The organism is Xanthomonas sp. 60, assembly GCF_011761925.1.
The window spans coordinates 281217-338557 of record NZ_JAASQW010000004.1 but is presented as its reverse complement, the minus strand read 5'-3'; the positions used below and the strand labels follow the sequence as shown (position 1 = coordinate 338557).

Here is a 57341-nt window from a genome sequence, read left to right as displayed (position 1 = left end):
ATCCGCGATTGCGGGCTGGATCCGGCCAAGGTCAATCCACTGGGTGGTGCGATCGCGCTGGGACACCCGCTGGGTGCCACCGGTGCGATCCGTACCGCCACGCTGCTGCACGGTCTGCGTCGTCGCCAGCAGAAGTACGGCATGGTGACGATGTGCATCGGTACCGGGATGGGCGCTGCGGGTATTTTCGAAGCGCTCTGAGTATTGGGTTGCGCCGGGGCTGCGCCCCGGCAGCACGCTCGGGCACGTGAAGGTGCACGTTGTGCCGCCGGGTGAGGGCGGGTTGGGTGGGCAGGGAACGGCGAGGGCCGCCCTGCCCTGCGAAGACCGCAGCGGGTGGCTGGAGAACCCGAACCGGAGCAGAAACGCTGCTTCAGCTGGAACGGAAAGAAACAGAAAGGCGGCCAGTGGCCGCCTTTCTGTTTCTGCTTTTTCCTGTTTTTCTTTCCCGGTGGCAAACCCGAGTCAAGGAGGGCCTCAGCCGCTCGCCGAACTCACTCTGCCAGCATCGCGGCGAGCTTCTCGCGCGCCGGCGCCGCCAGCTTCGGATTGTTCAGCGCGAAGCGGATCGTCGCCTCGACCAGCCCCAGATGGGTACCGCAGTCGAAGCGGCGCCCCTCGAAGCGATAAGCATCCACACGCTCATCCTGCAGCAGCTGCGCGATCGCATCGGTCAGCTGGATCTCGCCACCGGCACCCGTGCCCGTGGCCTCCAGCAGTTCGAAGATCTTCGGGCTCAGCACGTAGCGTCCCACCACGGCCAGATCGCTCGGCGCGTCTTCCGGCTTGGGCTTTTCAACGATCTGCGAGATGCGGCCGTTGCGCCCATCGAAGGTCTCGGTCGCCACGATGCCGTAGCTTGCGGTCTGCGCGTGCGGCACGTCTTCCACCGCAATCACGCTGGCACCGGTGGCCTCGTTGAGGTCGGCCATCTGCTTCAGCGCGCCGTCGCCACGGTTCCAGATCAGGTCGTCCGGCAGCAGCACGGCGAAGGGCTCGTCACCGACGATCGCCTTGGCGCACAGCACGGCATGGCCCAGGCCCAGTGCCTCGGTCTGTGTCACGAACACCGCGCGGACACCGTTGGGCAGCACGTGGCGGATCATTTCCAGCTGCTCGGTCTTACCGGCGCGCTCCAGCTTCTGCTCAAGCTCATAGGCCTTGTCGAAGTAATCGGCGACGGCATGCTTGTAGCGGTTGGTGATGAAGATCAGCGTATCGCAGCCGGCCTCGATGGCCTCGTCTACGGCGTACTGGATCAGGGGACGATCGATGATCGGCAGCATTTCCTTCGGGACCGTCTTGGTCGCCGGAAGGAAACGCGTGCCCAGGCCTGCCACGGGGAAAACCGCTTTTCTGATTCGGCTGCTCATCTCTTACCTGTTGGCTTCACGTGCGGGGAATGGGACCACATTAGCCGAGGGAATGTGTGCGTCCTGTTGTAGTGGATCAAATTCCGGCATGGTCGCAAACAGGATGTCCTGGATGGCGGCGGTGTCGTAGGTGGTGATCGCTTCGCGCAGGCGCGGCAGGTTGTTGAGCACCAGCTCACGCGAGAAGCTGCGCACGCCGGCCTCGAGCACCTTGGGGTGCGAGGTGGGGCGGTAATCTTCGTCTGAATAGAACAGCGTCTCGTGCAGCTTCTCGCCCGGACGCAGGCCGGTGTAGATGATCGCGATGTCCTTGTACGGCTGCTTGCCGGTCAGGCGGATCATCTGCTCCGCCAGCACGCGGATCGGCACCGGCTCGCCCATGTCCAGGGTGTAGATCGCGCCGTGAGAGGCCGACGCGGCGGCCTGCAGGATCAGCTGGCAGGCCTCGGGAATGGTCATGAAATAACGCGTGACCTCCGGGTCGGTCACGGTGACCGGCCCGCCCTTCATGATCTGGTCGCGGAACAGCGGCACCACGCTGCCGGCCGAGGCCAGCACATTGCCGAAGCGCACCGTCACAAAACGCGTATGCGTGGATTTCTGGTCCAGGCTCTGGCAGATCATCTCGGCGTAGCGTTTGCTCGCACCGAGGGAGTTCACGGGATCGACGGCCTTGTCGGTGGAAATGAACACGAAATGCCCCACCTTGGCGTCCAGGCACGCACGCGCCACGGTTTCGGTCGCCAGAATGTTGTTGCGCACCGCCTCGCGCAGCTGACGCTCCAGCACCGGCACCTGCTTGTACGCCGCGGCATGGAAGGTGGCTTCCACCCGATGCAGGGACAGCGCGTGCCGGATCACGGCCGGATCGCCGCAGTCGCCCAGCACCGCGTCGACATGGATGTCCGGGAAACTGCGGCGCAGCTCTGCTTCGATCGTGAGCAGCAGCAGTTCGCTCATCTCCAGCAGAACGATGCGCCCTGCCCCATGCCGCGCACACTGGCGGCACAGCTCCGAGCCGATGGAGCCGCCGGCGCCGGTGACCAGCACCGTGCGCCCGCCCAGCCAGCCACGGATCAGGGTCCAGTCCGGCATGATCGGCTTGCGGCCGAGCAGGTCCTCGATGGCGACCTCCTTCAGCTGCCCCGGCAGGGACTGGCCCTGCAGGATGTCACTGAGCTTGGGCACCGTGCGGAACGGCACACCGGTGCTTTCGCAGATCGACACCACGCGCTGCATGCCCACGGCATCCAGCGACGGCATCGCGATAACGATCAACTTGGCGGCAGTTTCGCGAGCGAACGAGGCGGCATCGTCGATGGTGCCCAGGATCGGCAGGCCCTGCAGCTTGGCCCCCTGCAGGTGCGGCGCATCATCAAGCAGGCCGACCGGCTCGAAATCCCCGGAGCGGCGCAGATCGCGTACCAGCGCTTCCGCCGCCTGCCCGGCGCCCAGGATCAGCACGCGCTTGGCGGTGCTGTCCGATTGGAGGGCCTGATAATCCTTCCAGGCCCGATACAGCAGGCGCGGGGCGCCCAGCAGGGCCGAGAGCGCGAAGGGATAGATGACCAGCACCGACAGCGGCACCCCATCGAAGCGCTTCCACGCCAGCGTCAGGACAATGGCCACCAGACCGATGAAACTGGCCCGGAAGATGTTGATGAGGTCGGCCACGCTGGCAAATCGCCACAGGCCGCGGTAAAGCCCCACCCGCCAGAAAACGATGGCCTGGATGGCCAGCACCAGCGAGGTGTCCACATTCCACAGCGGAAGCGCCGGGGCATCGGGGAGAACGGAATAGCGCCCGGCATGCAGCAGCTGCCAGCAGGCCCAGACCATGAACAGATCGTGGCACACGATGGCACTGCGAGGCAGTAGGCCGATGAGACGATTCCACCGAGCAGTCATAGGCAGTACTGATCCTCAAAAATCACGCAGGCGACCACGTTGAACACGCCACAGAGCGGTCAGGGCGACCCACCAGGCGATGGCCGCGACGCCCTGCTGGGTCGGCCCAAGCGGACTGCAGAGCACCAGCACTGTAGAGCCAAGCAGGCCACACAGGAAGTACCCGGCCGTCACGCGTGCATGGCTTACACCTGCCTTGACCCAGCGCTGATAGACATGCTGCGTATGGGGCTCCATCCAGCGTTGTCCAGAAAGCATGCGGGACAGTAGTGTGAAGCCGGCGTCCACAAGGAAAGCTGAAAGCGGCAGCAACAGCGCCGGCCAGGCAATATCCGTCGCCAAGCTGGCCAGGCCGACCAGTGCGGCCATGAGATAGCCCAGCGCGCCACTGCCGACATCCCCCATGAAGATCCGCGCACGTGGAAAGTTGAACGGCAGGAAGCCCAGGCAGGCGGCCGCGACACACAGCGCCGCAAGCGATGAGGGCACGGGCATAACCCAGGCAAAGCCCAAGGCCGCCGCAATGGCCTGGCTGCTTGCGATGCCATTGATCCCATCCATGAAGTTCCACAGGTTGATGAGGGCCGCCGTTACGAAGAACAACAGCACCGCCTGCAGCAGGTTTTCGCCAACGAGATAAACCGCGATGGACAGCAGGGCCGATGCAACGAGATGCACGGCCAGGCGCTGGAGGGCAGGAAGCGGTCGATGGTCATCCCACCAGCCGATCCCGGCGACCAGCATCAATCCCGTCATGACAAGGCCCAGCGGCGGCAGGAACGCCGGATCGATCATCAGCGCGACCACACACGCGGTCAGCACCGTCAGCACGATCGCGATGCCACCACCACGCGGAGTCGCGATCCGATGGCTGCGCCGCTCGCCGGGCTGGTCCAGAAGCTGCCGCCGCAGCGCATAGCGGCGGGCGCCCCAGGTCAGCGCAGCGGACAAGCCGACCAGCGCCAGCAGCGCCGGCGCGATCATCTGCGGCGCCATCGCTCAGAGCACCGCGTAGTTCAACAGCGGCTTGACGGTGCCCCATTCCTTGCAGCTGGGGCATTGCCAGTGGTGCGTACGTGCGCCAAAGCCGCAGCGCGTGCAGCGATAGGCCGGATTGCGCACCAGCAACTGGTCGGTGATGTGCTTGAGATCATGCAGCGTGGCCGTGGAATCGGCCCCTTCCGCCAGCGTCATGTCGATCAGCGCGGCCTCGCCCCTGACGGAGGGACGATCCTTGAGCTGCCGGCCGAGATAGGCGCGGGCCGGCGCGATGCCTTCCTGCTCCTCCATCAGGCGGGCCAACGCGAGCACCGGTGCGATGCCGCGGTAGTGCTCGGTCATTTCCGACAGGAAACTGCGTGCACCCCCCAGATCGCCCACGATCCGGTAGTTCTGCATCAGCGCGGCGAGGACCTCGGGCAGGTACTCGGGATCGTTGCGGGCGGCACGTTCGAAGGCACGCACTGCGGCCTCGGCATTGCCCGCATCGGTTTCCAGGCGTCCTTCGATGATGCCTGCACGGACCGACATCGCATCGGCCTGGTAGGCGCGCGCGATGGCCGCCCGGGCTTCCTCCAGCTTGCCAGCGCCGCGGAAGCGCTCGGCCAATTCGCATTCGAACTGGGCGATCAGCTTGCCCATCGGCTCACCGGTCACTTCCTCGAAGCGGCTGGCGTTGTCGATGGCTTTCTCCCAGTCGCGCTCGGCCTGGTAGATGCCGATCAGATGCTTGAGCGCCTGCGGCGCACGCTGGTCGATCTGCGCAAGGTCGGTGAACACCGTCTCTGCCCTGTCCAGCAGGCCGGACTTCATGTAGTCCTCGCCCAGCGCCAGCAGGGCCTGGACCCGCTGCGGATCACTCAGGTCGGCGCGGTTGACCAGTCCCTGGTGCAGGCGGATCGCGCGATCCACCTCACCGCGGCGGCGGAACAGGTGGCCGAGCGCGACCTGGGTTTCGAACGTTTCCTTGTCCAGTTCCGCAATGTGCAGGAACAGCTCGATGGCCTTGTCCGGCTGCTCGTTGAGCAGGTAGTTCAGGCCACGGAAATAGGTGGTGGAAAGGCGGCTGACCTGGTTGTCACCATGCCGCTGGCCTCCCCGGCGGCCGATCACCCAGCCGGCGACAGCGGCCAGCGGAACCAGCAGGAAATACCAGAAATACTCGGAAACAAATTCCATCTTGGCTCAGCGTCCATCAATGAAGGGAGCGGGGGCAGCACCCGGGCTGACCTGCGCGGTACGGTTGAGGCGACGCAGACGGGCGTACAGCGGGATGACCACGCTGACCAGAACCAGACCGGCCCCCACCACGACGCCCACCAGCAACGCGGTGATCAGCGTCACGCCGACAGATGCGTGGATCTCAGTGAAAACGAGGTTGATCGTCATCGGCGTCATGTTGACGGCGCCCACGATCAGGCCAAGCACAAGCACGGCCAGCAGGACCAGAAGACGAAAAACGTTCATGTGACAGCTCCAACCTCGGGAGGTGCCAGCATATCCGACTCGATGCGACAACGGCATCGGGGATCGCGCCCGATCAGGCGGTTTCGCCATCCTGCGGCGCCACGTCGCTGACGCGCTCGCGCAGCTCCTTGCCTGGCTTGAAATGCGGTACATGCTTGCCCGGCAGCGCGACCGACTCACCCGTCTTCGGATTTCGGCCCAGTCGCGGCGGACGGTAGTGCAGCGAGAAACTGCCGAAGCCCCGGATTTCGATCCGGTCACCGGCCGACAGGGCGCCCCCCATCATCTCCAGCAACGACTTCACCGCGAGATCGACATCGTCTGCCTTCAGGTGCGCCTGGCGGCGCGCGAGGATTTCGATCAGTTCGGATTTGGTCATTGCAGGCTCTTTCCAGGGGTCCCCACCCTGAAACGGCCCGGGCTTCTGCCCGGGCCGTCCAGGAAACTACACAGCGTAAGGCCGATTACTCGGACTTGTTGCCGCCCAGCTGTGCACGCAGCAGCGCGCCGAGCTGGGTCATGCCACCGGATGCTGCGGAAGAGGACTGGTACTCGTCCATCACTTCACGCATCTCGGCATCGTCCTTCGCCTTGATCGACAGCTGCAGGGTACGGCCCTTGCGGTCCATGCCCACGAACTTGGCTTCGATCTTGTCGCCAACCTTCAGGTGCTGGGTCGCATCGTCGACGCGGTCGACCGAGATATCGCGGGCAGCCACGTAGCCCTCGATGCCGTCGGCCAGGTCGATGATGGCGCCCTTGGCGTCAACTTCCTTGACCACGCCTTCCACCTTCGAACCCTTCGGGTTGACCGCCATGAACTGACCGAACGGGTCCTGCTCAAGCTGCTTCACGCCGAGGCTGATGCGCTCGCGTTCCGGATCGACGGCCAGGACGACGGCGTCCAGGTTGTCGCCCTTCTTGAAGTTGCGCACGATGTCTTCGCCAGTGGTCGCCCAGCTGATGTCGGACAGGTGGACCAGGCCGTCGATACCGCCGTCCAGGCCGATGAAGATGCCGAAGTCGGTGATCGACTTGATCTGGCCCGACACCTTGTCACCCTTCTTGTGGGTGGCAGCGAAGGTTTCCCACGGATTGGCGGCAACCTGCTTCATGCCCAGCGAGATGCGGCGACGCTCTTCGTCGCAGTCCAGCACCATCACTTCGACTTCGTCACCAACCTGCACCACCTTGGACGGGTTGACGTTCTTGTTGGTCCAATCCATTTCCGACACGTGCACCAGGCCTTCCACGCCCGGCTCGATCTCGACGAACGCGCCGTAATCGGTCACGTTGGAGACCTTGCCGAACACGCGGCTGTTGGCCGGGTAACGACGCGAGATGTTGTCCCACGGATCCTCGCCCAGCTGCTTCAGGCCGAGCGAAACGCGGTTGCGCTCGCGGTCGAACTTCAGCACGCGCACGTCCAGCTCGTCGCCGACGTTGACGACTTCGGACGGGTGGCGCACGCGCTTCCAGGCCATGTCGGTGATGTGCAGCAGGCCGTCGATACCGCCCAGGTCCACGAACGCGCCGTAATCGGTCAGGTTCTTGACGACACCCTTCAGGATCGCGCCTTCCTGCAGCTTGTCCATCAGCTGCTCGCGCTCTTCCGAGTGCTCGCTCTCGACGACAGCGCGGCGCGACACCACGACGTTGTTACGCTTGCGGTCCAGCTTGATCAGCTTGAACTCCAGCTCCTTGCCTTCCAGGTAGGCCGGATCGCGCACGGGGCGCACATCGACCAGCGAACCCGGCAGGAAGGCGCGGACATCCTTGATGTCCACGGTGAAACCACCCTTGACCTTGCCGCTGATGCGACCGGTGATGGTTTCGTTCTTTTCCAACGCTTCTTCCAGCTCGTCCCACACCATCGCGCGCTTGGCCTTCTCGCGCGACAGGACGGTCTCACCGAAGCCGTTCTCGATGGAATCGAGGGCGACCTTGACGATATCGCCTTCGGCGACATCGATCTCGCCAGCGTCGTTACGGAACTGTTCGATCGGCACGATGCCTTCGGACTTCAGCCCGGCGTTGATCACCACGACATCGCCGCGGACTTCCACGACGGTACCGCTGACGATCGAGCCCGGCTTCAGCTTGGCCAGATTGGCCTGGCTGGCTTCAAACAGTTCGGCAAAAGATTCGGTCATTAGATTTACTCTGTTGATCACATGGGCCAGCGGTGCTCTTCAAGAACGCCCGACTGCCCGCCTGTTGGTCGACCCCGGGAAAAGCGGCCGTGTGTGAAGTGGTTAAACCGCCACGCATCATTGCGCGACGGAGCGTTTACTGCCTGCGGTACGTTGATGCGATTGAACGCGACGACCGCCGATGCTGCGGGCGGTACTCCTGTGCGAACGGATCAGGCAGCCGGAACCGGAAGCAGATCCATCACTCGTGCAACGACATCATCGATGCCGATACCAGTGGTATCGATGAGGACGGCATCGTCTGCCGGCTTCAGGGGCGCCACAGTGCGCTGTGCATCACGGGCGTCGCGGGCCATGATCTCGCGCAGGAGGTCTTCAAAGTTAACAGAAACCCCCTTGTCATTCAACTGCTTATGCCGGCGCTCCGCGCGCTCCCCGGCGCTGGCCGTCAGGAAGACCTTGAATGGGGCATCCGGGAAGATGACCGTCCCCATGTCACGGCCGTCGGCGACCAGTCCCGGCGCCAGCCTGAATGCGCGCTGCCGGTCCTTCAGGGCGCTGCGCACCTCGGGGATGGCGGCAATGGCCGAGGCCAGCGCGCCCGTGGTTTCCAGCCGCAGCTCGTCGGTGGCATCGGTGCCGTTGACCAGCACCCGCATCGCTTCGCCCTGCTCGACAAACTGCACCCGCGTGTCGAAGGTGCACCGCACCAGCGCGGAGGCATCGGAGGTATCGATGTCGGCCCAGCTGGCCGCGACCCCGACCGCCCGGTACAGCGCCCCCGAATCCAGGTAGTGCCAGCCCAGGCGGCGCGCCACGATGCGGCTGATGGTACCCTTGCCAGCCCCTGAGGGGCCGTCGATGGTCAGGACGGGAACGAGGTCGGACATGGGGTTTCCAGCAGCGGTGAAGAAGCCATTCTAGCCCCTCCCCGGGCCGCATCCGCGAGCCGTCTGCGCAACCACTTGAAACGATGGAGAAAAGCCCGGTAGAATGGCGGGCTTGAACGAGCGTCAACGCTGATTGTTTCGGCATATCGCGGCCGCGCTCCACTCGAACACGCTCCATCCGAGCAATCATCAACACTTACGTGTACGCCGAGGTATGCCATGAAAGTCCTGTCCTCCCTGAAGTCGGCGAAGGCCCGTCACCGTGACTGCAAGGTCGTGCGTCGCCGTGGCAAGATCTTCGTCATCTGCAAGTCGAACCCGCGTTTCAAGGCGCGTCAGCGCTGAGTCGGCTGGCCCTTGCGGCCATCGACAGGGCCTTCGCGGGCCGGTTTGAAGACGAAAGCCGCCTCCGGGCGGCTTTCTGCTTTATTCATGCTGTAATTGCCGTTCTTGACCACTGGGGAGTAGATCGGGATGAAGCATCGTCTGTTGTGCCTGGCCGCACTGGCCACCGTTTTCACCGCCACGCCCGCGCTGGCCGACACCCTGCTGGTGGACCGCGCGGCCGAGCGCCCTGCCCTGGTGCTGCCGGCACGGGGCGAGAGCATGCAGCAGGTGCAGGCCCGCTTCGGCGCACCGGCCGAGCAGCTTGATCCGCGCGGTGGCCAGAAGCGGCAATGGCCGACCATCAACCGCTGGGTCTACCCGCAGTTCACCGTCTATTTCGAGAAGCAGAAGGTGATCGACGTGGTGGCCAACAAGGCAGCTCCGAACGAGATCGGTCCGCGACCGCCGATCCGCTGACAACCCGGCCCGCCAGTGCGGGCGAATGCAAGTGAGACCATGAACCAGACCCTTCGTTTTCCTGCCGAGTGGGAAGCCCAGAGCGGCGTCCTGATTGCCTGGCCGACGGCCGACACCGACTGGGCCGACCGCCTGGGCCAGGTGGAAGAGACCTATATCGCCCTGGTGGCCGCGATCACCCGCTTCCAGCCCGTGCTGATCTGCGTCGCCGATGACGATGTGGAGACCTACGCCGAAATGCGCCTGCGCTCCAACCGCATCGACATGGCGCGCGTGCACTTCACGACGGCGGCCTACGACGACACCTGGCTGCGCGATTCCGGCCCGATCACGCTGGCGCGCGGGGACGGCGGCTTCCAGCTGCTCGATTTCCGCTTCACCGGCTGGGGCGGCAAGTTCGACGCCAGCCTGGATGACCAGCTGGTCGGCGTCCTGGCGGAAGCCGACGTGTTCACCGGCGCGGACGTGCGCAGCATCGCCTTCGCACTCGAAGGTGGCGGGATCGAGACCGACGGCCAGGGCACGTTGCTGACCACCTGGAAATGCCTGCATGAGCGCCATCCGACGCGCGAGCGCGAGAGCCTGTCGGCGGATCTGGCGCAGTGGCTGCACCAGGACCGCGTGTTGTGGCTGGATCATGGCTACCTGGAAGGTGATGACACCGACGCGCACATCGACACGCTGGCGCGTTTCGCGTCGGCCGACAGCATCGTCTACCAGGCCTGCGATGACGTGAACGACTCGCACCATGCGGAGCTGCAGGCCATGGGCGATGAACTGGCGGCGCTGCGGACGGTGGATGGGCAGCCGTACCGGCTGTTCCCGCTGCCGTGGCCGCAGCCAGTGCTGGACGAGGGCCGCCGGCTGGCGGCGTCGTATGCGAACTTCCTGATCATCAATGGCGCGGTGCTGATGCCGGCATACGGCGATCCGGCTGACGATGCGGCGCGCGATGTCCTGGCGGCCGCGTTCCCGGGACGGGAGATCGTGCAGGTGCCCTGCCGTTCGCTGATCTGGCAGAACGGCAGCCTGCATTGCATCACGATGCAGTTGCCGGCGGGGCTGCTGGCGAACGGCTGAACCCCTCGTAGCGGGTGCGGGTCCCGTGATGCGGGGCCGGGCAGGTACAGGTGGCAGGGGACGGCAGAAGCCGCTCCTGCGGGTTTGCCTCGCGCCATCCATGGCGCTCAACGCCCCCTGCCCCGGCCCGACCCGCTGACCGTTCACCGTCTGCGCCCGCCACGGAAGGAGGGTGGATGAAATGGGCGGGGGATTGCCCCGCACCTGCGGTTAAGCCCGCACCCCACCGCCCTCCCCCATCCGCGTTAACATGCGTGTTTTCCCCCGCAGGAACGCTTCCGGATGAGTCCCCGCCAGCCCCTTACCGTCGCCCTGATCCAGGAGCGCAACCACGGTGATGCCGCCGCCAATCTCGCCGTGATCGAAACCCGCGTTGCCGAAGCGGCCGCGCAGGGCGCCAAGCTGGTCCTGCTCCAGGAACTGCACAACGGCGCGTACTTCTGCCAGCAGGAAAGCGTCGAGGCATTCGACCTCGCCGAGCCGATTCCCGGCCCCAGCACCGAGCGCCTGGGCGCCCTAGCACGCCAGCACGGCGTGGTCATCGTGGCCTCGCTGTTCGAGCGCCGCGCCGCCGGGCTGTATCACAACACCGCGGTTGTCTTCGAAAAGGACGGTACGCTGCTCGGCAAGTACCGCAAGATGCACATCCCCGACGATCCGGGGTTCTACGAGAAGTTCTACTTCACCCCGGGCGACCTCGGTTTCACCCCCATCGATACCTCCGTCGGCCGCCTCGGCGTGCTCGTCTGCTGGGACCAGTGGTACCCCGAAGCGGCCCGCCTGATGGCGCTGGCCGGTGCCGAGCTGCTGCTCTATCCCACCGCGATCGGCTGGGACCCGGACGACGCCAAGGACGAGCAGACCCGCCAGCGTGATGCGTGGATCCTCAGCCATCGCGGCCATGCCGTGGCCAACGGCCTTCCCGTGCTGAGCTGCAACCGGGTGGGTCATGAGCCGTCGCCGATGGGTGCCTCGGGCATCCAGTTCTGGGGCAACAGCCATGTCCTCGGCCCGCAGGGCGAGTTCATCGCCGAAGCCGGCACCGACGCCACTGTGCTGGTCTGCGACGTGGACCTGCAGCGCAGCGAGCAGGTACGTCGGATCTGGCCATTCCTGCGTGATCGCCGCATCGACGCCTACGGCGACCTGCTCAAGCGTTACATCGACTGATCCGTTCCGGAGCCTGGGCCATGGGTGTACTCATCCGCGCTGTCGGCCTTGCCGACATGCCCGCCATCACCGCCATCTACGCGGTGGAGGTGACCGACTTCGTCAACACCTACGAGTACGACATCCCGGATGCGCAGGAGATGGCCCGGCGCATGCAGGACATCGTCGCGCGGGGTTTTCCGTACCTCGTCGCCGAGGTCGATGGCGCGGTCGCCGGCTACGCCTACGCCAACACCTACCGCACCCGCGTGGCCTACCAGTGGACGGTGGAGAACTCGGTCTATGTCGATGCCGCCTTCCAGGGCCGTGGCGTGGGTACCACGCTGCTCCGGTCGCTGATCGAGGCGTGCACCGAACGCGGCTACCGTCAGATGGTCGCGGTCATCGGCGAACCCTCCAATTCCGCTTCCATCAGGCTGCATGAACGCTTCGGCTTCCAGCTTGTCGGCGTCTTTAAAGGCCTGGGCCGCAAGCACGGGCGCTGGCTGGACACCGTCCAGATGCAGCGCCCGCTGGGCGACGGCGCGGACAGCGCCCCTACACACGAGTAACTGCATGACCGACATTGTTCCCCTGCCCCACGCTGATGCCACCGACGATGCCCTGTTTGCCGGGCAACCGGTACGTGTGGTCCAGCGCGATGGCGTGCGCTACACCCTGCTGGGTACCGCGCATGTCTCCCATGCCAGCGTCGAGGCGGTGGAAAAAGCCATCGACAGCGGTCGCTTCGACGCCGTCGCGGTGGAGCTTGATCCGCAGCGCCTGCAGGCACTGACCGACCCGGACACGCTGTCCAAGCTGGATCTGGTCGACGTCATCCGCAAGGGTCGGGTGTCCTTGTTCGCTGCCAACCTTGCACTGGCGGCCTACCAGCGGCGCCTGGCCGAACAGCTGGGCATCGAGCCGGGTGCCGAGCTCAAGCGTGCCGTGGGCCTGGCCCGCGAACGCGGCCTGCCGGTGCACCTGATCGACCGCGAAGTGGGGCTGACGTTCAAGCGGGCCTCCCAGCGCCTGGGCTTCTTCGGCAAGCTGAAGCTGATGACCGGGCTGGCCGCGGGCCTGTTCTCCTCCGATGATGTCGGCGAGGACGAGATCGAGAAACTCAAGCAGGGCGACATGCTCGAATCGAGTTTCGGCGATTTCGCCAAGGAGAGTCCCGCGCTCTACGAAACCATCATCGGCGAGCGTGATCGTTACATGGCCACGCGCCTGCGCGAGGAGCGGGCCCTGCAGGGCAGCGCGCCGGCGCAGCGCGAGGTGCTGGCCGTAGTGGGCGCAGGCCACCTGGCGGGCCTGGCCCGTTACCTGGAGAGCGACCGGGAGGAGCCGGTCGGCGTGCGCGCGCAGCTGGAAGCGGTACCGAAAAAACGCAACATTCCGTGGTTCACCCTGGCCCTCATGGCGGTGGTACTGACCGGCGTCGGCGTGGGGTTCTACCGCGGTGGCCTGGACGTGGGCGCGCACCTGCTCGGCGTCTGGGCCATGTATACCGGCGGCCTGGCGGGCCTGGGCTGCCTGCTCGCCGGTGGCCACCCGCTGAGCATCCTGACCGCGATCGCCGTGGCGCCGTTCAAGCCATTCCGGCTGAGCATCCCGACCGGCGCCTTCGCCGCGCTGGTGGAAGCGCGCCTTCGCAAGGCCACCTACGAAGATTTCCTCAAGCTGCGCGACGACGCGGCGTCGGTGAAGGGCTGGTACCGCAACCGCGTCACCCGGGTGGTGCTGACCTTCATGCTGACCAACATCGGCAGCGGCATCGGCCTGTGGCTGGCGGGCTTCCATGTGCTGGGCAAGGTCGCTAGCTGACGGCCTGCCACCGGGTCACCGGGCAGCGGGGCCGCGCCCCGCTTGATCCGTGCCATCGCGCCACCAGCGGCGCAAGGCCCCGCGTCAGGGGCTTGCTTCCGGTACGGGCACGCCGCGGCCGCGTGCCTTGACGATCATCTGCGTGGCCGACAGGCGCATGTCATCCAGCACGGCATAGATGGTCGGAAGGAACAGCAGGCTGACCACCGTGGAGAACGCCAGGCCACCGGCGATGGCACGCGCCATCGGGTAGTACGGCGGTCCATCGCCGAACATCTGGGTGTCGGTCAGCGAGATCGGCACCATGGCCAGGATCGCCGTGCCCATCGTCATCATGATCGGGCGCAGCCGCTCGCGCGAGCCTTCCACCAGCGCCTGCGTGCGGCCCATGCCATGACGCCTCAGGTTGTTGATGTGCTCGATCATCACGATGCCGTTGTTCACCACCACGCCCATCAACACCAGGATGCCGATGAAGGACATGATCCCGAACGCGGTGCCGGTCAGCCAGAACAGCCAGAATACGCCGAAGATGGAGAACACCACGCCGCTCATGATCGCGGCCGGGAACAGCAGCGACTCGAACACCGCGGCCATCACCACGTAGATCATCACCAGCGCGATGAGCAGGTTGAACAGCATCTGCTGCATGGCCTCATCGTCGTTGCCGAAATCGCCGCCATCGAAGGTGTAGCTGTAGCCCGCCGGGAAATTCATCGGCTCGAGCACGGCCTCCATCGCCTTGCGGGCCTCCGGCGCGGTGACCTTGTCCGGCAGGCTGGCCTTGAGGGTCAAGGTGGTCTGGCGGTTGGTCCGCCCGATCTGCGTGGCCGATGACAGGATCTCCACCGTGACCAGGCTGCGCAGCGGCACGGTGCGGCCATCGCCGGTGCGCACGCTGAAGCCATCCAGGTCTTCCGGCGTGGTCTGCTCCGCGCCGGCGAAGCGCACCCACACCGGGACTTCGTTGTCACCGCGGCGGAACTCGCGCATCGGTGCGCCGCGCAGCGCCAGGCCGACGAAGCTGGCGACCTGCTCGGCATCGAAGCCGAAGGCGGCCGCACGCTCGCGGTCGACCCGGATGGTCAGCTCGCTGCCACGCTCGCCATTGTCGATGCGCACATCGCGCAGCTCTTTGCGTTGCGCGAGCAGGGGCACCACCTCCTTGCCGATCTCCTGCAGCATCGAACTGGAATCGCCCACCAGCTGCACCTGCACGCCGCTGTTGCCACCGCCGTCGCCGCCCTGGTTGCCGACGAAATAATCCGTGCGCGCCGAACGGGGCAGGCCCTTGCGCACCTCTTCCTGGATGGACTTGATGTCCTTGGCATGCGCCGGATCGAGGGTGACCGTGGTCGAGCCGCCCTCCTCCTCGCTGTACCAGGAATAGACCTGGGTGATGTGCAGGCGCTCGCGGTTGGCATCCACCCAGTCCTCCACGCGTTTGACCTCATCGGACATCTGGCGGTAGGTGTAGGCACCCTTCCACATGTAGCCGATGTAGATGTCCTTGCCGCCTTCGCCGCCGAACATGTCGACCTTGGTCAGCTTCATCGGTACGAGGCTGACCAGCACCACCAGCACGATACCGAGCACGCTCCAGCCACGGTGGCGCAGGGTCCAGTCCAGCAGCACGGCATAACGGCGCTGCAGCCGCGCGATGATGCCGGTCTGCGAGTGCAGCAGCCGGGGGGTTTCCATGCGCGCGGACAGCATCGGGATCAGGCTCACCGCCACCAGCCAGGACGCCAGCAGCGAGACCGAGATGGTGATCGCGATCTGCGACATGAAGATGCTGATGTTGTTCGTCTCGCCGAACAGGTTCGGGATGAACACGATGCAATGGCACAGCGTGCCTGCGCTGAGCGCGATGGCCACGTTGCGGGTGCCGATGATCGAGGCCAGCCGCGGCTGGCCGGGCATGCGCTCGCGCTCCTGGTAGATGCTCTCCACCACCACCACCGCGTTGTCCACCAGCATGCCCACGGCCAGCAGCAGGCCCATCATGGTCAGGATGTTGAGCGTGACGCCGACGAAGTACATGAAGCCCAGCGTGATCACGAAGCAGATCGGGATGGCCAGGGTGACCATCAGCGTGGACGGCCAGTGGCGCAGGAAGAAGAACAGCACCGTCACCGAAAGGATCAGGCCCACGGCACCGGCTTCGGCCAGTTCCAGCAGCGAGGACGTCACCGTCTTGCCCTGGTTGTCGATGACCTTGACCTGCACGTCGCGCATGCTGGCCTGCGCGCGGATGGCATCCACTTCGGCCAGCGCCGCGCGCGAGACCTCCACCAGGTTCGCGCTGCGCTCCTTGTAGATGTCCAGGCCGATCGCCGGGTTGCCATCCAGGCGGCGGCCATAGCTCATGCGCGTGGGCTTGAGCCGTATCTCGGCGATGTCCCCCAGGCGCAGACCGGTGGCGTTGATCACCAGCTCGCGCATCTCCTGCAGGTCGGTGATTTCGCCCACCGGCTGGATCCGTACGCGCTGCCCATGATCATCGATCTGACCGGCCGACAGCGAGAAGTTCAGCGTGCGCAGGCGTTCGCTGAGCTCGTTGATGCTCAGCCCGTGCGCGGTGAGCCGGTTGGGATCGATGGCGATCTCGACCTCGTTGGGTGGCGCGCCGGAGATCTCCACGCGGGCCACGCCGGGAATGCGTTCCAGGCGCCGCTTGAACTCCCGGTCGAGCATGTCGTACGCGCCGGTGAGGTCGGTATCGCTGGCCAGGCGCACCTTGAGCACAGGTTCATCGCTGCTGGACCACTTGAACACGTTGTAGCGCTGCAGATCATCCGGCAGCTCGCTGCGGATCGCATCAATGCGCTCGCGCGCATCCGAGGCGGCGATGGCGATATCACGGTCCCAGTCGCTGAATTCGATGAAGATGCTCGCCCCTTCGGAGGTCGCCGAGGAGCGCATGCGCTTGATGCCGGTCATCGTCGCCAGGCTTTCCTCTACGGGACGGATGACCGTGCGCTCCACTTCCTCGGGCGTGGAGCCGGTGTAGGGCACCTGCACGAACAGGAACGGTGCGGTGATGTCGGGCAGCGCTTCGAGCGGCAGCCGGAACGAGGCGATCAGGCCCACTACCACCAGTGACACGAAACACATGATGGTGGTGACCGGACGCCGGATGGAGAACTCGGCGACGCTCATGCACTGCCCTCCACGACCTGCTCACCTGCGCCGCCGTGCAGGCGGCCACGCTCGCGGTAGTAGGCATCGCCCCTGCGGTCCATCAGGTCGTAGACCACCGGGATCACCAGCAGGGTCAGCAGGGTGGACACCAGCAGGCCGCCGATCACGGTGATCGCCATGGGTGCGCGGACTTCGGCGCCCTCGCCCATCGCCACGGCCAACGGCAGGAAGCCGAACAGCGTGCACAGCGTGGTCATGATGATCGGCCGCAGGCGCGAACGCGCGCCCTCCACCAGCGCCTCGCGCTTGGGCACGCCTGCCTCGCGCAGCTGGTTGACCTTGTCGATCAGGATGATCGCGTTCTTGGTCACCAGTCCCACCAGCAGGATCAGACCGATGAACACCACCACCGAGATCGGCTTGCCACTGAGCAGCAGGGCCAGCACTGCGCCCACCAGCGCCAGTGGAATGGTGAACAGGATGACGAACGGATGCAGCAGCGACTCGAACTGCGAAGCCATCACCAGGTAGACCAGGAAGATCGCCAGCGCGAAGGCGAAGATCAGCGAACGCGCGGACTCCGCCAGCTCCTCGCCCTGCCCACCGATGTGCATGCCCACGGCGGCCCCCAGCGGCTGCTCGGCCACCATGGCCTGCACCTCGCGCATCGCAGCGCCGAGGTCGATGTCGCGCAGGTTCGCCGACACCACGGCCACGCGTGTCTGGTCGGCGCGGTGGATCTCGCTCGGGCCGGTGGTCGCGACCACCTCGGCCACGGCATCCAGGGTGACCGGCCGCGTACTGCCCGGATTGACGATCAACCGGCGGATGCTGTCCACGCTGGCTCGGTCGGCTTCCTGCACGCGCACCAGCACGTCGATCTTGCGGTCACGGAAGCTGTAGCGCGTGGCCACGTCGCCGCGCACCTTCTTGACCACCACGTCAGCGATCTGTCGCGTGGTCAGGCCCAGTGCGCCGGCGCGTTCCTGATCGAAGCGGATCTGGATTTCAGGGAAGCCCTCCTCCACCGTCGATTTCACGTCGGCATAGTGCGCGTTGCCGCGCAGCATCGCCGCCAGGCGCTGCCCGGCGCGTTCCAGCGCCGCCATGTCCTGGCCGCGCAGCTCGATTTCCAGCGGCGTGGAGAAGCTGAACAGTGCCGGCCGTGCGAAGTCCACCTGCACACCGGGATGGGTGGCCATGGTCGAGCGCAACCGGTCGCTGATGGCCGCTTCGGTGCGCGCATCGCCCCCGCCCGCCATGACCACCGTCAGCTTGCCGATGTTCTCACCGCTCTCGGTCGGGCTGGCGTCCAGGCGCGTACCGGCGCCACTGACGCCGTACAGCGACGCAATGCCTTCGCCGGCCGGCTGCGTGCCATCGCCGTGCGCCAGCTGCAGCTCGCGTACCACCGCGTCGGTCTGCTTGAGCGGCGTGCCCGCAGGCAGTTTCACCGTCATCTCGAACCGGTCCTGCGCCAGCTGCGGAATCAGGTCGGCACCCAGCAGTGGCACCACCGCCATGGTGCCCACGAAGGCCAGCGCGGCCAACCCCAGCACCTTGCCGGGATGGGCCAACGCGCCCGGCAGCAGGCACAGGTAACGGCGCTCGGCGCCGGCGTAGGGCTTCATTGCTACATCACTGGCGCGGCGCATCACCGGGGCGACCACCGCCACCAGCCCACGCCACACCCGAACGATCAACCATGCCAGGCCGAAGAAGCTCCAGCGCAGGCCGGCCATGACGCCGCGGCGGCCGCCGGCCACGGGCTTCAGCCAGCGCTGCCGGGGCTGCCAGGGCGCGCTCTGCGTTTCAGCCGGGAAGGCCAGCGGCGGACGCCCCTTCAGCGAGCTCAGCATCGGGATCAGGGTCATTGACACCAGCAGCGAGATCGCGATGGCGATGGCCACGGTCAGCGCCTGGTCGCGGAACAGCTGGCCGGCGATCCCTTCGACGAACACCAGCGGCAGGAACACGGCGATGGTGGTCAACGTGGAGGCGACCACCGCCATGCTCACCTCGCGCGTGCCGGTGATGGCCGCCTGCAGCACGCCCAGGCCGCGCTCGCGGGCCTTGGCGATGCTCTCCAGCACCACGATGGAATCATCCACCACCAGGCCGGTGGCAAGGGCCAGGCCGCCGAGCGACATCACGTTCAAGCTCAGTCCGAGCTGGCCCATGAAGAAGAACGTGGCGATGATCGAGACCGGCAGCGACAGGCTGATGACGAAGGTGCTCCAGCCATCGCGCAGGAACAGGAAGATGATCAGGATCGCCAGCAGGCCGCCGATCACCGCGTCCTTCTTGACGTCGCTGATCGCATGCTCGATGAACCGTGACTGGTCTTCGATGGTGGTCAGTTCGGCGTCGCCCGGGAAGGTCGCCTTGATCTGCTCAAGGCGCGCGCGCAGGGCCCCGGCCGTGGCCACGGTGTTGGCATCGCCCTCCTTGTAGATCGCCAGTTCCACCGCTTCCTTGCCGCCGAGGCGGATGATCGCTTCGCGTTCCTTGTAGCCCTGCCGTACCGTGGCGACGTCTTTCAGCCGTACCGGCATGCCGTTGGCCACCACGCTGGAACCGCCGCCCGAAGAGGCGCTCTGTGCCGCCGACGCTGCCGCGACCGCCGCCGCCGAACCGGTCGATGCGGCGATGTTGAACATCTGCTGCAACGCCGAGTCCGCTGCGCTGCCGTTGGCCGACTGCGTGGTGACGAGCATGTTGCGGATCTCTTCCAGATCCACGAACTGGTTGACGGTACGTACCAGGAAGCGCTGCGAGCCCTCTTCCAGGCGGCCGCCGGAAAGGTTGATGTTCTCTTCCTTCAGCCGCTGGATCACGGTGTCAATGGGCAGGTTGAGCTGGGCCAGCTTCTGCTGGTCGATGTCCACCTGGATCTCGTCTTCAAGACCGCCACCGACCTTCACCGCGGCCACACCGGTCACCGGCTCCAGCTTTTTCTTGAGGTCTTCGTCCGCATAACGGCGCAGGCCGGTGAGCGCCCGGATGCCCTGCGCCTCGCTGGCCGGTGCGTCCTTGCTGGAAAGCACCAGGCGCATGATCGGCTCGGTGGAGGGATTGAAGCGCAGCAGTACCGGTGCCTTCGCTTCCAGCGGCAGGTTCAGCGCCTCCATCTTGTCACGCACTTCCAGGCTGGCCTTGTCCATGTTCGTGCCCCAGGCGAACTCAAGCACCACATCGCTCTGGCCGGTACGCGAGATGGACTTCAGCTTGCGCAGGTTCTTGACCACCCCGACTGCTTCTTCCACCGGTTCGGTGACCAGCGTTTCAATCTCCGACGGTGCCGCGCCGGTGTACTCGGTGCGCACGGTCAACGTCGGATAGCTCAGGTCCGGCAACAGGTTCACCTTCAGGCTTGACAGCGCGATGAGCCCGAACAGGAGCAACGTGACGGTGCACATCGCGATGGTGACGCGGCGGCGCGTGGCGAACTCCACCAGGCCCCCGCCCCTGTGACCCGGCGGCAAGGCATCGTGGGGATCGCGGCCGTGGTTGTTGCCGGCCGATGTCATCGCGCGTCTCCGGCCTTGGCGGCAGGCGCGGGCCGGGCCACCTTCGCGACCTCCTTCGGCACGATGACCTGGACCGCCGTGCCATCCCGCAGCGCCACCTTGCCCGCGGTCACTACCTGATCGCCCGCAGCGAGCCCTTCGCGCACCTCGACCCAGGCGCCTTCGGCGTAGCCCAGCGTCACCGGCACCCGCGCGACCTTGCCGGCGCGGACGCGGAACACGGCCGGTTCACCGTCATCCAGCAGCGCCAGGCGTGGCACCACCAGGGCATCGGCACGCTGGTCGTAGTCGATGCGGATGCGCCCGAACATGCCCGGCTGCAGCGACTGCACGCCCCCATCGAAACGACTGACCACGCGGAAGGTGCCGCTGCCCGAATCCACCACCGGGGAGATGCGATCGACGTGACCGGTGAAGCGCTGTCCCGGCAACGCGTCGGCCATCAGGGTCACTGGCTGGCCGGCACGCAGGGTGGCCAGTTCGCGCTCGGGTACGTTGAGCGTGGCTTCCAGCTGCGCGCTGTCGACGATCCGGAAGATCGGCGTGTTGATCTGCACGAAGTTGCCGGTCTTGATCGATCGTGAGGCGATGACACCCGAGATCGGAGCGGTGACGGTGGTGTAGGAGAGTTCGAGCGTCGCCAGGCGGTACTGCGCACGGGCGTTCTCCACGTCATAGCGCAGCTGGTCCACGTCTGCCGCGCTGACCATCTGCTGGCCGACGAGGCGGTTGGCGCGCTGGTAGTTGTTTTCCAGCTTGCGCATCACCGCTTCGCTCTGCGCCACCGCCAGGCGCGCTCGGTCCGGGTCCAGCCGCACCAGCGGCTGCCCTGCGCGTACCGCCTGGCCTTCCTCGACCAGCACCGCCAGTGCCACGCCCGAGGTCTTGGCGACCACCTGCGCTTCAGCCCGCGGCTCCAGCGCTGCAGTGCCTGTGTAACTGGCGGCGACGCCGCGGTGGTCGGCCACGGCGACTTCCACCGGGACGGCGTCAACCTTTTTCTCCTCGCCCTTGCCCCCCTTGCCCTCGCCGGAGCCGCTGCCTTCGGCGGATGCCCCGCAGCCGGCGAGCAGCAGGGTGGCGGAGAGGACGAGCGCGGCACGGCAGAATCCGCTGCGGCCGGGAAGAACGGGGAGACGTGGCATCGGAGGGTCCTGGAGATGCGGTTACGGTGTGGTAGCAAAGTAATTCACCACCTCACGTGGACACCATATCCCAAAGGTCACGGTTACTTCACATCCGACACGCCGGGAGGCGCTGTGCGGCCATTCAGGCGGCGTCGACGAGGGCGTGCACATCGAGATTCAACGGCTATACTCCGGACAGTTCCGCAACCCCACGCCGGAACGACCAGACCCGCACCCCGGAAGGACATCATGCGCCCGCAGCCGCTCGCCGCTTGTCTTGCTCTGGCCGTACTGCTGCCCCTTGGGGCCGTGGCCGCTCCTGCTCCGCCTGCACCCGCCACCCCTCCCGCCCCAACGCCCCCGGCCCCGCTGCCGGCACCGCAGGCGCCCGCGCCGGCTGCCGCATTGACCGGCAACTTCGACAACGGACGGGTCCTGGCCTACACGTGCCAGGGCTGCCATGGGATCACCGGTTACAAGAACGCGTATCCGAGCTACCGCGTGCCGAAGATCGGCGGACAGAGCGAGCAGTACCTGCTCCAGGCATTGACCGAGTACCGGATGGGCAAGCGCCGGCACCCGACGATGCAGGCACAGTCCATGAGCTTCAGCGAGCAGGAGATCGCCGATCTCGCTGTCTACCTGTCCACCATCAAGTAGGGCACGTCGCCATGTCGAAAGCCGCGTCGTTCATGCGTATCGCCCTCGTCCTGTCCACGCTGGTGCTGGCTGCCTGTGGCCCGTCGCAGGAGGACCCGTCCACGGCATCGCCGGACCAGCCGGGCCAGGCGGCGGGCGATCTGCCGGCACCGTCGTCATCGGCGGGTCTGCCGGCCGGCCGCATTCCCGCGGGTGAAGCCCGCGCGCAGGTGAAGGGCAAAGCAACCGGGCAGAGCTGCATTGATTGCCATGGCGCCGACGGCAATTCACCGATCGATCCGACCTACCCGAAGTTGGGGGGGCAGTACGGCGATTATCTTGCGCATGCGCTGCAAGCCTATCGCAATGGGGATCGCCAGCATGCGCTGATGACGCCGCAGGCGACCGGCCTGAGTGATCAGGAGATCGCGGATCTGGCGGCGTATTTCGGCGCGCGCAGCAGCCAGCTGCGGGACCTGCACGGGGTCAAGTAAGGGCGCTTTCCGCCGGGTAAGGGGCGAGCGGCTGGGCCCCTCGCGGTGGCGGCTGGTGTCGATGCTCGCGATCGGGCCGGGCAGGTGGACCGCGCGGGGGTCGGCAAGGGCTGCATCCTGCGTGCCTCCCGTCGCGCCATCCTTGGCGCCACACGTCCCCGCGCGACCCACCTGCCCGGCCTGCTGACACATCCCGCGTGCGCCAGCCGCGTTGAAAAATAAAAAAGCAAAAGCGAATCATGACTCCGCTCTTTGCGGACAGCCGGGGAGGACCCTCAGCCATGGAACCGTTTGAAGAAGACGGAATGCTCTCGCTCTTCCTGTTCTTTCAACGCGGCTGGCACGCGCGCTGACTGTCGCAGGCCGGGCGGAGGCGGCCGGTGGGGGCGTGTCGCACCAGGGATGGTGCGACGGGAGGCACGCAGGATGCAGCCGTTGCTGTCCCCCACCGGCCGCCTCCGCCCGGCTCACCTCCATGCCTACCGCCGCCAACCGCGAGGGGCTCCGCCGTTCGCCGTTTACTCATCGGAACTCCGCGCCACCGAGCGGCCCGACGAAGACGAAATGCTCTCGCCCTTTTTGTTCTTTCAACGCGGCTGGCACGCGCGCTGACTGTCTCAGGTCGGGCGGCCGGTGGGGGCGTGTCGCACCAGGGATGGTGCGACGGGAGGCACGCAGGATGCAGCCGTTGCCGTCCCCCACCGGCCGCCTCCGCCCGGCCCACCTACATGCCTACCGCCGCCAACCGCGAGGGGCTCCGCCGTTCGCCTCAGCTGTCCAGTTCCTGCCACCGCGCATACGCGGCATCGAGCTCAGCCTGCACCTTGGCCAGCTTCTGGTTATGCGCGGCCATGTCCGCTGCACTGCGCTGGTAGAACGCCGGATCGTTCATCGCTGCGGTCAGCCCTTCCACGTCCTGCTCCAGTGTCTCGATCTTCGCCGGCAGCTGCTCCAGTTCGCGCGCGTCCTTGTAGCTCAGCTTGCGCTTGGCGGCCGCCGGCTCCACAGGCGCTGCCGTCGGGGCCGCCGGTCGTACCGGTGCCGCAGGTGTCGCCGCAGCCAGTGCCGCCTGCTGCGCGGCGTAGCGCTGCCAGTCGGTGTAACCGCCCACGTAATCGCCGACCACCCCGTCGCCCTCCATCACCAGCGTGGACGTCACCACGTTGTCCAGGAAGTCGCGGTCATGGCTCACCAGCAGCAGCGTGCCGGTGTACTCGCCCAGCAGCTCCTCCAGCAGCTCCAGCGTTTCCACGTCCAGATCGTTGGTCGGTTCGTCCATCACCAGCAGGTTGGACGGCTGCGCGAACAGCTTGGCCAGCAGCAGCCGGTTGCGCTCGCCGCCGGACAGGCGGGTGATCGGCGCGCGTGCGCGCTCCGGGGTGAACAGGAAGTCCTGCAGGTAGGCATGCACGTGCTTGCGCTTGCCGTTGAACTCGATGAAATCGCGGCCTTCGGCCACGTTCTCGATGGCTGTCCAGTCTTCGCGCAGCACCGCACGGTACTGGTCGAAGTAGGCGATCTCCAGATTGGTGCCGGCACGCACCTCGCCGCTGTCCGGCGCCAGGTCACCGAGCAGCAGCTTCAGCAGCGTGGTCTTGCCACTACCGTTGGGACCGATCAGGCCGATGCGGTCGCCGCGCAGGATGGTGGCGGAGAAATCACGCACCATGGTGCGCTCGCCGAAGGCGAAGGACACCTCCTTGATGTCGATGACCTTCTTGCCGGAATTGGCCGCCTGCGCCGCTTCCATGCGCACGTTGCCGCTGATGTCACGGCGCACCGAACGCTCGCGGCGCATCTGTTCCAGGCGGCGCACCCGGCCTTCATCGCGCGTGCGGCGCGCCTTGATGCCCTGGCGGATCCAGACTTCCTCCTGCGCCAGCATCTTGTCGAAGCGGGCGTTCTCCTGTGCCTGCGCGTTGAGGCGCTCTTCGCGACGACGCTCGTAGTTGGCCCAGTCGCCCGGCCAGCTGGTGACCTGCCCGCGGTCGATCTCCACGATGCGCGTGGCGAGGGCCCGCAGGAAGCGGCGGTCATGGGTCACGAAAACGACGCTGCCGTTCCAGTTCTTGAGGAACATTTCCAGCCAGTCGATGGCCTCGATGTCCAGGTGGTTGGTCGGCTCGTCCAGCAGCAGCAGGTCAGGGCTGGAGACCAGCGCACGGCCCAGCAGCACGCGACGCTTCATGCCGCCGGACAAGCGTGCGAACTCCGCATCGCCATCCAGATCGAGCTTGGTCAGGGTTTCGCTGACGCGCTGGTCCAGGCCCCAGCCATTGGCGGCATCGATCTTGGCCTGGACCGCACCGAGCGCATCGCCGTCAAACACCTCGGCCACGCTGAGGTGGTGGAACTCGGCCAGCCACTGGCCCAGCTCGCCGAGGCCGTCGGCCACCACGTCGAAGACGCTGCCGGCGGCGCCGTGCGGAACCTCCTGCTCCAGCCGGGTGACGCGCACGCCCTGCTGGACGCGGACCTCCCCGTCATCGGGCTTGTGATCGCCGGAGAGCAGCTTGAGCAGAGTGGACTTGCCGGCGCCGTTGCGGCCGATCAGGGCGATGCGCTCGCCCGGTTCGATCGAAAGTTCGGCTTTTTCCAGCAGCAGGGGGCCGCCGACGCTGAAGTCGACGTTCTGTAGAGTAATCAGGGGCATGCACATAGTGTACGGCCAATCGGGGATGCCGGCCGGCGTTCGGCGCGTCGCGACGGGCGCGCGGTTACAATGGGCGATGACTGACTTCTCGACCCTGCCGCTCAGCCCGGCCCTGCTGCCCGGCCTGGATGCCCTCGGCTACACCCTCATGACGCCCGTGCAGGCGCAAAGCCTGCCGGCCATCCTGGCGCGCCGCGATGTGATCGCGCAGGCGCCCACCGGCAGCGGCAAGACCGCCGCCTTCGGCCTGGGCCTGCTGCAGACCGTGGATCCCGGCGTGTCCCGGGTGCAGGCGCTGGTGCTGTGCCCCACCCGGGAGCTGGCCGACCAGGTCGGCAAGCAGGTCCGCCGGCTGGCGACCGGCATCCCGAACCTGAAGCTGATGGTGCTCACCGGCGGTACGCCGCTGGGTCCACAGCTGGCCTCGCTGGACGCCCAGCACCCGCACGTGGTGGTCGGCACGCCGGGCCGCGTGCAGGAACTGGCGCGCAAGCGCGCGCTCAACCTCGGCGCGGTGCGCACGCTGGTACTGGATGAAGGCGACCGCATGCTCGACATGGGCTTCGAGGAGCCGATCCGCGAGATCGCTGGCCGTACGCACCGCGAGCGCCAGACGCTGCTGTTCTCGGCCACGTTCCCGGACAGCATCCGGGCCATCGCGCGCGACCTGCTCAAGGACGCGGCGGAGGTGACCGTGGACGGCGCCGAGCAGGCGCCGGCGATCAAGCACCTGTTCTGCGAGGTGGAGCCGGCGCACCGGCAGAAGGCACTGGCCGGGCTGCTGCTCAAGTTCACTCCCGAGTCCGCGGTGGTGTTCTGCAACACCCGCAAGGACGTGGACGAGGTCGCGCAGTCACTGCAGCAGTTCGGGTTCTCCGCCCTGCCCCTGCACGGCGACATGGAGCAGCGTGACCGCGAGGAAGTGCTGCTGCAGCTGGCCAACCGCAGCTGCAACGTGCTGGTGGCCAGTGACGTGGCGGCGCGTGGGCTGGATGTGGAAGACCTCGCGGCGGTGATCAACTACGAGCTACCGACCGACGTGGAGACCTACCAGCACCGCGTAGGCCGTACCGGCCGTGCCGGCGCCAGCGGCCTGGCCATCAGCCTGGTCGCCAACCGTGAAAAGAACCGTGCCGAGGCCGTGGAAGCGCAGCGCGGCCAGCCCCTGGACTGGCAGAAGACGCCCTTGGCGACGGCGCGTCCGGCCGAGCTGCCGCAGGCCGCGATGCGTACCCTGCGCATCGACGGTGGCAAGACCGACAAGCTGCGCCCGGGCGACATCCTGGGCGCGCTGACCGGCGAGGCGGGCCTGGCGGGCAAGCACATCGGCAAGATCGCGATCTTCGCCACGCGCTCCTACGTGGCCATCGCACGCGAGCAGGTAAACCGTGCGCTGGGCCAGCTTGAAGCAGGCAAGATCAAGGGCCGCCGCTTCCGCGTCCGCGCGATGTAGCCGCCGGGTGCGGGGCGGCCTCGCCGCCTCGCACCGGACGCCGGGCCCGTCATCCGGGCCAGCGCCCCAAAGGCCTGCCGTATCCGTGCCTCAGAACCGCAGTTCGGTGTGCAGCGGCAGCCCGGCTTCCCAGCGGCCACGGCCACCGAGGCCGTCAAGCTCCACCAGCACACCCGCCCCGACGACCTCCACGCCAAGGCGGCGGATCAAAGACAGCGCCGCCACGAGCGTGCCTCCGGTCGCCAGCACGTCGTCGATGACCGCCACCCGGGCACCGGCCGGCAGCGCGTCGGCATGCACCTCGATACAGTCGCTGCGGTACTCGAGGGTGTAGTCCTCGCGCAGCACTTTGCCCGGCAGCTTGCCCGGCTTGCGAACCGGTACGAACCCGACACCCAGCTCCAGGGCCATGGCCGCGCCGAGAATGAACCCGCGCGACTCGATGCCGACCACCGCATCCAACTGCAGGTCACGCCAGCGCGCGCTCATGGCCTGGATCGCCGCACGGAAATCATCGCCGTTGGCCAGCAGCGGCATGATGTCCTTGAACAGGATGCCCGGCTTGGGGAAATCGGCGATGTCGCGCAGGCGCGAAGCCCAGGCGGGGACGGCCACGATGGCGTCGGTCATTGCAGCTACCAGCATGTAGGGCGCCATAGGGTAACCGCTCGGCCGGGTGCTTGCCCGTGTGATCGCGGCATCTGCGCGGGTTGCCCGCCTAGGCTTCCCCAGGAACGCCATTTTCGCACGCCTGTGCGATAATCGCCGAAACCGATCTTCCCGTCCTCCGGCCTCGCGATCAGCCTCCTGATCCGCCCTGCCCGGCCCACGGCGCGAGACCCGGTGGTCCCCGCCACGCATGGCGCGCGCGGGCCTTGCCCGTCCTGAGCGGGTTACCGCAACGAGGTTCATTGATCGTGGACGAAACGAAGAAGATTTCCGCGCCGGGTCGGCTGCTGCTGGTCGTAACCGGCCTGCTGGTGGCCCTGTTCGGGCTGGCGCTGCTGCTCGGTGGCGTGCGGCTGCTGCAGTTGGGTGGCAGTGTCTATTTCCTGCTGATGGGTGGGGCGTCGCTGGTGGCAGGTGTGCTGCTGCTGCGACGACGCCCTGGCGGCGCACTGCTCTATGCGGTCGCCTTCCTGGCAACCCTCGCCTGGGCCCTTGCCGATGCCGGGTGGAACTTCTGGCCCCTGGTTTCACGGCTGGTGATGCCGGCCGTGCTGGCGCTGCTGGTGGCGCTGGCGTGGCCGACGCTGCGGCGCAGTCGTGGCGTCCACGCCGGACGTGGGGCCTACGGCGTGGCCGCGCTGCTGCTGGCAGGGCTGGTCGGCACGGCCGTATCCGCCTTCCAGCCACGCCCGATCGTCACCGCCACGGGCGACGTCCCGGCCGTGGTACCGGTGGCGCAGGGCAGTCAACAGCGCGACTGGATGCACTGGGGCAACACCACCGCGGGCACCCGTTTCGCCGCGCTGGACCAGATCACGCCGGACAACGTGCGGACGTTGCAGGTCGCATGGACCGCGCACACCGGCGATGTCCCTGAAAGCGATGGGTTCGGCGCCGAGGACCAGAACACGCCGCTGCAGATCGCCGACACCCTGTATGTGTGCACGCCCCACAACCGTGTGATCGCCCTGGATGCCGACTCCGGCACCCAGCGCTGGGCGTTCGATCCGAAGGCAACGGCACCGAACTGGCAGCGCTGCCGCGGGTTGGGTTACTTCGATGCCAGCCAGCCCGTCGCCGGCGCCACCGGTCCTGCGCCGGTGCCTGCCGTGGACATCCCGGCAGGCGCTGCCGCACTCTGCGAAAAGCGCATTCTGATGACGTCCGTCGATGCGCGCCTGTTCGCGCTGGACGCCGGGACCGGTGCCTTGTGCCCGGATTTCGGCCGCAACGGCGTGGTCGACCTCAAAGCCGGCATGGGCGATGTCAAGCCCGGTTTCTACACGCTCACCGCCGCGCCCCTGGTGGCGGGCGAGCTGATCGTGGTGGGCGGCCGCGTGGCCGACAACATCGAAGTCGGCGAACCTTCCGGCGTGGTGCGCGCCTACAACGTGCGCACCGGTGCGCTGGCCTGGGTCTGGGATCTTTCGAAGGAGACCCCGGACGTGCCGCTGGATCCTTCGATCCATTACACCCGTGCCACGCCCAACGTGTGGACCTCGATGGCCTACGATCCGCAGCTGGGCCTGATCTACCTTCCCACCGGCAACACCACCCCGGACCAGTGGGCCGGTGAACGTACGCCGCAGGATGACAAGTACAGCTCGGCCGTGGTCGCGCTGGATGCAGCCACGGGCAAAGAGCGCTGGGTCTACCAGACCGTCCGCCACGACCTGTGGGACTACGACCTCCCCGCGCAGCCGACCCTGACCGATGTGCCCGATGGCAAGGGCGGCACGCTGCCGGCCCTGCTGCAGGTGACCAAGGCCGGGCAGATCTTCATGCTCAACCGCCAGACCGGCCAGCCGATCACTGAAGTGCGGCAGATCCCGGCACCGCAGGGCAACGCCGAGGGCGAGCGCTACGCCGCCACGCAGCCGCTGTCAGTCGGAATGCCACAGATCGGCACGGAAACGCTGACCGAGTCGGACATGTGGGGCGCCACGCCGATCGACCAGATGCTGTGCCGCATCCAGTTCAAGCAGTTCCGCTACGAGGGCATGTACACCCCCCCGGGCGAGGATCTCGCACTGCAGTGGCCGGGTTCGCTGGGGGGCATGAACTGGGGCAGCGCGTCGGTGGATCCGACCACCGGCTATCTGTTCGTCAATGACATGCGCCTGGGACTGTGGACGAAGCTGATTCCCCGCGCGCAGATGACCGCCGGCGCGGGCGGCGTGGAAATGGGTGCGGCCTCGCAGACCGGCACGCCGTACGGCTCGCTGCGCGATCGCTTCCTCTCCGGGCTGGGCATTCCCTGCCAGAAGCCGCCCTTCGGCACGCTGTCGGCGATCAATCTGGCCACCCACCAGCTGGTCTGGCAGGTGCCGGTCGGTACGGTGAAGGACACCGGGCCGATGGGTATCAAGATGGGCCTGCCGATTCCCATCGGCATGCCGACCCTCGGCGGTTCACTGGCCACCCAGTCCGGCCTGCTGTTCTTCGCCGGTACGCAGGATTACTACCTCCGCGCCTATGACAGCCGTACCGGTGAAGAAGTGTGGAAGGCGCGCATGCCGGTGGGCAGCCAGGGCACGCCGATGACCTACATCTCGCCGAAGAGCGGCCGCCAGTACGTGGTGATTTCCGCAGGTGGTGCGCGGCAGTCGCCCGACCGCGGCGACTACGTGATCGCCTACGCGTTGCCACCGCGGCAGTGACATCCATCGCGCCGCGACGCTGCCTGCTCGCGGCGCGATGGTTCCGCTCCCCCGGCACAGCGCTTACCATGCAAGGTCGACATTGATGAAAGCTGCTGCCATGTCTGCGCCCCCTCCCAGCCGCCGCCCCGGGCGCGCCCCTGCCCCGCCGCCGGACCGTGGCCTCGCCCACGAGCTGATGCAGCAGATCCAGGACTACCAGGGTGATCCGGATTTCATGACCTCGCTCGGTCGTGGCCTTGCCGTGCTGAGTGTGTTTTCGCAGCACCCGCGCGAAGTGACGATGTCCCAGATCAGCACCGATACCGGCATCTCGCGTGCGGCGGTGCGACGCGTGCTGTACACGCTGGTCAAGCTCGGCTACGTCGGTGAGCAGGGCCGCGGCTACGTGCTGCTGCCGCGCGTGCTGGGCATCGGTGGCGCCTACGTGGCGTCGTCCTCGATGACCGCTGCGGCGCAGCCGGTGCTGGATTCACTGCGCGACGACGTCCATGAGTCCTGCTCCCTGGGCGTGCTCGATGGCGATGACATCCTGTACGTGGCGCGGGCGGAAACGGTGCGCATCATGTCAATCGGCCTGCGTGCGGGCAGCCGCCTGCCGGCGTACTGCACATCGATGGGCCGGGTGCTGCTCGCGGCGCTGCCGCGCGACACGCTGGACGGCTACCTCGACCGCACCGCCCTGCGTCCCCGCACCGAGCGCACCATCACGCGCCGGGAGGAGTTCCTGGAGACCCTGGAACGGGTGCGCCGCGAGGGCGTGGCACTGGTCGACCAGGAACTGGAGATCGGGCTGCGCTCGGTCGCGGTGCCGGTGCGGTCGCGCAGTGGTGCGGTGATCGGTGCGTTGAACATCGGCACCCAGGCCGGCCGCGTGGGCCTGGGCGTGATGCAGTCGCAGCTGCTCCCGCGCCTGCGTGAAGCGGCCCGGCAGCTGGGCGCGCTGCTGCACTGAGGTCCGTGCAGCCGCGCGGGTCAGCCCTCGGCGGCCTGCGCTTCCAGGATCGGTCGCGCCAGTGCGAACGCGTGGTTGGCCGCCGGTACGCCGCAGTAGATCGCCGCCTGCAGCAGCGCTTCCTTGATCTGCGCGGCGGTCACGCCATTGTTGCGTGCCGCCTGGATGTGCAGCTTGAACTCCTCGTCGTGCCCCAGGGCCACCATCATCACGATGGTCAGCAGGGAACGGGTGTGCCGCGGAAGACCATCGCGCGTCCACACGGTGCCCCATGCGGTGCGGGTGATGAATGCCTGGAATTCCTCGGTGAACTCGGTGCGCGCCTCCAGCGAGCGTTCGACATGGGCCTCGCCGAGCACCTCGCGGCGTACCGCCAGGCCGGCTTCGTAGCGTTGCTGTTCGTCCATCGGGGTTTACCTTGCTGAGCGTGGGTGGGAAGCCGCTTCGGGCATCGACAGGTGGGTGGCCAGCGCGGCCGTGAACGCTGCGGGCGATTCGAGGTTGCACAGGTGTCGGCCCGGCACCGCCAGCCACTGACCGGACACCACGCCGTCGGCAATCGCACGCAGGTCCGGCGGCGGGCAGACCGGATCCTGATCCCCCGCGATCGCCAGCAGCGGCGTGTCGATGCGGTCCAGTTGCGTGCGGAAATCCGCCGTCGCCACGGCGTGGCAGCAGCCGGTGTAGGCCTCCACGTCCGTGGCCAGAAAGCGCTGCAGGACGTCATCGACCTGGGCAGTGTGCGACTGCGCGAACGCGGCGCTGAACCAGCGCTCGCCGGTCCCGGCCACCAGGGGACGCAGGCCATGCTGGCGTACCTGCGCGATGCGGGCCTGCCAGCTCTCGGCACTGCCGATCTTCGCCGCCGTGGCGGCCACGGTGAGCGTACGCAGGCGGTGCGGGGCGTGCACGCCCAGCCACTGGCCGGTCAGCCCGCCGATGGACAGCCCGCAGAAATGGCTGCGCTCGATGCCCAGTTCATCCCACAGCGCCAGCACGTCAGCGGCCAGGTCCGCGACGTCGAACGGCCCGGGGGGCGCGCCGGACTGTCCATGCCCGCGGCGATCGTAGCGCAGGATGCGGAAGTGTCCGGCCAGCGCGCTCACCTGGGGCGCCCACATGGTCAGGTCGGTGCCGAGGGAATTGCAGAAGGTCAGCCAAGGCGCGTCCGCGGGCCCTTCGGCGAGGTAATGCAGCCGATGCTGCGCGAGGTCCAGGAAAGGCATGCGTGCTCCAGCGTGGAAATGTCGGTCAGCCGCGCGCAAGCACGCGCTGGATCCAGGTTTCGGCCATGCCGCGCCAGCTGTCGGTGGCGAACAGTGCCTCGAGCTGCTCGCAGGACAGCACGGCGCTGACCTCCGGCATCTGTGCGAGCACCTCGCGCAGAGGCGTGCCTTGCGCCAGCGCGCGACGGGCCGCCGTGTCCACCAGCGCGTGCGCCGCCGACTTGCCGATGTGCTCCCCCAGCGTGATCGCCACGGCTTCTGCGTAAAGCAGTCCCCCATGGCTGTCCAGGTGCGCCTGCATGCGCGCGCGATCCAGTTCCAGGCCCTGCACCACCGTGGTCACCTGGGCCAGGCTGCCGGCGCACAGGCGGACGATGTCAGGCAGGGTTTCCCATTCGGCGTGCCACTGTCCTGCCGCGCGCTCGTGCGGTTGTGGCAGCGCGCTGTACAGCGTGGACAGCAGCCCGGGCACGCGGGTGGCGGCGGCGATCGCGGCCACGCAGCCCACCGGGTTGCGCTTGTGCGGCATCGCCGAGGAGCCGCCCCGCCCCTCGCCGGAAGGCTCGAACGCTTCGGCCACTTCGGATTGCATCAGCAGCACGATATCGGTGGCGATCTTGCCCAAGGTGCCGGTCAACAGCGCGAAGACGCTGCCGAGTTCGGCTATGCGGTCACGCGCGGCATGCCAGGGCAGCGCCGGCACCGGCAGCCCAAGCTCCTCGCCCAGCGCCTGGGCCACGTCCAGTCCGCGGGATCGCAGCGAGGCCAGCGTACCGGCGGCGCCGCCGAACTGCAGGACCAGCGTATCGTCTGCCAGCGCGTGCAGCCGTCGCTGGCTGCGCTGCAACGCATCGAGCCAGCCGGCCGCCTTCAGTCCAAAGGTCACCGGCACGGCCTGCTGCAGCAGCGTGCGACCCGGCAGGCCGGTCGCCCGCTCCGCGTCGGCCAGCGCGGCCAGTGCACCGCACAGCACCTGCAGGCGTTCCCGTACCGCCTCGACAGCTGCCCGCACCTGCAGGATCGTGCCCGTATCGATGATGTCCTGGCTGGTGGCCCCCCAGTGCACCCACCGCGCCGCCTCGGCGTCGGCCTGATGCACCTTGGCGGTCAAGGCCTTGACCAGGGGGATGGCGGGGTTGCCGGACAACGCAGTGGCCGCGGCCAGCGCGGGCACCGCGTACAGATCCGCCCGGCACGCCGCGTCGATCGGCGCCAGCGCACGGGCGGGAACCACGCCACAGCGCACCTGCGCACGTGCCAGCGCGCGCTCGACATCAAGCATGGCCTGCACGCGGGCGCTATCAGTGAAGCATGCATCGACGGCAGGGTCGCCGAACAACCCCCCGAGCAGGGAATGAAAGTGGCTCATCGAAACAGTCCATCCAGGGTGATGCCAGCTTACGCGTGCCCGCAGCCCAGCGACGCTCAGTACGCGAAGAACACGGTCTCGTCCGGACCCTGCATGCGCACGTCCCAATGGTAGGCGCCGTTGCCCTGCGCCCGGGCCAGGAGCGTGTGGCGGCGCTCGGCCGGCACCCTCTGCAGGATGCCATCCTCGCCGTTGGAGGCGTCATCACCGAAGTACAGGCGCGTGCGCGTGGCCTGCAGCAGGCCGCGCATGAACACCAGGATGACCAGGTGCGGTGCCTGTGGCTGCCCGCGCAGGCCAGGCACGCGACCTGGCTTGACGGTGGTGAAGGCGAAGCGTCCCTCCGCGTCGGTCGGCACCCTGCCCCACCCGTTGAACGCAGGGTCATGCGCCTGCTGGCGTGGGTCTTCGGCATGGGCGTAGATGCCCTGCGCGTCGGCCTGCCAGATCTCGAGCACGGCGTCGGACACCGGCACGCCATCGCCGTCGAACACCTGCCCACTGACCTCCACGCGCTCGCCCAGGGCCTGGGGTGGTGCGATCTCGGTGCGGTACAGCGGCTCCAGGCCCAGACGGTAGTACGGCCCGACGGTCTGCCACGGGGTGGATTGAAAACTCATGTGCTTACTCCCAGACGGTCATCTTGCGACCGCGCAGTACGATGTCGAAGCGGTAGCCGAGCGCGAATTCGTTGGCGGTGTTTTCCCAGTCGAAGCTGGACACCATGCGCGCGCGCGCCTTGGCATCGTCCACGCAGTTGTAGATCGGGTCATGGTCCAGCAGCGGATCGCCCGGGAAGTACATCTGCGTGACCAGGCGCTGGCCGATGCCTTCGCCGTGCAGCGAGAAATGGATGTGCGCCGGGCGCCATGCGTTGTAGTGGTTGCGCCAGGGATAGGCGCCGGGCTTGATGGTGGTGAAGCGGTAGCGGCCTGCATCGTCGGTCAGGACCTGGCCGGTGCCGGTGAAGTTGGGATCCAGCGGTGCATCATGCTGATCGCCCTTGTGCAGGTAACGGCCGGCGGCGTTGCACTGCCAGACCTCGACCACCGTGTTGCGCACCGGGCGACCGTTCTCATCCAGCACGCGTCCGCCGACGATGATGCGCTCGCCCAGGGGCTGGCCTGCGAAGCCGGCGGTCAGGTCAGCCGCATGCGCGCCAAGCGTGGTGCGGTCCAGGCGGGGGCCGGTCACCTCCGAAAGCGTCACCGGAATGCTGATCGGATCGGTACCCGGGCCGCGCTTGGCGGTGGATGCGTAAGGCAGGTGGATGCGCTGCGGCTGGCTGCCGGGATACGGCGTGCGGTAGCCGCGCAGGTCGGTGGGATCGCTCATGGCGTACTCCTGTTGGCGGGCGGCCGGGCGGCCGCGGCTGTCATGCAGATAACGGAATCGGACGGGCTCACACGCGCTCGATGGCCAAGGCCACGCCCTGCCCCACGCCGATGCACATCGTGGCCAGGCCACGACGGCCGCCGCTGGCTTCGAGCTGGCGCAGCAGGGTCAAGGCCAGGCGCGCGCCACTCATGCCCAGCGGGTGGCCCAGGGCAATCGCACCGCCGTTGGGGTTCACGTGCGCGGCGTCGTCGGGCAGGCCGAGCTGGCGCAGGCAGGCCAGGCCCTGCGAGGCAAAGGCCTCGTTCAGTTCGATGGCATCGAAATCGGTGAGGGCCAGGCCCAGCCGTGCCATCAGCTTCCGGCTGGCGGGCACCGGTCCCATGCCCATGATCGCCGGTTCCACGCCGGCGCTGGCAAAGCCGAGAATGCGCGCCCGCGGGGCCAGCCCGAGCGCCTTCACCTGCGCACCGGAGGCGAGCAGCAGCGCGGCCGCACCGTCGTTGATGCCCGAAGCGTTACCGGCGGTGACCGAGCCCGGCTGGCGGAACAGCGGCTTCAGTTTGGCCAGGGCCTCGGCGGTGGTGTCGCCGCGCGGGTGTTCATCGCGGTCGACGCTCACGGTTTCGCCGCGTCTGCGGCCCGGTACGTCCACCGCCACGATCTCGCCCTCGTAGAAGCCACGTGCCTGTGCAGCAGCGGTGCGCTGCTGGCTGCGCAGCGCGAAGGCATCCTGGTCCTCGCGGCTGATGCCGTAACGCTCGGCCACGTTCTCGGCGGTCTGGCCCATGGTCTCCACACCGTGCAGTTCACGCAGGCGCGGATTGATGAAACGCCAGCCCATGGTGGTGTCTTCGATCTGCTGGTCGCGGGCGAAGGCCGCGTTCGCCTTGCCCATCACCCATGGCGCACGCGACATCGACTCCACGCCGCCCGCGATGGCCAGGCCCAGCTCGCCGGCGGCGATGCCGCGCGCCACCGTACCGATCGCGTCCAGCCCGGAGCCGCACAGACGGTTGATCGTGCTGCCGGGCACGCTCACCGGCAGGCCGGCCAGCAGCAGGCTCATCCGTGCCACGTTGCGGTTGTCCTCACCGGCCTGGTTCGCACAGCCGAGGTAGACGTCTTCGATCAGCGCCGGGTCCAGCTGCGGGTGGCGCGCCAGCAGCGCCTTCAGCGGAATCGCGCCGAGGTCGTCGGCGCGCACACCGGAAAGCGCGCCGCCGTAGCGGCCGATCGGGGTACGGATGCCATCGACGATGTAGGTCTCGTGCAGGGGCATTTCAGGCTCCCTCGGCCAGTGCCAGCGGCAGGCCGGTCAGTTCACGCAGTTGATCGATGTCCACGCCCTCGACCATTTCCAGCACGGTCGCGCCGCCGGCACCAAGGTCGAACACTGCCACATCGGTATACACGCGCGACACGCAGCGCAGGCCGGTCAGCGGATAGCTGCATTCGGCCACCAACTTGCTTTCACCCTTTTTGGTGAACAGTTCCATCATCACGAACACGTGCTTGGCACCGATGGCCAGGTCCATCGCGCCGCCCACGGCGGGAATCGCGTCGGGCGCACCGGTGCTCCAGTTCGCGAGATCCCCGTGCTCGGACACCTGGAAGGCCCCGAGCACGCAGATGTCGAGGTGGCCGCCGCGCATCATCGCGAACGAGTCGGCGTGGTGGAAATAACAGCCCCCGGTGAGCAGCGTCACCGGCTGCTTGCCGGCGTTGATCAGGTCAGGATCCTCCTGGCCGGGTGCAGGCGCCGGTCCCATGCCCAGCAGGCCATTCTCCGACTGCAGGAAGATCTCCTTGTCCGCCGGCAGGAAATTGGCCACGGTGGTCGGCAGGCCGATGCCGAGGTTCACATACGCGCCCTCGGGAATGTCGCGCGCCACGCGTGCGGCCATCTGTTCGCGGCTCAAGCGTTTCATGCCTGCACTCCTTCCGCGCCGACCGCGACCACGCGCTGCACGAAGATGCCGGGCGTCACCACGGCTTCCGGATCCAGCGCACCCAGCGCCACCACTTCGCGCACCTGCACGATGGCACAGCGCGCGGCCATCGCCATGAGAGGGCCGAAGTTGCGTGCGGTCCTGCGGTAGACCAGGTTGCCCCAGCGGTCGCCGCGATCGGCCTTGATCAACGCGTAATCTGCGTGCAGCGGGTACTCGAGCACGTAGTGGCGGCCGTCGATCTCACGGCTCTCCTTGCCCTGCGCCAGCTCGGTGCCGTAGCCGGTGGGGGTGAAGATCGCGCCCAGTCCCGAGCCCGCCGCGTGGATGCGCGCGGCGAGGTTGCCCTGCGGCACCAGCTCCAGCTCGATCTCGCCGGCGCGGTAGGCCGCATCGAAATGCTGCGAATCGGCCTGCCTCGGGAACGAGCAGACGATGCGGCGTACCCGCCTGTGCTTGATCAACGCGGCCAGGCCCGTGTCACCGTTGCCGGCATTGTTGTTGATGATGGTCAACTCGCGCGCCCCCTGCCCGATCAACGCCTCGATCAAGCAGTCAGGCATGCCGGCGGTGCCGAACCCGCCGATCATCACGGTCGCACCATCGGGGATATCAGCCACGGCCGCCTCGGCATTGGCTACGGTCTTGTCGATCACTGCATTGCTCCTTCCACCACGCCGGGCTGCGCCGCGGCGGCAGGGCGTGGTGCGACATGCGGGGTTGAAGCGGGAAGGGATATCGTCGTCAGCGCGATCCGTAACGTCAATTCGATATTCGAACCAATATGCGATAATCGAACATCGCGCGCTGACACCACCTTTCTCATGTGCGCGCCTGCCCAACGCCGACCCGCAGCTTCAGGCAGGCCCATGCGGCCAGCGCCAGCGGCAGCGCGCATACCACGTAGAGCGTGGCCGGCCGCCAGCCGGCATCCACCAGCAGCCCTACCGTCAACGGCGACATGATCGCCCCGACACGCCCGATGCCGATCGCCCAGCCGAGCCCGGTCGTGCGCACATCGGCGGCGAACACCACCGGCGCTGCGGCATACAGCCCGGCCATCGCCCCGAACAACGCCGCGCCGATGACGAACGCCACCGGAAACGCGATGCCAAGTGCGGTGTTGAACGCCGCGAACACCAGCATCCCGAGCAGGGCCACCACGAGCGTGGCCGCGGTCAGCCGCGACAGCGCCATGCGCGATGCCAGCCACCCGAACAGGCTGCCGCCGACGATGCCGCCGAGATTGAGCAGCACGCCGCCGGTGATGCCCTGCTGTTCGGAAACGCCGGAGGCGACCAGCAGCTTGGGCGTCCAGCTGAGCACGAAATAGAACGCGAACATGTGCAGGAAGAACGCCATCGCGATGAACACCGCCACCCGACGCAGGTCGCCGCCGAACAGGGCGGCGTACCCCTTGCGACGTGCCGCGCGCGCCGGCGGCGGCGGCAGGGCGTGCAGCGCCGGCATCTGCATGCGGGTCAACAGGGCGTTGAGCCGCGCCAGTGCATCGGGCGGGCGGCGCGCCACCAGGAAGTCCAGTGATTCGGGCAGGCAGCGAAGCACCAGGGGAATGCACACCAGGGACGCCGCAGCGCCGGTCAGGAACACGCTGTGCCAGCTGAAGTGCTGCAGCATCCACGCCGCCAGCACGCCGCCGAGGGTGGCACCGATCGGGTAGCCGGTGGCCTGCAGCGCCACGGCCGTACTGCGCCACTTCAGGCTCGCGTACTCGGCGGTGATCACCCCCACGCCGGCCAGCATGCCGCCGATGCCCACGCCGGTGAACACGCGCAGCGCGGCAAGCTGCCATGCACTGGCGGCCAGCGCGGACAGCGCCATGCCGAGGGTGAGGATGAGCAGGCAGCACAGGATCATCGGCCGCCGCCCCCAGCGGTCGGCCAACGGCGCAAGCAGGAACGAACCCAGCGCCATGCCGACCAGTCCCGCACTGAGCATCATCCCGAGCGCCTTGCCGGACAGGCTCCAGTCGCTGGACACATGCGGCGCGGTGAAGGCCATGACCATCACATCGAAGCCGTCGAGCATGTTCAACACCACGCAGATGGCGATGGCGGTCCACTGGAACGGGGTCATCCGTTCGAGCGCCAACGGCGAAACGGGGACGGCGGCATGGCTCATGCGGTGCACCTGCGGGAGTGGACGGGAGGGCGGGACAGCGGCGGTGGCTTCACTGGCCCGCCGCCTGTGAGGCATGGATGACGTCCAGTACCGAGCGCAGCGGCTCCACCTCGACCTGGCCCGGCGCCGAAGGCGTACCGATCATGCCGAAGGTCATCGCCTGGCCGAAGGTTTCTCCGGCCAGCCGCGAGACCACACCCGTGCCCCCCATGGACATGGTCAGCAGCGGCCGGTCGCTGCGCTGGCGCACCTGCCAGGTGGCGTCCAGCAGGGTCAGAACGTCACCCGCATCACGCGGCATCACCGCGATCTTCAACACGTCCGCGCCCATGGCCTCCTGCTGCAGCAGGCGCGAGACGATTTCTTCGCGCGGGGGCGTGGCGCGGAAGTCATGGCTGGACATCACCACTTTCACGCCGGCCGCGTGCGCGGCCTTGACCAGTCCCGCCACCACCTGCCGGTCACGGAACATTTCCACGTCCAGCAACTGCGCGAAACCGCCCTGCAGCAGCGCCTGGTTGAGCGCACCGTAGTCCGCATCACTGATCGCACTGGCGCCGCCCTCGGCCTTCGTGCGGAACGTCACGATCATGGGCTTGCCGCCCAGCGCCTGTTCAATGCGCTTGCCCAGGGCCACCAGTGCAGCGCCATCGATGGCGCTATCCAGGAAGTCGATGCGCCACTCCGCAAGATCCGTCGCCGGGCTGGCCGCGATGGCGGCGGCCTGCTGCAGCGCCAGATCCGCCTGCGCCGCGGTGATCGGCACAATGGTTTTCGGCCGGCCCTCGCCGATCCGCAGCGCGCCCACCTGCAAGGGCGTGACAGCTGTTTCCGTGGCCTGCGCGGCAGGGGCGAGCAAGGCGCACGTGGCGGCCAGCAGCAGAGCGGCGGGACGCAGCGGCGAACGGACGCGAAGGAAACGAGGCATCAGAAAGTCACCTTGGCCTGGACGCCCAGCGCCCAGGCATTGTCGGTACGGGTGTAGGCGAAGGTCCCCGGATTGACGATGTACTGCACATCCGGACGGATCATCAGCCAGGGGTTGACCTGCACACTGTAGGAAAGCTCGAACAGTTCTTCGGCCTGGCTGAGCCGGTACAACGGGGACGCGGGCGGAACCTGTGCACCGGCGAGCACGGCGCGGCGTGCGTCGACCAGGCGCCGGTTGATGTCGGCGCCGACGTAGCCCAGCGCGATGCTGTCCTGCGCCCGTCCGCCGATGCCCTGGTACACGCCGCCGAGCGCATACCAGCGGCGGATCTGGGCCGTATCGGTATCGGACACCATGTACTGCGCAAACGCCGTCAGGCCGCGGCTGGCATCGCCGGCTTCATGGGTCAGGCGCTGCTCGGCGAGCACGTAGGCGCCATGGCGACCGGTCGTCGGCGAGGCATCGAGGCCACGCCGTTCCACGCGCGAGGAATCGTAGTAGGCACCGAACTTGTACACGCCCTCGTGCGCACCGCCCTTGCCCGGCAGCCAGGTCACCTCCACCGGGTACAGCGAGCCGGTGGTGCCGCTGGCGAACGGGCGGAATGCAGTGCGTTCAACCGTGCCGCCCAGGGCCGGGTTGACCTGGAACCATCCGGCGCGAAGGTTCCATTCCGGCCCGATCTGCCGGGCCACCTCGCCGCCCCAGCGGGCAACCGGGTAGTTGTACCACCCGCTGTTGCCTGACATCGCCAGCGGGTGCGCGCAGAAGGCGGCGTTGACGAAATGGGTGAGCAGGCTGTGCAGCCCGAACTGGTTGCCCATGGCGTAGTAGCCCAGCTTGACGTAGGACGCGCCGTCACCGGATGTCTGGTCATAGCTGAGTTCGCTCAGCCGGGTGTACTGGCCGCCGTAGGCTTCCTGGATCGGAAAACGGTTGCCGACCAGGTCCGCCGACGCACTGCGGCCACGGCGATCGTTCAACGTCAGGTGCACCACGCCCCCCTCCCAGCCGGCCAGCGTGGCCATGTCCAGATCCAGGCCGAGCCGAAGCTGCTGCGTGTAGCGGGCGCCGGTTTCGCCGTAGCCACCGTCAACAACGCCCATCGCCTCGCCCACGTAGTCACCGCGGAAGAGGACGCCGCGCGCGGCCAGCGCGCTGCGCCGACCCTCCCAGTCGCCGGTCAGGGTGCTGTTGCGGTAGTCGGAGGACGCGGACTGGCCATTGGCCACGGCCGGCGCCAGCAGCGCCGCCAGGATCGTCAGCAGCGGAAGGACGGAGGGTGATGTCATGCCAAAGGCCTCGCGGCAGGTCAGTGCAGCGCCAGCGGCGCGCTCAGGGGAGAGGTGGCGCCCTGTGCCGAGGTCACCGTGGCGGTCAGAGTGGCTACGTCCTCCAGGTTGCGGCCCAGCTGCAGCGGAACACTGAAGCGGCCCTGCCCCTGTGCATCGGTGACCGCCTGCACGGTGCCCAGCACGCGCTCGGCCTCATGATCGTGCGCGGCCGTGTTGCCGAACAGCTCGACCTGGAAGCGCTGGTTGGGCGGCCCGTTGAACACCCCGTGCACGCTGCGCCCGGACGCCCCGCCCTGCACCGCCTGGAGGACCGGCGCGCGCTGGCCGAGGTTGGGCGGCGGCTGGCAGTCCGCCTGCGCGTCGGCCGTACAGATGCGGGCGCGCCTGCCCGGATCCGTCTCGACGCCCCGTCCGCGCGAGCCCTTGAATGCCGCGTGCTCAAGCCCGGGAACACCGAACACGATCGCCCCGCGCGGCGCAGCGTCCGAACAGACCCCGCCGGCTTCGCAGCGCTCGATCCGCAATCCGTTGCCGAACAGTCGGTTGGCGGTGAAGCGGTTCGGTGCACTTACCGGCTGCGGGCGCACCGCGATGCCGATCCCGTTGGCCGACAGCGTGTTGCCATCGACCACATTGCCGCTGCCGGTGATGCTCACGCCGATGGCATTGCCGCTGAAGGTATTGCCCGCGATGTAGTTGCGGTTGCCCCAGTTGATCTGCAGCCCATCGGAGTAATCGACGAACCGGTTGCCGATCACCTGGTTGTCGTTGCCCCACAGGATCTCGATGCCCTGCGACGGCTCCGGATTGGCCGGGGTGGACTGGAACAGGTTGTCGGCCACCAGGTTCCAGGCGGCACCCCGGGTCAGTTCAAGGCCATCGCCATTGTCGATGAACTCGTTGCGCACGATCCGGTTGTGCACCGTCGTGGCCGGCGTGGACTGTCCCGTGCCATCGTCACCGGTCAGCATGATGCCGGCGCCGCCTTTGTTGGCGACGATCCGGTTGTCGTGGATCTCGCTGTCACGGGAGCGGTTGACCAGCACCCCGATGCAGAAGTTGCGGATCTCTAGCCCGGCAAGCTCCACGCCGCGCGTGTCGCGCAGCACCAGTCCGGGCAGCGTGGTCGTGCGCACATTGGTGCCGGATTGCCCGCGCTCGGCGCCAGGACACGCATCGGTGCCGGTACCGGTCACGTAAGCGGATCCGTCGATCGCCACATGCTGTCCATCGCGCGCCCACGGCACGCCGATGATCTGCACCGGGCCGGTGATCTCCGGCAGCGGCGAGGCCGGACGGATCACGTAGGGCGCGGCGCCAACGGCCCCGATCTCGATGCGGTAGCGACCCGGCGCGCTGTTGGCGGTCGTGATCGCCCAGCGCAGCGAACCGGCCGCGTCATCGTCGGCATAACGGGTTACAGGCAGGACCTGCACCGCGGCGGGCGCCGGCTCGGCCTGGTAGGCCAGCGCCACGCAGGGCAGTGCCGCGGCTGGCAGGCACAGGGCCGGGAACAGAGACAGGAACAGACGATGACGGCGCATGCAGACTCCGTACAGAAGGAGGAGCTCCGGCGGTCTTCCCCCTGCACCTGGCGTCAGCACCTGTCGCGCTGCCCGCGTCCCGCCGAGGGTGGATCGCTTGGAACGACGGTGACGTTAGGTTTATCGCACTGCACCATTCAAGTGCGTTTATCGCTCGCGTGTGCGATTAACGCACACTGCGTGGCTTGGCACGTGTGCACGGTCGCCGTCAGGCTGCCAGGCAGCGCGCTCGTCGTGCCAGGCCCGTGCCGCCCCTCCGCTCAGGAACTGCAGGAGAGCATTGAACAGCCGGCTTTGTGGTCGGCCCACGCAGGACGTGGCTGTGCGTAATGCGTCAGCCCCGCGCGCTCGGTGTACGGCTCACGCAGCACGTCCTGGAGCGCGTGCACACCGCCCATGTCACCCTGTTCCGCGCGCTCGATGGCCTCGTGCGCCAGCCAGTTCCGCAGTACATAGACCGGGTTGGCCCTGCCCTGCACCCGCGCACGTTCGGCCGCCGTCAGCGGATCCCCGCCCAGGCGCGCGGCGTAGTCCTGCAGCCAGGCGTGGAGCGCTGCGTCCACCGCTGCGGCCCGAGCCGGGTCGTGGAACACCGCCGCCAGCAGCGCCGTGGAGGGTGCCGTGATATCCAGCCGCATCAGCGCACGGTAAGCCAGCGTCATGTCCATGCCACCGTCGGCCATCAGCTGCTGCCAGCGGGCGTGCAGCGCCAGGTCCGCCTCACCGGCGGCGGACAGGCCCAGCTTGGCGGCGATGTCACGGCGTGTGCAGGCTTCCAGCGTGCGTTCGAAGGCCTGCAACCCCGCCTGCAACGGCTCGACGTCGGCAAACAGCGGCGCGATGGCCTGCGCCAGGCGCGTCAGGTTCCAGAACGCGACCTGCGGCTGCGTGCCGTACCGGTAACGCCGCCGCTGTGCATCGGTGGTGTTCGGGGTCCAATCGGGGTCGTATTCCTCCAGCCATCCGTAAGGCCCGTAATCAATGGTCAGCCCGAGGATGGACATGTTGTCGGTGTTCATGACGCCGTGCACGAAACCCACGCGCATCCAGTGCGCGACCATCTCTGCGGTGCGCGTGCAGACCTCGCCGAACCACGCAGCGTAGAGCGCTTCGCCCTGGCCCTGCAGGCGGGGGAAATCACGTCCGATGCAGGTCCTGGCCAGCTGTTCCAGCAGCGCATCGTCGCGGCGCGATGCAGGCAGTTCGAAGCTGCCAAAGCGCAGGAACGAGGGCGCCACGCGGCACACCACGGCGCCTGGCTCGGGCCGGGGATGGCCGTCGTAGAACATGTCACGTACCACGTCCTCGCCGGTCGCCACCAGCGACAGCGCGCGCGTGGTGGGTACCCCGAGATGATGCATGGCCTCACTGCACAGGAACTCGCGGAGGGAGGAGCGCAGCACGGCGCGCCCGTCCGCACCGCGCGAATAGGGCGTCGGTCCGGCTCCCTTGAGCTGCAGCTCCCAGTGCTGCCCCGACGGGGTGACCAGCTCGCCCAGCGAGATCGCCCGGCCGTCACCCAGCTGGCCTGCCCAGTGCCCGAACTGGTGTCCTCCGTAGTTGTGGGCCCACGGCTGCATGCCCTCCAGCAAGGCGTTGCCGCCGAACACCTCGGCGAACGCCGGGCTGGCGAGGAAGTCAGCCGGCAGTCCAAGCAGATCGGCCACCTCATTCCAGCGTGCCAGCAGGCGCGGATCGGCGACCGGGGTGGGCATCACCGGTGACCAGGCCGCGCCCAGAACCTCGCGCCGTCGCGGCCCCTGTTCGGGATCGCCGGGAAGCTGCCGCAGCAGCCGGTTGTCGAAACGGGGGGGCAGGTTGTCCATCCCCTTCAGGTGGGGGTCGGCGCCGGCCGGCGCAAGCTCAGCCGCCGATCGGCGTCAGCGCGCCGCCGCGCGCCACGGCCCGCTGGTACGCAGGTCGACGCTCGATGCGCTGCAGGAAGGCCGCCAATGCGGGGCGCTCACCGAGCCCGTCACCGCGCCCGGCCGCCGCCTGCAGCGGGAAACTCATCTGGATATCGGCGGCAGTGAAGCGCTCTCCGGCGAACCAGGGGCTGCCTGCCAGGCGCCGCTCCATCCAGTCCAGGTGCAGGTGGCGCTGCGGCCCGACGAACGCGGACTCCATCCTGTCAGCGATGGCGCGTGCGATGGGCCGGGCGAAGAACGGCATGGGCGCGCTGCGGATGCGCCCGACAACCAGCGTGAGCAGCATCGGCGGCATCGCCGAGCCTTCGGCGTAATGCAGCCAGTAGCGATACTCCAGACGCTCGTCCGCATCGGCCGGAGTGCCCGCTGGTGAAAGCGTACGCTGGCTGTCGTACTGGTCGGCGAGGTATTCGAGGATCGCGCCGGATTCGGCCAGGATCCTGTTGCCATCCTGCAGGATCGGCGCCTTGCCCAACGCGTGGACCTGGCGCAGCGCGGCCGGCGCCATCAGGGTCTTGCGATCGCGTGCGTACTGCTGCAGTTCGTAGTCCAGGCCGAGCTCCTCCAGCATCCACAAGATGCGCAGGGAGCGGGAGTTTTCAAGATGATGGACGACGATCATGTACGGCTGCCGGAAAAGGAGAGCCTCAGATGCTAGAACCACGCCACGGTCTGCCGCGTGATGAGCCGGCGAGGCGCTGGGGCATGAGCGCGCATGAGCAAAAAAAAACGCCGGAAGCTTGCGCTTCCGGCGTCTCTGGCTACCTTCAAGGCAGCAAGCGGATCAGACCGCCTGCACCTGGTCAGCCTGCATGCCCTTCTGGCCCTGCACGGCGACGAAGGTCACCTTCTGGCCTTCCTGCAGCGACTTGAAGCCGTTGCCCTGGATGGCGCGGAAATGCACGAACAGGTCCGGGCCGCTTTCCGGGGTGATGAAGCCGAAGCCCTTGGCATCGTTGAACCACTTGACGGTACCGGTCTGACGATCAGACATCTTTGAAACTCCTGAACAAAAAAAAATAAATCGCAGCCACCGGGTATCGGGGCCGAGACTGAGTTGCAGGCGTTGGCAAAGCGGATCGATGGAGCGGATCGTGAGATCAACTGCACCAGGCCACGATTTACGGTGACCCTAGCAAACACAGTGAGACGGACGATACGCGGGTTCGCAGCAAAAAGCGATAGGCACGTCGTTAATCCATGAACACGTTGCCGTCCCACGTGGCGCAAGGGCCTGCCCCGTGTCGGCTGTCGCCGGAACAGCCTATTCAGACTTTTCCGACGCCAGGATGCGGATCACCCTCACGTCAGCGTCAGACTGCGCATGCTCCGAAAGCAGCGCTCGGCCCCATCGAGGGGGTCGGTGAAGGTCAATTCGCGGGCCAGCAGTTGCAGGGGCGGGGAAACGACGCTCTCCTGCTCGCCGGCCAATGCCGGATAGAGGTCATCGCCCAGGATCGGTGCGCCCAGCGCGGCCATGTGGACCCGCAGCTGATGCTTGCGGCCGGTAAGCGGGGACAGCGCATAGCGCCAGACCGGCCCGACCTCGCCGAGCACGTCGATCCGGGTCTCGCTGTTGGGATGGCCCTCGGCTTCGCGCATGCGGAAGAACGGGTCTCCCGGGACGATCCGGCTTCGGCGTATGCGTGGAAAAGCGTGGCCGGGCAGTGCCGGGGCCAGCGCTTCGTAGCGCTTGCCGATCTGCCGTTCACGGAACAACCGCTGATAGGCATCGCGCGTCTGGCGATGCGTGGAGAACAGCACCAGGCCGGCGGTCAGCCGGTCCAGGCGGTGCAGCGGCACCAGGTCCGGATTGCCGGTGGCGGCGACCAGCCGCGCCAGCGCGGTCTGCGTCACGAAGCGTCCCGCTGGCATGACAGGAAGGAAGTGCGGTTTGTCGACCACCAGCAGGTGGTCATCCTGGTGCAGCACCTGCACCTGGAAGGGGATCACCGGCTCGTCGTCCACCTCGCGGAAGTAGCGCACTTCCAGGCCCACCCGCCACGGGTGCCCGGGCGCCAGCGCCCTGCCCTGGGCGTCCTGCACGCGCCCGCGTGCGAAACGCTGCTGCCACTGCGCGGCGCTGATCCGCGGGAAGCGCGCGCACAGCCCCTCCAGCAGGCTCGACCAGGGACCTGGCGGCAGCTGCAGGCGGCTGGCGGGAACGGCAGCGGTGATGGGATCGGACGGCGGCATGGCCCACCCATTATCATGGCGCTCTTTGCTCACGGAAGTCCCATGGCCCTCACCGCCACCATCCGCAAGGCCGAGCTGCAGATCAGCGACATGGATCGCGGTTACTACGCGAGCCACAACCTCACCCTCGCCCAGCACCCGTCGGAGACCGACGAACGCTTGATGGTGCGGCTGCTCGCCTTTGCGCTCAATGCGGAGGAAAGGCTCGAGTTCGGCCGTGGACTGAGCACCGACGACGAGCCCGACCTGTGGGAGCACGATTACACCGGCGACATCCTGCGCTGGATCGATCTGGGGCACCCGGATGAATCGCGCATCCGCAAGGCCAGCAACCGCAGCCGGAGCGTGCAGGTTGTGACCTATGCAGGCCACGCCTCCGACGTGTGGTGGCAGAAACAGGGCAAGGGGCTGGAGCGCTTCGGCAATGTGTCCGTGCTTGACCTTCCCACGGCGTTCGTCGAGCCCTGGTCGCAGCAGATCCAGCGGGCGATGCGCTGGAGCGTGCTGATCCAGGACACCGAGGTGCAGCTGATCAGCGACAACCTGCAGCTCGACGTCACCCCGGTCTGGCGCAAGCGCGCCAAGGACTGACCGCATGGCGACGATCCGCTGCGACGTGCTGGTCATCGGCGCCGGCGCGGCCGGGCTGATGTGTGCGCTGACGGCCGGGCAGCGCGGCCGCAGCGTGCAGGTCATCGACCACGCCAACAAGGTCGGGAAGAAGATCCTGATGTCCGGCGGTGGCCGCTGCAATTTCACCAACACCGGCACCACCCCGGCGCAGTTCCTTTCGGCAAATCCGCACTTCTGCAAATCGGCACTGGCACGCTACACGCCGGCCGATTTCATCGGGATGGTCGAGCGGCACCGCATCGCGTATCACGAAAAAGAGCTGGGTCAGCTGTTCTGCGATGTCTCCTCCAAGCAGATCGTGGCCATGCTCGTGGACGAGTGCCAGGCCGCCGGCGTGCAGATCCGCACGCAGTGCGCGGTCACCGCCCTCGAGCGCGGCGCCGACGGGTTCCGGGTGCAGACGACGCAGGGCCTGTTCCAGTGCGCCTCGCTGGTGGTGGCCACCGGCGGGCTGTCCATCCCGAGCCTGGGCGCCACCGGATTCGGCCATGACATCGCCCGGCAGTTCGGCCACAACGTGCTGCCCCTGCGCGCCGGGCTGGTGCCGCTGACCCTCAGCGGCACGCACCAGGAGCGGCTGGCTGACCTGAGCGGCGTGGCCCTGCCGGTGGAAGCCCGCTGCAATGGCACGGCGTTCCGCAACTTCATGCTGCTCACCCATCGCGGTGTCAGCGGGCCGGCGATCCTGCAGATCTCTTCGTACTGGCAGCCCGGCGATGCCTTGACCCTGGACCTGCTGCCCGGCGAGGACGCCCTGGCGTGGCTGCGAGGGATGAAGCAGGCGCGTGGCGCGGCCGAGCTGCGCACCGTGCTGGGCGAGGTGCTGCCCAAGCGCCTGGCACAGCGCCTGTGCGAGCACTGGTTGCCTGACCGGCCGGTCAGGCAGATCGATGAGCCGCAACTGCGCGAGGCGGCGGCGCTGCTCGGTGCCTTCCCGCTGGTGGCCAGCGGTACCGAGGGTTATCGCACAGCCGAGGTGACGCTGGGCGGGGTGGATACCGCGCAGGTGGCCTCCTCCACCTTCGAATCGCGCGTGGTGCCCGGCCTGCATTTCATCGGGGAAGTGCTGGATGTTTCCGGGTGGCTTGGCGGCTACAACTTCCAATGGGCCTGGGCGAGCGGCCATGCCGCTGGCTGCGCGGTGTAGCGCGCCACCCGGCGGCATCGGTCCGTGGGCACGCGCTGGACTGGCGCATGGACCTGCGGACGTGCATCGTGTATCAAATGCGCAGCTTGGGGAGCTTTTCAAATGCACAACGGCAATGACATCACCCTGCGCCTGGTGATCGTGGACGACAGCGGCGAGAACGCCGAGGCCATCGTCAGCGCGCTGCGCAACGGCGGCATCGCCGTGCGTCCTTCGCGCCCGCAGGACGCGCAGGAACTGGGACAGGTCCTCCGCGCCCAGCCCATCGACCTGGTGCTGGCCGCCGGTTCGCAGGCCATTTCGCTGTCCGCAGTGGCCCAGCAGATCGCCGCCAGTGGCAAGGATGTGCCGGTGATTCTGCTGGTGGACCGGATCGAGGAAGACACCCTGGTGGAAGCCAGCGCGAGCGGCATCCGCGCCCTTGCCCTGCGCCAGCGCCCGGGCCACCTGCTGGCCGTGGTGCGCGACCAGTGGGTGGACCTGCAGGCCCGCCGCGGGCTGCGCCGGATCGAGGCACAGATGCGCGAGACCGAGCGCCGCTGCGACGCCCTCATCGCCTCCTCGCGCGACCCTATCGCCTATATCCACGAAGGCATGCACATCCGGGCCAACGACGCCTACCTGGAGATGTTCGGCTACGAGGCCTTCGATGACATCGAAGGAATTTCGCTGCTGGACATGGTCGCCGCCCAGCATGTGGAAAGTTTCAAGCAGCTGCTGAAGTCGCTGGCCAGGGGCGAGCCGCCGCCGCCGCAGTACCAGATCGACGCGCGTCACCAGGATGGCAGCGTGTTCGCCGCCACCATGGAGTTCACCCCCGCGACCTACGAAGGCGAAGCCTGCCTGCAGGTGGTGTTCCGGCGCCGCATGGAACTGGATGCCGAGCTCGCCCGGGAAGTGGAGGACCTGCGCCAGCGCGACCTGGTGACCGGACTGCTCAACCGTCCCACCTTCATGGTGCATGTGGAGAATGCCGTGGCCCAGGCGAGCCGCAGCGAAGGCCAGTGCGGCCTGCTGCTGGTCGAGCCGGATCATTACGCGCGGCTGCTGCCGGACATCGGCCTGGACTCGGCCGATGCCCTGATCAACGGGCTGGCCCGATCACTGGCCGCCACGGTGGGCGACAGTGCCCAGGTGGCCCGCTTCGGCGAGCATAGCTTCGCCGTGCTGGTGGATGGTCCGTACGCGGCGACCATGGCGCTGGCCGAACGCATCCGCGAAGGGTACGCCGCCGAGGTGTTCAGCATCGGCGAGCGCTCGGCCACGGTCACGGTGAGCATCGGTGGCGTCCAGGTCGGCGAGAAGATCGCCAGCATCGGCCAGGTTCTGGCCCGCGCGACCCATTGCATGCAGGCCGCCGCCGAGCTGGGCAACACCGTGCGGGTGTTCGACCCGGCCGCTTCGGACCGGGTCGAGGAAGAGCGCGTGGCACGCTGGGTGGAGCGCCTGCGCGACGCCCTGGACGGCGACGGCTTCCAGCTGCACTACCAGCCCGTGCTGAGCCTGCAGGGCGAACCGCTCGAGCTGTACGAAGCCTACCTGCGGCTGGAGAGCAACGGCGAGCTGCTCAGCCCCACCACGTTCCTGGGCATCGCCGAGGACCATGGGCTGCTGGCCGACATCAACCGCTGGGTCGTCAAGCGCGCCCTCGTGGTGCTTGGCGAACGCGAGCGCGCTGGACATCCGACGCAGATACTGGTCCGCGTCACGCCGGAGTCGTTCAATGATCCGGGGCTCATCGCCACGCTGCGCGAAGGCCTGGCCGCGCAGGGCGTGCCCGGGCATCGGCTGTGGCTGCACGCACCCGAAGCCAAGGTGTTCACCCACCTGCGCAATGCACAGCAGTTCCTGCAGGATGTGGCACCGCTGGGTTGCCGTATCGGCCTGGAGCAGTTCGGCTCGGGCCTGGACTCGTTCCAGCTGCTGGCGCACTTCCAGCCGCAGTTCGTCAAGCTCGACCGCAGCTTCACCCGCGATGCCACCGCGACCCGGGAGAATTTCGAGAAGGTCCAGGAGATCACCCAGCGCGCGCAGGCGGCGGGCATCACCACGATGGCCGAGTTCGTCAGCGATGCGAACTCCATGACCCTGCTGTTCAGCGCCGGCCTGGGCTACGTACAGGGAGATTTCGTGGGCACGGCCTCGCCGTCCATGGCGTTCGATTTCGGTTGAACCACACTCGGCGCGCGCGGGCCATCGCGGCCCGCGCCGGCCTCACCCGTCGGTGCGGTGCAAGCGGCACTGCAGCCCCGCCACGAGGCAGGCGCGCGCGTTGGCCTGCCAGTGACGACGCGCCTGGGCATCGAGGGGCTGCGCGCCCCAGGCCGCGCTGGCACGCTCCCACACCGCGACCAACGGTGATTGCAGGCGCCCCTGCCGCATCGCCTGCGCGGCCGCCATGCAGGCCTGCGCATGCTGTCCCTGTCGATGGCGTGCCTCGACGGTGCGGACCCATGTCTGCGTGCCGAGGTCGCAGCGGGTGTGCTGCTGATCGGCGTGTTGCTGGGCCAGATCGCCTACCGCAGAGCCGCAGGGAACCGATTGTCCGGCTTCCTGGGCGAGCTCGATCGCGCGGCGGGCCTGCTGCACCCGGACGGCCAGGGCGGGCTCGGTGGCGGCCAGCGCCAGATGGTGCGCCGCCTGTCCACGCAGTGCGTCGGCCAGCGCCGGTGCCGCCCGCTCGGCCCTGACCAGGGCGACACAGGCGCAGACCAGCGCCGCGGCCGCTGTGCCTGCCTGTGCCAGCGATGCCTCTGCGGCGCTGCCCGCACGCAGCAGGAGGGCTTGCTGGTGACCACCCTGTGCCAGGGCGGCGCGCTGCAGCAGGCACTCGGCGAGCCGCTGCTGCCCAAGCGCGCGCGTTTCCGGCGCCTGGATCAGCGCTTCACATACCGCCTCCGCATCCGCATGGCGTGGCAGCGCCGCGGCCTCGGTCGCTTCCTCGGCCCAGGTGCGCAGCACGTGGAGCCAGACAATGCGCACCGCCGGCGCGTGCCGGCAGGAAAGCGCAGCGACCCTCGCGCGCAGGCGGTGACGGCCGATGATGCGCAGGGCCGGCTCCATTTTCTGCAGCCAGGCATGCTGCACGCGCAGCTGCAACGCCTGCCAGTCGGCGTGCGTCAGCTCGCCCTCCAGTCCGTCCTGCTGTGCGAGCGCCAGCGTCTGTTCGTACACCCGCTGCAGCGGCGTGCCGCGCCGGCGGAAGCCGCACCCGAGGTGGATCTGCACACGCACCCACCGCGCCATGCCGGGGGACAGGCCATGAAGCATCAGGCGCATCGTCGTATTGCCCGGCGTCTGGCACGGCGCGCGCTCACCGGGCACAAGCCAAAGTGCAGCCGTTCCCTGCATCTGCACCACGTGGAAGCGGTCGTTGCCGAGTACCGCATCCACCCGGTCCTGCAGATCGTGGCGGGTGGTGCCCTGCCCTGCCGCCTCGAAGGCGGCGCGCACGGTCTGCCGCCTCCCGGCGCAGCCGATGGCACGCACATTGTCACGCGGCGGAAAGCCGCCGCGCGTGACCGCCGCACGCGCGGCAGTGTCGATGGACGCGGTAGCGACAAATCTTGCTGGCAAGGCAGGCTGGTTCACGGGCGGGCTCCCTGACGGATCGGCATCCCGGGGGCGGCGCCCCTGCTGCGTAACGGCGCCGACACCGGTCTTGACGCCACGGTGCCGCCAGCGCACAGCACGGACCATCGGACTCGGCCTGAAAGAACCGCCGCGGTCTGGGCCCGGAAGGGAAAAGGCCGGCATGGCCGGCCTCTTCGCGCCTGTCCGGGCCGTGCGGCCGCTCAGGTCAGGTCGATCAGGTCCGGAATCCGCACTTCGGGATCAACGTCGGCCTCGTAGTCCACGCCGTCCACGCCGAACCCGAACAGTCGCAGGAAATCGGCCTTGTAGCCGGCCAGATCGCTGATCTCATACAGGTTGGCATCGGTGACCTGCGGCCAGAGTGCGACGACCTGTCGCTGCACCGCCGGCGACATTTCCTTGTAGTCGGCCCGCAGCCGGCCTTCCTCGTCCATCAACGCGATCTGCCGGCCGTCGTCAGCCGTCAGCGTGGTGCGCAAACGCTCCACCGCCGTGCCTTCGGCGGTGCCGCCGTAAAGGATGTCGTAGAGGGTATCGAGCTGCTCGATACAGCCCTCGTGCGTACCCTCGGCCTTCATGACCTTGAACAGCAGCGAGAGGTACAGCGGCATGGTCGGGATGGCCGAGCTGGCCTGGGTCACCACGGCCTTGAGCACCGAGACGCGCGCATCGCCGCCGATCGGTGCCAGCTTCTCGCGCAGGCCCAGCACTTTCTGGTCGAGGTCCTTCTTGGCCGCACCGATGCTGCCGTTCCAGTAGATCGCCTGGGTGATCTCCTCGCCGACGTAGGTGAAGGCCGTGGTGGTGCAACCATTGGCCAGTACATCGGCCTCGGCCAGTGCGTCGATCCACATCTGCCAGTCCTCGCCCCCCATCACCGCGACGGTGCCGGCGATCTCCGCCTCGGTGGCCGGTTCCAGGTGCGTTTCGGTCAGCTTTTCCTTGTCGGTGTCCAGTCCGCGCAGCGTGATCGGGGCGCCGATCGGCTTGAGCGTGGAATTGATGATCTCCCCGGTCTTCGGATGACGACGACGCGGTGCGGCCAGGCTGTAGACCACCTGGTCGACCTGACCGAGATCGGCCTTGATCTGCTTGATGGTCTCGGCCTTGACCTCGTCGGAGAAGGCGTCACCGTTGATGCTCTTCGCATACAGGCCCGCCTGCCCGGCGTATTTGTGGAAGGCGGCCGAGTTGTACCAGCCGGCGCTGCCGGGCTTGGTGTCCGTACCCGGTTTTTCAAAGAAGACGCCGAGCGTCGCAGCGCCACTGCCGAACGCAGCGGTGATGCGCGCGGCCAGCCCATAACCGGTGGACGCGCCGATCACCAGCACGCGCTTGGGCCCGTTCTGGATCGGCGGGCGCGCCTTGATGTAATCGATCTGCTGCTTGACCGCCGCGTCGCAGCCGGTGGGATGGGTGGTGACGCAGATGAAGCCGCGAACGCGCGGTTTGATGACCATGAAGACCTCGGTATTGGCGGGTGCGGCAGGCGCACTGCAGGAACAGCGCACGCGGGTGCATGCGAACGGCAGAAGCGTAGTGCGCGGGTCGCCATTGCACAACCGACGGCGGCGTATGCTCGGCTGCTTCGGTTGCGGGCCCATGAAAAAACCCCGCCGTGGCGGGGTTTTCCGGACGACCTGGACGCGTGGCTTACGGGCGACGTGCCAGCGCTTCCACATCCTTGGCCTTCGGCAGCAGGTCCTGCTTGGTCACCGCAAGCACGCCCATGGTCAACAGCGGGCAGGCAATGAAGATCGAAGACAGCGTACCGATCACCGCGCCGATCATCTGGCTCAGCGCCAGTCCTTCCAGCGAACCGCCGCCGTACAGGTACAGCGCCAGCACCGACAGGAAGAAGACCAGCGAGGTGATGATGGTGCGCGACAGGGTCTGGTTGATCGAGCGGTTCATCACTTCCAGCGGCTCGACACGCAGGCTGCGGAAGTTCTCGCGGACACGGTCGAACACCACGATGGTGTCGTTGATGGAGAAACCCATCACCGAGAGCAGGCCGGCCAGCACGGTCAGATCGAATTCGCGCCCACTGAGCGAGAAGTACCCGGCCACCACCAGCACGTCGAACAGCGTGGTGATGATGGCGACCACGGCGAACTTCCACTCGAAGCGGAAGCCGATGTAGATCAGGAAGCCGATCAGCACGAACAGCGCCGCGTACACGCCGTTCAGCGCCAGCTCCTTGCCGACCTGCGGGCCGACGAACTCCGAGGAGAGCACCGTGGCCGCGTTGCCATCCAGCGACACCGCCGTACGCACGGCCTCGGCCGTACGGGTGTTGGCATCGCCGGCGCTTTCGCCCTGACCCAGCTCCTGCGGCTGCAGGCGGATCAGCAGGTTGGTACCACTGCCGAAGCTCTGCACCTGGGCGCCGGCATACCCGGCGGTCTCCAGGTGCTCGCGCACCGCGTCGATATCCGCAGCGCGTTCGAACCGCACTTCCACCACGGTACCGCCGGTGAAGTCCAGCGCATAGTTGAAGCCCTTGCCCACGATGCTGCCGAAGGCCACCAGGAACACCACCAGCGCGATGCCGATGGCCACCCAACGGGTGCGCATGAAGTCGAACTTGGTGTCGTTCGGGATCAGGTGAAGCGGAAACAGTTTCATGGTTGCGTTCCTATCCCGTCAGATAGCCAGGGTCTTGAGCTTCTTGCGGCGGCTGTACGTCAGCACGGCAAGGGCACGGGACACGGTGATGGCAGTGAACATCGAGGCGATGATGCCGACCACCATCGTGACCGCGAAGCCTCGCAGGGGACCGGTACCAAAGGCGTACAGGGCCACGCCGGCGAGGATGCCGGTCAGGTTGGCGTCGAGGATGGTACCGGACGCCTTCTCGTAGCCGGCCACGATGGCGGCCTTGGCCGGCATGCCGGCACGCAGTTCCTCGCGGATGCGCTCGTTGATCAGCACGTTGGCGTCCACCGACAGGCCGATCGAAAGCGCCAGGCCTGCAAAGCCCGGCAGGGTCATGGTCGCCCCGAACAGCGACATCACCGCGACCACGATCAGCAGGTTGAACAGCATCGCGATGGAGGTGATCACACCGAAGGCGCGGTAATAGACGGTGAAGAACACCAGGGTGAACAGGAAGGCGAAGCCGACGGCGGTGACGCCGCGCTCGACATTCTCCGCACCCAGGCTCGGGCCGACGATGCGCTCTTCCACGAAGTCCATCGGCGCGGCCAGCGAGCCGGATTTCAGCAGCTTGGCCAGGTCCTCGGCTTCCTTCTTCTCCAGGCCGGTGGTCTGGAAGTTCTTGCCGAACACACCATTGATGTTCGCTACGGAAATCACTTCTTCCTTGACGCGGAAGCTGCGCACTTCCTTGCCATCCACCGTCTCCACCGTGGGCACGCGTTCGGTGTAGACCACGGCCATCGGCTTGTTGACGTTGGCGCTGGTGAAATCGAACATGCGCTGGCCGCCGGCGTTGTTCAGCGTCACGCTCACCGCCGCGGCACCGTTCTGGTCGGTGGTGGCCTGCGCGGCCACCATCTGGTCGCCGGTGACGATCACGCGCTTGGCCAGCAGCACCGGGCCGCGGTTGTCACGCTGCTGGTACACCTTGGCCTCCGGCGGAATGCGGCCGCTGGCGATGGCGTCCTGTGCGTTGCCTTCGATCACCGCGCGGTATTCCAGCGTGGCGGTCGCGCCGATCATGCGCTTGGCTTCGGCCGTGTCCTGCACGCCCGGCAGCTGCACGACCACGCGGTCGGCACCCTGGCGCTGGATGATCGGCTCGGCCACGCCCAGCTGGTTAACGCGGTTGCGCAGCGTGTTGACGTTCTGCTCGATCGCCCCGTTGGCGATGTCGGCGATCTCGCTCTCCGGAACCGAAACGGTCAGGCGGTTGCCCACCACTTCGTAACCGAGCGTGGGCTGGGTGGCGAAGAGCGCATCGCGCGCGCGCAGGCCGGCGCCCTCGCCCGCCGAGGGGCTGAGGTTGGCGACAATGGTGTTGTCCGCACGGCGCTCCACCGACTGGTATGGAATCCTGGCCTCGCGCAGGCTCGTACGCACGTCCTCGGTATAACCGTCCAGGCGCTTGTCCAGTGCGGCCTTCTGGTCCACCTGCAGCACGAAGTGCACGCCGCCCTGCAGGTCAAGGCCCAGCACCATCGGCTGCGCGCCGAGGTTGGCCAGCCATTCCGGCACCGTGGAAGCCAGGTTCAGCGCGACCACGTAATCCTCGCCGACGCTCTGCTTGAGCACGTCGTTGGCGGCCGTCTGCGTGGCCGGATCGGGCAGCCGCACGATCAGGCTGTCGCCTTCCTGTTCGACCGCCAGCGGCGAGACATTGGCGGCCTTGAGGTCGGCCAGCACCCGGGTACGCAGGGCGTCATCGATCTGTCCGCCACGGTTGGCGGTGATCTGGATGGCCGGGTCCTTCTGATAGATGTTGGGCAGCGCGTACAGCGTGCTGATCGCCAGGACGATCAGGATGACGAAGTACTTCCAGCGAGGAAATTCGAGCATTGCTTGGGTCCCGCGCGGCGCCATCCCCGGCGCCGCGGTTGTGCTTCGGAAAGGGTGTGGCTTACTTGGCCGAGTCCAGCGTGCCGGTCGGCAGCACGTTGCCAACCGCGCCCTTCTGCACGCGGATGCGGACGTTGTCAGCCACCTCCAGGGTCACGAAGTTGTCGCCGATGTCGGTGACCTTGCCGGCGATGCCGCCGTTGGTCAGTACTTCATCGCCGCGCTTGATCTTCTCCAGCATCGCCTTGTGCTCCTTCTGCCGCTTCATCTGCGGGCGGATCATCAGGAAGTACATGATGGCGATCAGGATCACCGGGAACAGCAGGGTGCTCAGACCCCCCATGCCCGACGGCGGCCCACCGGCGGCCTGGGCGTGGGCGGTGGGGATCAGGAAATCGAGCAGGTTCATTGGAGTCCTTTGGTTGGGCCGCGTCCCGGCCAGGGAGGGCACGGGCGCAGGCGCAGATCGGGTCAGCCTCGAAGTATGCCACGGCCCCGGCGCTGCGTCCTTGGGCCGTTCGGCGGGGGCGCCCGCTCAGAGCGCCGGCGCCACCGCCCGGCGGGCTGCGTAGAAG

50 protein-coding genes (2 of these 50 cut by a window edge) are annotated in these 57341 nt (G+C 67.6%); 15 read left to right on the top strand and 35 right to left on the bottom strand.

Annotated elements, in window-relative coordinates; genetic code table 11:
• A protein-coding gene (locus tag FHY09_RS11285; RefSeq protein WP_166926963.1) for an acetyl-CoA C-acyltransferase crosses the window boundary here: on the top strand, positions 1 to 201 show its 3' end. It extends 1008 nt beyond the left edge of the window; only the last 201 of its 1209 coding nucleotides appear in the window; its start codon lies beyond the left edge, outside the window; it ends in the stop codon at positions 199 to 201.
• A 293-nt stretch (positions 202 to 494) separates the two neighbouring features.
• Here the strand turns inward: FHY09_RS11285 and galU are convergent, their stop codons facing one another.
• The 8 genes from galU to cmk form a co-directional block, all read right to left on the bottom strand.
• Positions 495 to 1373 (bottom strand): UTP--glucose-1-phosphate uridylyltransferase GalU, encoded by an 879-nt coding sequence (gene galU / locus FHY09_RS11280; protein ID WP_166926962.1) that lies wholly within the window; start codon positions 1371 to 1373, stop codon positions 495 to 497.
• A gap of 3 nt (positions 1374 to 1376) precedes the next feature.
• Entirely contained in the window at positions 1377 to 3281 is a 1905-nt protein-coding gene (locus FHY09_RS11275; RefSeq protein ID WP_166926961.1) for a nucleoside-diphosphate sugar epimerase/dehydratase, read from the bottom strand.
• Between the two features lie 15 nt (positions 3282 to 3296).
• Positions 3297 to 4277: an MraY family glycosyltransferase gene (locus tag FHY09_RS11270; protein ID WP_166926960.1), complete on the bottom strand. Its 981-nt coding sequence runs from the start codon at positions 4275 to 4277 to the stop codon at positions 3297 to 3299.
• Positions 4278 to 4280: 3 nt separating this feature from the next.
• Positions 4281 to 5459, bottom strand: a complete 1179-nt coding sequence (gene lapB / locus FHY09_RS11265) for a lipopolysaccharide assembly protein LapB (protein ID WP_166926959.1) — start codon at positions 5457 to 5459, stop codon at positions 4281 to 4283.
• Positions 5460 to 5465: 6 nt separating this feature from the next.
• Positions 5466 to 5747, bottom strand: coding sequence for a lipopolysaccharide assembly protein LapA domain-containing protein (locus tag FHY09_RS11260; RefSeq protein WP_166926958.1), 282 nt, complete (start codon positions 5745 to 5747; stop codon positions 5466 to 5468).
• 73 nt (positions 5748 to 5820) lie between these two features.
• Entirely contained in the window at positions 5821 to 6126 is a 306-nt protein-coding gene (locus FHY09_RS11255; RefSeq protein ID WP_166926957.1) for an integration host factor subunit beta, read from the bottom strand.
• A gap of 85 nt (positions 6127 to 6211) precedes the next feature.
• Positions 6212 to 7900, bottom strand: coding sequence for a 30S ribosomal protein S1 (gene rpsA, locus FHY09_RS11250; RefSeq protein ID WP_166926956.1), 1689 nt, complete (start codon positions 7898 to 7900; stop codon positions 6212 to 6214).
• A gap of 212 nt (positions 7901 to 8112) precedes the next feature.
• Complete coding sequence (cmk, locus tag FHY09_RS11245; RefSeq protein WP_166926955.1) at positions 8113 to 8790, bottom strand: (d)CMP kinase; 678 nt, start codon at positions 8788 to 8790, stop codon at positions 8113 to 8115.
• A 219-nt stretch (positions 8791 to 9009) separates the two neighbouring features.
• Here cmk and ykgO point away from each other — a divergent pair, with 219 nt between their 5' ends.
• The 6 genes from ykgO (at position 9010) to FHY09_RS11215 (ending at position 13650) form a co-directional block, all read left to right on the top strand.
• Positions 9010 to 9135 carry a type B 50S ribosomal protein L36 gene (ykgO, locus tag FHY09_RS11240; protein ID WP_005409283.1) on the top strand — a complete coding sequence of 42 codons (126 nt, stop codon included), beginning with the start codon at positions 9010 to 9012 and terminating at the stop codon, positions 9133 to 9135.
• Between the two features lie 129 nt (positions 9136 to 9264).
• Entirely contained in the window at positions 9265 to 9594 is a 330-nt protein-coding gene (locus FHY09_RS11235; RefSeq protein WP_166926954.1) for a hypothetical protein, read from the top strand.
• Positions 9595 to 9633: 39 nt separating this feature from the next.
• The gene (locus tag FHY09_RS11230) at positions 9634 to 10674 is read left to right on the top strand and encodes an agmatine deiminase family protein (protein ID WP_166926953.1); all 1041 of its coding nucleotides are present in this window, start codon (positions 9634 to 9636) and stop codon (positions 10672 to 10674) included.
• A 282-nt stretch (positions 10675 to 10956) separates the two neighbouring features.
• Positions 10957 to 11844, top strand: a complete 888-nt coding sequence (locus tag FHY09_RS11225) for a carbon-nitrogen hydrolase (RefSeq protein ID WP_166926952.1) — start codon at positions 10957 to 10959, stop codon at positions 11842 to 11844.
• 20 nt (positions 11845 to 11864) lie between these two features.
• Positions 11865 to 12395 (top strand): GNAT family N-acetyltransferase, encoded by a 531-nt coding sequence (locus tag FHY09_RS11220; protein ID WP_166926951.1) that lies wholly within the window; start codon positions 11865 to 11867, stop codon positions 12393 to 12395.
• Between the two features lie 4 nt (positions 12396 to 12399).
• Positions 12400 to 13650, top strand: coding sequence for a TraB/GumN family protein (locus FHY09_RS11215; RefSeq protein WP_166926950.1), 1251 nt, complete (start codon positions 12400 to 12402; stop codon positions 13648 to 13650).
• A gap of 84 nt (positions 13651 to 13734) precedes the next feature.
• Here FHY09_RS11215 and FHY09_RS11210 read toward each other — a convergent pair whose 3' ends face one another.
• The 3 genes from FHY09_RS11210 to FHY09_RS11200 are packed head-to-tail and all read right to left on the bottom strand — an operon-like array spanning position 13735 to position 21469.
• Positions 13735 to 16812 carry an efflux RND transporter permease subunit gene (locus FHY09_RS11210; protein ID WP_166926949.1) on the bottom strand — a complete coding sequence of 1026 codons (3078 nt, stop codon included), beginning with the start codon at positions 16810 to 16812 and terminating at the stop codon, positions 13735 to 13737.
• The gene (locus FHY09_RS11205; RefSeq protein WP_166926948.1) at positions 16809 to 20324 is read right to left on the bottom strand and encodes an efflux RND transporter permease subunit; all 3516 of its coding nucleotides are present in this window, start codon (positions 20322 to 20324) and stop codon (positions 16809 to 16811) included. The genes FHY09_RS11210 and FHY09_RS11205 overlap by 4 nt, the downstream gene beginning before the upstream one ends.
• Positions 20321 to 21469 carry an efflux RND transporter periplasmic adaptor subunit gene (locus FHY09_RS11200; RefSeq protein WP_166926947.1) on the bottom strand — a complete coding sequence of 383 codons (1149 nt, stop codon included), beginning with the start codon at positions 21467 to 21469 and terminating at the stop codon, positions 20321 to 20323. Before FHY09_RS11200 ends, FHY09_RS11205 begins: the two co-directional genes overlap by 4 nt.
• A 231-nt stretch (positions 21470 to 21700) precedes the next feature.
• Between FHY09_RS11200 and FHY09_RS11195 the strand changes: the two genes are divergently transcribed.
• Positions 21701 to 22111 (top strand): c-type cytochrome, encoded by a 411-nt coding sequence (locus FHY09_RS11195; RefSeq protein WP_166926946.1) that lies wholly within the window; start codon positions 21701 to 21703, stop codon positions 22109 to 22111.
• 11 nt (positions 22112 to 22122) lie between these two features.
• On the top strand, positions 22123 to 22584 hold the full coding sequence (locus FHY09_RS11190; protein WP_166926945.1) for a c-type cytochrome: 462 nt from the start codon (positions 22123 to 22125) through the stop codon (positions 22582 to 22584).
• 769 nt (positions 22585 to 23353) lie between these two features.
• Here FHY09_RS11190 and FHY09_RS11185 read toward each other — a convergent pair.
• Positions 23354 to 25237: an ATP-binding cassette domain-containing protein gene (locus FHY09_RS11185; RefSeq protein ID WP_166926944.1), complete on the bottom strand. Its 1884-nt coding sequence runs from the start codon at positions 25235 to 25237 to the stop codon at positions 23354 to 23356.
• 76 nt (positions 25238 to 25313) lie between these two features.
• On the opposite strand from FHY09_RS11185, the gene dbpA reads away from it, so the two are divergent.
• On the top strand, positions 25314 to 26690 hold the full coding sequence (dbpA, locus tag FHY09_RS11180) for an ATP-dependent RNA helicase DbpA (protein WP_166926943.1): 1377 nt from the start codon (positions 25314 to 25316) through the stop codon (positions 26688 to 26690).
• Positions 26691 to 26780: 90 nt separating this feature from the next.
• Here the strand turns inward: dbpA and FHY09_RS11175 are convergent, their stop codons facing one another.
• Positions 26781 to 27320, bottom strand: a complete 540-nt coding sequence (locus FHY09_RS11175; RefSeq protein WP_166926942.1) for an adenine phosphoribosyltransferase — start codon at positions 27318 to 27320, stop codon at positions 26781 to 26783.
• Between the two features lie 287 nt (positions 27321 to 27607).
• Between FHY09_RS11175 and FHY09_RS11170 the strand changes: the two genes are divergently transcribed.
• Positions 27608 to 30019: a membrane-bound PQQ-dependent dehydrogenase, glucose/quinate/shikimate family gene (locus tag FHY09_RS11170; RefSeq protein WP_166926941.1), complete on the top strand. Its 2412-nt coding sequence runs from the start codon at positions 27608 to 27610 to the stop codon at positions 30017 to 30019.
• 100 nt (positions 30020 to 30119) lie between these two features.
• On the top strand, positions 30120 to 30974 hold the full coding sequence (locus tag FHY09_RS11165; RefSeq protein ID WP_166926940.1) for an IclR family transcriptional regulator domain-containing protein: 855 nt from the start codon (positions 30120 to 30122) through the stop codon (positions 30972 to 30974).
• Between the two features lie 20 nt (positions 30975 to 30994).
• Here FHY09_RS11165 and pcaC read toward each other — a convergent pair whose 3' ends face one another.
• The 16 genes from pcaC to FHY09_RS11085 all read right to left on the bottom strand — a co-directional run bounded on the left by pcaC (position 30995) and on the right by FHY09_RS11085 (position 46892).
• Positions 30995 to 31381: a 4-carboxymuconolactone decarboxylase gene (gene pcaC, locus FHY09_RS11160; protein WP_166926939.1), complete on the bottom strand. Its 387-nt coding sequence runs from the start codon at positions 31379 to 31381 to the stop codon at positions 30995 to 30997.
• A gap of 6 nt (positions 31382 to 31387) precedes the next feature.
• Complete coding sequence (gene pcaD / locus FHY09_RS11155) at positions 31388 to 32200, bottom strand: 3-oxoadipate enol-lactonase (RefSeq protein ID WP_166926938.1); 813 nt, start codon at positions 32198 to 32200, stop codon at positions 31388 to 31390.
• 25 nt (positions 32201 to 32225) lie between these two features.
• Entirely contained in the window at positions 32226 to 33569 is a 1344-nt protein-coding gene (locus FHY09_RS11150) for a 3-carboxy-cis,cis-muconate cycloisomerase (RefSeq protein ID WP_166926937.1), read from the bottom strand.
• 56 nt (positions 33570 to 33625) lie between these two features.
• Entirely contained in the window at positions 33626 to 34189 is a 564-nt protein-coding gene (gene pcaG, locus FHY09_RS11145) for a protocatechuate 3,4-dioxygenase subunit alpha (protein WP_166926936.1), read from the bottom strand.
• Between the two features lie 4 nt (positions 34190 to 34193).
• Positions 34194 to 34904, bottom strand: coding sequence for a protocatechuate 3,4-dioxygenase subunit beta (gene pcaH / locus FHY09_RS11140; RefSeq protein WP_166926935.1), 711 nt, complete (start codon positions 34902 to 34904; stop codon positions 34194 to 34196).
• Between the two features lie 67 nt (positions 34905 to 34971).
• Positions 34972 to 36186, bottom strand: coding sequence for a 3-oxoadipyl-CoA thiolase (gene pcaF / locus FHY09_RS11135; protein WP_456362785.1), 1215 nt, complete (start codon positions 36184 to 36186; stop codon positions 34972 to 34974).
• A gap of 1 nt (position 36187) precedes the next feature.
• Positions 36188 to 36835: a 3-oxoacid CoA-transferase subunit B gene (locus tag FHY09_RS11130; RefSeq protein ID WP_166926934.1), complete on the bottom strand. Its 648-nt coding sequence runs from the start codon at positions 36833 to 36835 to the stop codon at positions 36188 to 36190.
• Positions 36832 to 37512, bottom strand: a complete 681-nt coding sequence (locus FHY09_RS11125; RefSeq protein ID WP_166926933.1) for a 3-oxoacid CoA-transferase subunit A — start codon at positions 37510 to 37512, stop codon at positions 36832 to 36834. The genes FHY09_RS11130 and FHY09_RS11125 overlap by 4 nt, the downstream gene beginning before the upstream one ends.
• A 166-nt stretch (positions 37513 to 37678) precedes the next feature.
• Positions 37679 to 38998: an MFS transporter gene (locus tag FHY09_RS11120; protein ID WP_166926932.1), complete on the bottom strand. Its 1320-nt coding sequence runs from the start codon at positions 38996 to 38998 to the stop codon at positions 37679 to 37681.
• 49 nt (positions 38999 to 39047) lie between these two features.
• Positions 39048 to 39926, bottom strand: coding sequence for a type I 3-dehydroquinate dehydratase (gene aroD / locus FHY09_RS11115; RefSeq protein WP_166926931.1), 879 nt, complete (start codon positions 39924 to 39926; stop codon positions 39048 to 39050).
• Positions 39926 to 41221: a carbohydrate porin gene (locus tag FHY09_RS11110; RefSeq protein ID WP_166926930.1), complete on the bottom strand. Its 1296-nt coding sequence runs from the start codon at positions 41219 to 41221 to the stop codon at positions 39926 to 39928. Before FHY09_RS11110 ends, aroD begins: the two co-directional genes overlap by 1 nt.
• Positions 41222 to 41241: 20 nt before the next feature.
• Entirely contained in the window at positions 41242 to 42768 is a 1527-nt protein-coding gene (locus FHY09_RS11105) for a right-handed parallel beta-helix repeat-containing protein (RefSeq protein ID WP_166926929.1), read from the bottom strand.
• Between the two features lie 260 nt (positions 42769 to 43028).
• Positions 43029 to 44594 (bottom strand): protein adenylyltransferase SelO, encoded by a 1566-nt coding sequence (locus tag FHY09_RS11100; RefSeq protein WP_166926928.1) that lies wholly within the window; start codon positions 44592 to 44594, stop codon positions 43029 to 43031.
• Between the two features lie 37 nt (positions 44595 to 44631).
• Positions 44632 to 45318, bottom strand: a complete 687-nt coding sequence (locus FHY09_RS11095) for a glutathione S-transferase (protein ID WP_166926927.1) — start codon at positions 45316 to 45318, stop codon at positions 44632 to 44634.
• 162 nt (positions 45319 to 45480) lie between these two features.
• The gene (locus FHY09_RS11090) at positions 45481 to 45690 is read right to left on the bottom strand and encodes a cold-shock protein (protein ID WP_054659637.1); all 210 of its coding nucleotides are present in this window, start codon (positions 45688 to 45690) and stop codon (positions 45481 to 45483) included.
• 308 nt (positions 45691 to 45998) lie between these two features.
• A complete protein-coding gene (locus FHY09_RS11085) occupies positions 45999 to 46892 on the bottom strand; it encodes a pseudouridine synthase (protein ID WP_166926926.1) in 894 nt (297 codons plus the stop codon).
• Between the two features lie 42 nt (positions 46893 to 46934).
• Here FHY09_RS11085 and FHY09_RS11080 point away from each other — a divergent pair, with 42 nt between their 5' ends.
• From FHY09_RS11080 to FHY09_RS11070, 3 genes are all read left to right on the top strand, one after another.
• Positions 46935 to 47483 carry a YaeQ family protein gene (locus FHY09_RS11080; RefSeq protein ID WP_166926925.1) on the top strand — a complete coding sequence of 183 codons (549 nt, stop codon included), beginning with the start codon at positions 46935 to 46937 and terminating at the stop codon, positions 47481 to 47483.
• 4 nt (positions 47484 to 47487) lie between these two features.
• Entirely contained in the window at positions 47488 to 48672 is a 1185-nt protein-coding gene (locus FHY09_RS11075; RefSeq protein WP_166926924.1) for a BaiN/RdsA family NAD(P)/FAD-dependent oxidoreductase, read from the top strand.
• A gap of 102 nt (positions 48673 to 48774) precedes the next feature.
• Positions 48775 to 50844, top strand: coding sequence for an EAL domain-containing protein (locus FHY09_RS11070; protein ID WP_166926923.1), 2070 nt, complete (start codon positions 48775 to 48777; stop codon positions 50842 to 50844).
• A 42-nt stretch (positions 50845 to 50886) separates the two neighbouring features.
• Here the strand turns inward: FHY09_RS11070 and FHY09_RS11065 are convergent, their stop codons facing one another.
• The 6 genes from FHY09_RS11065 to tgt all read right to left on the bottom strand — a co-directional run.
• Positions 50887 to 52263, bottom strand: coding sequence for a hypothetical protein (locus tag FHY09_RS11065; RefSeq protein WP_166926922.1), 1377 nt, complete (start codon positions 52261 to 52263; stop codon positions 50887 to 50889).
• 203 nt (positions 52264 to 52466) lie between these two features.
• Positions 52467 to 53726: an enoyl-ACP reductase FabV gene (gene fabV / locus FHY09_RS11060; protein WP_166926921.1), complete on the bottom strand. Its 1260-nt coding sequence runs from the start codon at positions 53724 to 53726 to the stop codon at positions 52467 to 52469.
• A gap of 193 nt (positions 53727 to 53919) precedes the next feature.
• Positions 53920 to 54894, bottom strand: coding sequence for a protein translocase subunit SecF (secF, locus tag FHY09_RS11055; protein ID WP_166926920.1), 975 nt, complete (start codon positions 54892 to 54894; stop codon positions 53920 to 53922).
• An 18-nt stretch (positions 54895 to 54912) separates the two neighbouring features.
• Positions 54913 to 56766 (bottom strand): protein translocase subunit SecD, encoded by a 1854-nt coding sequence (secD, locus tag FHY09_RS11050; protein ID WP_166926919.1) that lies wholly within the window; start codon positions 56764 to 56766, stop codon positions 54913 to 54915.
• Between the two features lie 61 nt (positions 56767 to 56827).
• The gene (gene yajC / locus FHY09_RS11045; RefSeq protein ID WP_166926918.1) at positions 56828 to 57175 is read right to left on the bottom strand and encodes a preprotein translocase subunit YajC; all 348 of its coding nucleotides are present in this window, start codon (positions 57173 to 57175) and stop codon (positions 56828 to 56830) included.
• A 126-nt stretch (positions 57176 to 57301) separates the two neighbouring features.
• Positions 57302 to 57341: the final stretch of a tRNA guanosine(34) transglycosylase Tgt gene (tgt, locus tag FHY09_RS11040; protein WP_166926917.1), read on the bottom strand. Its footprint extends 1091 nt past the window's final position; the window shows 40 of its 1131 coding nt (coding positions 1092-1131); its start codon lies beyond the right edge, outside the window; its stop codon occupies positions 57302 to 57304.

Excerpts from the sequence above, each read along its gene's own strand:
- FHY09_RS11230 (WP_166926953.1), top strand. The coding sequence starts at position 9,634 with ATGAACCAGACCCTTCGTTTTCCTGCCGAGTGGGAAGCCCAGAGCGGC.
- galU (WP_166926962.1), bottom strand. The coding sequence starts at position 1,373 with ATGAGCAGCCGAATCAGAAAAGCGGTTTTCCCCGTGGCAGGCCTGGGC.
- cmk (WP_166926955.1), bottom strand. The coding sequence starts at position 8,790 with ATGTCCGACCTCGTTCCCGTCCTGACCATCGACGGCCCCTCAGGGGCT.
- secF (WP_166926920.1), bottom strand. The coding sequence starts at position 54,894 with ATGAAACTGTTTCCGCTTCACCTGATCCCGAACGACACCAAGTTCGAC.
- yajC (WP_166926918.1), bottom strand. The coding sequence starts at position 57,175 with ATGAACCTGCTCGATTTCCTGATCCCCACCGCCCACGCCCAGGCCGCC.
- pcaH (WP_166926935.1), bottom strand. The coding sequence starts at position 34,904 with ATGAGCGATCCCACCGACCTGCGCGGCTACCGCACGCCGTATCCCGGC.
- FHY09_RS11165 (WP_166926940.1), top strand. The coding sequence starts at position 30,120 with ATGTCTGCGCCCCCTCCCAGCCGCCGCCCCGGGCGCGCCCCTGCCCCG.
- FHY09_RS11210 (WP_166926949.1), bottom strand. The coding sequence starts at position 16,812 with ATGAGCGTCGCCGAGTTCTCCATCCGGCGTCCGGTCACCACCATCATG.
- FHY09_RS11075 (WP_166926924.1), top strand. The coding sequence starts at position 47,488 with ATGGCGACGATCCGCTGCGACGTGCTGGTCATCGGCGCCGGCGCGGCC.
- FHY09_RS11195 (WP_166926946.1), top strand. The coding sequence starts at position 21,701 with ATGCGCCCGCAGCCGCTCGCCGCTTGTCTTGCTCTGGCCGTACTGCTG.
- FHY09_RS11175 (WP_166926942.1), bottom strand. The coding sequence starts at position 27,320 with ATGACCGACGCCATCGTGGCCGTCCCCGCCTGGGCTTCGCGCCTGCGC.
- FHY09_RS11270 (WP_166926960.1), bottom strand. The coding sequence starts at position 4,277 with ATGGCGCCGCAGATGATCGCGCCGGCGCTGCTGGCGCTGGTCGGCTTG.
- FHY09_RS11130 (WP_166926934.1), bottom strand. The coding sequence starts at position 36,835 with ATGAAACGCTTGAGCCGCGAACAGATGGCCGCACGCGTGGCGCGCGAC.
- aroD (WP_166926931.1), bottom strand. The coding sequence starts at position 39,926 with ATGCCTCGTTTCCTTCGCGTCCGTTCGCCGCTGCGTCCCGCCGCTCTG.
- secD (WP_166926919.1), bottom strand. The coding sequence starts at position 56,766 with ATGCTCGAATTTCCTCGCTGGAAGTACTTCGTCATCCTGATCGTCCTG.
- FHY09_RS11255 (WP_166926957.1), bottom strand. The coding sequence starts at position 6,126 with ATGACCAAATCCGAACTGATCGAAATCCTCGCGCGCCGCCAGGCGCAC.
- FHY09_RS11275 (WP_166926961.1), bottom strand. The coding sequence starts at position 3,281 with ATGACTGCTCGGTGGAATCGTCTCATCGGCCTACTGCCTCGCAGTGCC.
- FHY09_RS11185 (WP_166926944.1), bottom strand. The coding sequence starts at position 25,237 with ATGCCCCTGATTACTCTACAGAACGTCGACTTCAGCGTCGGCGGCCCC.
- lapB (WP_166926959.1), bottom strand. The coding sequence starts at position 5,459 with ATGGAATTTGTTTCCGAGTATTTCTGGTATTTCCTGCTGGTTCCGCTG.
- FHY09_RS11120 (WP_166926932.1), bottom strand. The coding sequence starts at position 38,998 with ATGAGCCATGCCGCCGTCCCCGTTTCGCCGTTGGCGCTCGAACGGATG.
- FHY09_RS11190 (WP_166926945.1), top strand. The coding sequence starts at position 22,123 with ATGTCGAAAGCCGCGTCGTTCATGCGTATCGCCCTCGTCCTGTCCACG.
- FHY09_RS11100 (WP_166926928.1), bottom strand. The coding sequence starts at position 44,594 with ATGGACAACCTGCCCCCCCGTTTCGACAACCGGCTGCTGCGGCAGCTT.
- FHY09_RS11200 (WP_166926947.1), bottom strand. The coding sequence starts at position 21,469 with ATGCCACGTCTCCCCGTTCTTCCCGGCCGCAGCGGATTCTGCCGTGCC.
- FHY09_RS11070 (WP_166926923.1), top strand. The coding sequence starts at position 48,775 with ATGCACAACGGCAATGACATCACCCTGCGCCTGGTGATCGTGGACGAC.
- FHY09_RS11110 (WP_166926930.1), bottom strand. The coding sequence starts at position 41,221 with ATGACATCACCCTCCGTCCTTCCGCTGCTGACGATCCTGGCGGCGCTG.
- FHY09_RS11215 (WP_166926950.1), top strand. The coding sequence starts at position 12,400 with ATGACCGACATTGTTCCCCTGCCCCACGCTGATGCCACCGACGATGCC.
- pcaG (WP_166926936.1), bottom strand. The coding sequence starts at position 34,189 with ATGAGTTTTCAATCCACCCCGTGGCAGACCGTCGGGCCGTACTACCGT.
- fabV (WP_166926921.1), bottom strand. The coding sequence starts at position 53,726 with ATGGTCATCAAACCGCGCGTTCGCGGCTTCATCTGCGTCACCACCCAT.
- FHY09_RS11220 (WP_166926951.1), top strand. The coding sequence starts at position 11,865 with ATGGGTGTACTCATCCGCGCTGTCGGCCTTGCCGACATGCCCGCCATC.
- FHY09_RS11205 (WP_166926948.1), bottom strand. The coding sequence starts at position 20,324 with ATGACATCGGCCGGCAACAACCACGGCCGCGATCCCCACGATGCCTTG.
- FHY09_RS11150 (WP_166926937.1), bottom strand. The coding sequence starts at position 33,569 with ATGAGCCACTTTCATTCCCTGCTCGGGGGGTTGTTCGGCGACCCTGCC.
- FHY09_RS11085 (WP_166926926.1), bottom strand. The coding sequence starts at position 46,892 with ATGCCGCCGTCCGATCCCATCACCGCTGCCGTTCCCGCCAGCCGCCTG.
- FHY09_RS11080 (WP_166926925.1), top strand. The coding sequence starts at position 46,935 with ATGGCCCTCACCGCCACCATCCGCAAGGCCGAGCTGCAGATCAGCGAC.
- FHY09_RS11260 (WP_166926958.1), bottom strand. The coding sequence starts at position 5,747 with ATGAACGTTTTTCGTCTTCTGGTCCTGCTGGCCGTGCTTGTGCTTGGC.
- pcaD (WP_166926938.1), bottom strand. The coding sequence starts at position 32,200 with ATGCCTTTCCTGGACCTCGCGCAGCATCGGCTGCATTACCTCGCCGAA.
- FHY09_RS11235 (WP_166926954.1), top strand. The coding sequence starts at position 9,265 with ATGAAGCATCGTCTGTTGTGCCTGGCCGCACTGGCCACCGTTTTCACC.
- pcaC (WP_166926939.1), bottom strand. The coding sequence starts at position 31,381 with ATGGACGAACAGCAACGCTACGAAGCCGGCCTGGCGGTACGCCGCGAG.
- FHY09_RS11095 (WP_166926927.1), bottom strand. The coding sequence starts at position 45,318 with ATGATCGTCGTCCATCATCTTGAAAACTCCCGCTCCCTGCGCATCTTG.
- rpsA (WP_166926956.1), bottom strand. The coding sequence starts at position 7,900 with ATGACCGAATCTTTTGCCGAACTGTTTGAAGCCAGCCAGGCCAATCTG.
- FHY09_RS11225 (WP_166926952.1), top strand. The coding sequence starts at position 10,957 with ATGAGTCCCCGCCAGCCCCTTACCGTCGCCCTGATCCAGGAGCGCAAC.
- dbpA (WP_166926943.1), top strand. The coding sequence starts at position 25,314 with ATGACTGACTTCTCGACCCTGCCGCTCAGCCCGGCCCTGCTGCCCGGC.
- FHY09_RS11105 (WP_166926929.1), bottom strand. The coding sequence starts at position 42,768 with ATGCGCCGTCATCGTCTGTTCCTGTCTCTGTTCCCGGCCCTGTGCCTG.
- pcaF (WP_456362785.1), bottom strand. The coding sequence starts at position 36,186 with ATGCCCCTGCACGAGACCTACATCGTCGATGGCATCCGTACCCCGATC.
- ykgO (WP_005409283.1), top strand. The coding sequence starts at position 9,010 with ATGAAAGTCCTGTCCTCCCTGAAGTCGGCGAAGGCCCGTCACCGTGAC.
- FHY09_RS11090 (WP_054659637.1), bottom strand. The coding sequence starts at position 45,690 with ATGTCTGATCGTCAGACCGGTACCGTCAAGTGGTTCAACGATGCCAAG.